Raw genomic sequence first — 57671 nt, forward strand, 5'->3', positions numbered from 1 at the left:
CGCCGGTTCGCGCGTGCTCAACGAGCAGGTCACGGTCGCCGGCGCCACGTTCACCTACGAGGTCGACGCGAACGGCTTCTGGCAGGTGCACCGTGAGGCGCCCGTCGTGCTCGCGAACCATGTGATCGACCTGGCCCGCCGCGAACTCGACGGCCGCGACGACGCCGTCATCTGGGACCTGTACTCCGGTTCCGGCCTGTTCACGTTGCCGCTGGCGACGCTCGTCGCCGCGCGCACGCGCATGTTCAGCGTGGAGGGCGGTCGCGACGCGGTGAAGAGCCAGCAGCGCAACCTGCGCCGCATGAACCTCGCGGACGTGGACGCGCGTTGCGGCGACGTCGCCCGCACGCTCGCCCAGGTGCCCGCGCATCTCGCGAAGCCCGACCTCATCGTGCTCGATCCGCCGCGCGCCGGCGCACGAGCCAAGGTGTGCCGTCAGATGGCGGAGGCCGGCGCCCGTTCCATCATCTACATCGCGTGCGATCCGACGAGCCTCGCGCGCGACACGGGCACGCTGCGCGGACTCGGTTACGAACTTGCCGACGTGCGCGCCTACGACATCTATCCGATGACCCATCACGTCGAGACGGTCGCGCTGTTCCGCCGTGGAGGGGACGCCGCGTGACGGCGTGGTCGGCCGCGTCGGGTGCGTCGGGTGCGTCGGCAGGGCCCGGTTCCGCGTCGTGGCGTATGACGCGTGCCTCGCACCGCGCCATACGCATGGCGGCCCGCGTCGGCGCGTCCCTCGCGTGCGCCGCGGCGGTGCTGTCGCTCGCCGCGTGCACGCCGCGCGGCACCGCGGTCGGCGACACGCAGGGGCGTGCGCCGTCGCCCGCGCACGTCGGCACAATGCGCGACGACGCGGTGATCGGCGTCGTCGGCTCCGCCACGGCCGCCGCCGATTCCGCGGTACTGGACGCGTTCTCCGACGCGGGAATCGAAGCGGTATACGTGTCCGTGAAGGATTCCGCTTCCGGTTCTTCCGATGATTCCGGACACGCGGCCGCACGTGCCCAGCAGGGCGTGCGTGACATGGTCTCGCGCGTCGTGAATCTCATCGTCATCTCCGACATCGACGTCACGGTCGATGCCGACGGCTGGGATGCCGCCCTGCAGGATGCCCGTAACGCCGGCATTCCCGTCGCGCTGCTGTCGCCCGTGCACGCGCCCGACGACGAACGCCTCTACGCGGCCACGCTCGCCATCAACGACCGTGCCGCGGACGCCACGCCGATCGATGACGCGTCGATGGCTATCCTCAACGACGAACCCCACGCCCGTGAAATCACGGTAAGCACGGTGAGGTAGACGGCATGCCCGGCGTCGCCGTCGCCGTAGGTTCACCCGCGGTGAAGCCGACGCTCCCCATCGTACGGAGCAGCGCACGGTAGGGTAGTGGGCATGAGTGCGAATTCGGCAGCGTGCGCGACGAACCACGCGGATGGTGGCAAGTCCGGTGGCATGGGCGATGACGGCAATGAAAAGACCGGGACCGGCGGCGGGACCGTGCCCGCGCCCGGTGCCGCCATGCCCCACGTGGACGAGACCGGCCTCACGACCGCCGAAGTGAGCGAGCGCGTCGCGGCCGGGGCGGTCAACAAGGTGAAGGACTCCACGTCGCGATCCGTGAAGGACATCGTGCGCGCCAACGTGTTCACCCTGTTCAACGGCATCATCCTCGCCGCGATGATCCTCGTGCTCGCCACCGGGTCATGGAAGGACGCGGTCTTCGGCTTCGTCATCATCATCAACACCGGCATCGGCATCGTCACCGAACTGCGCGCGAAACGCACGCTCGACAAGCTCTCCATCCTCGTCGCCTCCGACTATCTCGTGCGCCGCGACGGCCGCGACGTGACCGTGCCGCATGACGGCATCGTGAACGACGACCTGCTGTGGGTGCGCGCCGGCGAACAGGTTCCCGCGGACGCCGAGATCGTGCGCGACTGGGGGCTGGAACTCGACGAGTCGATGCTCACTGGCGAATCCCGCACCGTGCGCAAGCACGAGGGCGACGACGTCTACTCCGGATCGACCGCGGTCTCCGGGCTCGCGCTCGCACGCGTCACCGCGGTCGGCGCGCGCTCGTACGCGGCCACGCTCACCGCGAAGGCCAAGGTGTACAAGAAGACCGTCTCCGACTTGGGCAAGGGCATCAACACGATCCTCAAGTTCATGACCTTCCTCGTCGTGCCGCTGTGCGTGCTGCTCATCATCTCCCAGATCCACACGGTCGGCGGATGGTCGGTCGCGCTCGCCACCGGACAGTGGCGGCAGGCGGTCGTCTCCGCAGTGGCCGGCGTCGTCGGCATGATCCCGGAGGGACTCGTGCTGCTCACCTCGCTCAACTTCGCGGTCGCGGCGATGCGTCTCGCACGGCACTCCACGCTCGTGCAGGAACTGGAATCCGTGGAGACGCTGGCGCGCGTCGACTGCCTGAACCTCGACAAGACCGGCACGATCACCGACGGCGGCATCGCGCTCGACCGCGTGGTCATGCTGCACGGTGACGACGGCGGCGGTGCGTATGGTGACAGTGACAGTGACAGTGACGGTGACGGTGACGGTGACGGCGATGCGACGGCCGCCGAGCGGGAGACGACGCAGGCGCTCTACGATCTCGCGGACGAGGAGCAGCCGAACTCGACCGGACGCGCCGTGCTCGACGGGTTGGCGAAGCGGGGATATGCGCCGGGCGAGGTGGCCGCGCGCGTGCCGTTCTCGTCGGCGCGCAAGTGGAGCGCGATCACGGTCGCGGACGGGACGACATGGTATCTGGGGGCGCCGGAGGTGCTGCTGTCGGCGCTCGACGGCGACCATGCGGCGCTGCTGGAACAAGTCAACGCGTACGCGGGGGAGGGGAGCCGCGTTCTGCTCGTCGCACGAGCCGGAAGGCCGCTGGAGTCTCTCCCTCAGTCGGCCGGCTCCGACGGTTCCCTCCTCACAGGAAGCCGAGAGGAAGTGAGGCTGGACCCACGGGCGGTGCCGGTGGCGCTGGTGCTGTGTGCGGAACGGGTGCGGGCCGACGCGGAGTCCACGCTCGCATGGTTCCGCGAACAGGGCGTGCGCTGCCGCGTCATCTCCGGCGACAATCCCGTCACCGTCGGCGCGATCGCACGTAAGGTGAGACTCGCCGGCGAGAGGGAGCCGCGCATCATGGACGCGCGAACGCTGCCCGACGACCCCGCCGAGCTTGGGCGCGTCCTCGAGGACGTCGACGTGGTCGGTCGCGTCCTTCCCGACCAGAAGAAGCTCATCGTCGACGCGCTGCACGCGCGCGGCTACACGGTCGCGATGACCGGCGACGGCGTCAACGACGCGCTCGCGTTGAAGGAGGCGGACCTCGGCATCGCGATGGGCAACGCCGCGCCCGCGACCAAGGCCGTCGCCCAGGTCGTGCTCGTCGACTCGAAGTTCTCCCACCTGCCCGACGTGGTCGCCCGCGGGCGGCAGGTCATGGCCAACATGGAGCGCGTCGCCGGACTGTTCCTCGTCAAGACCGTGTATTCGGCGCTCATCTCGCTCGGCGTGGTCCTGACCGCCATCCCGTACCCATACCTGCCGCGCCACATCACCTACATCGGCGCGCTCACCATCGGCATGCCGGCCTTCATCCTCGCGCTCGCGCCCAACACGCGCCGCTATATCCCCGGGTTTTTGAGGCGCGTCGTCGGATTTGCGCTGCCCGGCGGCATCGCGACCGCCCTGTCCGTGCTCATCACCGCGTGGACGCTGCCGCGCATCATGGGCTGGGACGTGGCCGGCTCGCCGGCGGATCTCGCCTCGCTGCGCGCCACCGAGGCGATTGTCCTGTTCGTCATGGGCGTGTTCGTGCTCGCCCGCGTCGCCCGTCCGCTCAACGGCTGGCGCGGCGCGCTCGTCGCCGTGTTCGCCGCGGCCGGCGTCATCGGCATGTTCATTCCGTTCGTCGCACGCTTCTTCGCGCTCGTCGTCCCCACCGGCGCGCTCGTCGTCCCCACGCTGATCGCGCTCGCCGGCGCGGCGGCCGTGTTCGCCGTGTGCCTCGCCGTTGCGCCGTGGGCGTCGCGCACGGCGCTCGGCAGGCTGCTCGGCCGTCGCCGCAGATGACCGCGGCGGGAAGTGAACGTTCACGCCGCACGCGTGCCGCAGACGCGGCGCGGGCGGCGTATTGTCTCACGTTTCAAGCCGACACGCCAGAGGCAAAGTTACGTTCCCGTACCATTTCAAGTGGATAATCGGCGACATCAAGCCGGTCCAATGATTCGGAGGAAGCATGTCCCTACGTGACGACCAACTGGCGACGCTCCACGCCGCCGGCAAGGATTTCGACTACTACAAGATCGCCGACCTCGACGGCGTCGACCACCTGCCCTATTCGCTGAAGGTGCTCGTGGAGAACCTGGTGCGCAACATCGACGGCGCCAACATCACCGACGACCACGTCAGGGCGCTCCTCGACTGGGATCCGGACGCCGAACCCAGCCACGAGATCCAGTTCACGCCGTCCCGTGTCGTCATGCAGGACTTCACCGGCGTGCCCTGCATCGTCGACCTCGCCACCATGCGCGACGCCGTGAAGAACCTCGGCGGCGACCCGGAGGTCATCAACCCGCAGGTCCAGTCCGACATGGTCATCGACCACTCCGTGCAGATCGACAAGTACGCGCTGCCCAACGCCGTCGAACTCAACATGGACATCGAATACCAGCGCAACGGCGAACGCTACCAGTTCCTGCGCTGGGGCCAGCAGGCGTTCCGCAACTTCCGCGTCGTGCCGCCGGGAACCGGCATCATCCACCAGGTCAACATCGAATACCTCGCCAAGGTCGTCATGACCAAGGCGGGGGAGCGCGGACGTCAGCTCGCCTACCTCGATTCGTGCGTCGGAACCGACTCGCACACCACCACCGAAAACGGCCTCGGCGTGCTCGGCTGGGGCGTCGGCGGCATCGAAGCCGAAGCCGCCATGCTCGGCCAGCCGATCTCCATGCTCGTGCCGCGCGTCGTCGGCTTCAAGCTCACCGGCTCCATCCCCGAAGGCGTGACCGCCACCGACGTGGTGCTCACCATCACCGACATGCTGCGCAAGCACGGCGTCGTCGGCAAGTTCGTCGAATTCTACGGTGAGGGCATCGCCTCCGTGCCGCTCGCCAACCGCGCTACCATCGGCAACATGAGTCCCGAATTCGGCTCCACCTGCGGCATCTTCCCCATCGACGACGTCACGCTCGACTACCTGCGTCTCACCGGACGCAGCGAGGAGCAGGTCGCGCTCGTCGAGGCCTACGCGAAGGCCAACAAGCTGTGGGGCGACGCCACGGACCCCGACTACGTCGAACCGAAGTACTCCGAATACATGGAGCTCGACCTCGGCACCGTCGTGCCGTCCATCGCCGGCCCGAAGCGCCCGCAGGACCGCATCGTCCTGTCCGAGGCGAAGGAGACGTTCGAGAAGACGCTCCCCGCCTACGAGACCGAAAGGACCGTCAAGGAGCCGGTCGCCGTCTCCACCGACTTCCGCGGCGACTTCGAACTGAACAATGGTGACGTGGCCATCGCCTCGATCACCAGCTGCACCAACACCTCCAACCCGTCCGTCATGGTCGCAGCCGGCCTCATCGCCCGCAACGCGCACCTGAAGGGCCTCAAGCCGAAGCCGTGGGTGAAGACCTCGCTCGCGCCCGGCTCGCAGGTCGTCGCCGACTACCTCAAGGCCGCGGGCCTGCAGGATGATCTGGATGCGCTCGGCTACCAGCTCGTCGGCTTCGGCTGCGCCACCTGCATCGGCAACTCCGGTCCGCTGCTGCCCGAGATCAGCGAGGCCATCAACGCGAACGACATGACCGTCACCGCCGTGCTGTCCGGCAACCGCAACTTCGAAGGCCGCATCAGCCCCGACGTCAAGATGAACTACCTCGCCTCGCCGCCGCTCGTCATCGCCTACGCGCTCGCCGGCACGATGGACTTCGACTTCGAATCCCAGCCGCTCGGCGTCGGGCCGGACGGCGAGGACGTGTACCTCAAGGACATCTGGCCGACCAACGACGAGGTCGCCGCCGTCGTCAACGGCACCGTCAGCCGCGAGATGTTCCTCAAGGACTACGCCTCCGTGTTCGAAGGCGACCGCCGTTGGAAGGGCCTCGACGTGCCCGAGGGCGAACTGTTCGCCTGGGACCCGAAGTCCACGTACGTGCGCCGCCAGACGTTCTTCGACGGCATGAGCGCCGAACCGGACCCGGTGAAGGACATCCACGGCGCGCGCGTGCTCGCCCTGCTCGGCGACTCCGTCACCACCGACCACATCTCCCCGGCCGGCGCGTTCAAGGCGTCCAGCCCCGCCGGCAAGTACCTGACCGAGCGCGGCGTGGAGCCGAAGAACTTCAATTCCTACGGTTCCAGGCGCGGCAACCACGAGATCATGGTGCGCGGCACGTTCGGCAACATCCGCCTGCGCAACCTTCTGCTCGCCTCCACGGGCAACGAGGTGACGCCCGGCGGCTACACCTACGACTTCACCACCGGCGAGCCGTCCACGATCTTCGACGCGTCCCTGAACTACAAGGCCGCGGGCACGCCGCTCGTCGTGCTCGCCGGCAAGGAGTACGGTACCGGCTCCTCGCGCGACTGGGCCGCGAAGGGCACGCTGATGCTCGGCGTGAAGGCCGTCATCACCGAGAGCTTCGAACGCATCCACCGCTCGAACCTCATCGGCATGGGCGTGCTGCCGCTCCAGTTCCCCGAAGGCGAGTCCTACACGTCGCTCGGCCTCGACGGCACGGAGACCTACGACATCGCCGGCGTCGAGGAGCTTAATTCCGGCGTCACGCCGAAGACCGTGCATGTGACCGCCACGAAGGCCGACGGTTCGACGGTCGGATTCGACGCGGTCGTGCGCATCGACACGCCCGGCGAGGCCGACTACTACCGCAACGGCGGCATCCTCCAGTACGTGCTGAGGAACCTCATGCGCAAGTAGCGCGGGGGCCGACCACCCTCCGGCGCTACGCGCCACCTCCCGCCAGCGGGAGGACAGGAGGCGCCAGTCAGCGGGAGGTGGCGCGCAGTGAACGCGGCACAGGCCGCGGATGCGGCCGGACAGGATGCGGACGCCTGCGGGGGTGTGGTCGTTCGCATCCTGCTGACAGACTGGAGGACAGGACGCGTTCGCCGGCGGGAGGCATGGCTGTGTATGCGCCCCGCCGGCAGGGCTCCGGGGCATACGACTTGACGAAGCGCGGCGACACCGTCTGCCCCCGCTGGCGGGGGCTTCCGCGAAGCGGGTGGGGGTGGTCCCCGCGCTCACCCGGCCTGTTGGCGGTACTTCTTCCAGATTTCCGACAGTTTCACACCATCCGACGTGCGCTTCCACACATCCAGACCGCCGCTGGCCTTCCCTCCGGCCGCAGCCTTCGCCGCAGCCGTGGGGGAGGCGTGTTCGGAACCGTCGTCAAGACGGAACCTGCCGTTTTCGGTCACGGTCGCATACCAACGTTCGCCCTTGCGCGGGCGGTCCCAAACGAGTTTCTCGCCGGGGATGAGCAGTCCCGCCTTGACGACCTGACGGATGGTCACGCGACGTGACCCGTGCGTCGGTTTCGCCGTCGTATCCTGCATAAGCGCGGCATCGCCCTGCCCGGTCAGATCCGTATGGTTTTCGTCGTATCGGATCTGCCAATAGTCGGCGATGAGTCGGATCGTCTCTTCCTGACGGTGCTTGATCATCGCCGGCGTGCACTCGTTGAAGTCCTTAAGACCCGCGGTCAGCGGGAACCGGCGCGAATCGCCGCGCATGAGCATGCGGTCGCGGCGCGGCGCGTATTCGGCCATGCGGTCGAGCTGGTTGTCGGCACCCTGCGCGAGCGCCATGTTGCCAAGACGGTACATCCAATAATCATGGTCGTCCTGCGACCAGTTCGCGAACGAGGCGGATCGCTCGATGTCCAACGGCATGATGGATAGGGCGCTGAGTTTGCGCGGGCGTGACAGGTGCATGCCCGCGGCCTGTTCGTTCGCGCGGATGAGCAGCAGACGCACCAGCTCCTCGTCGCCCTGCATTTCGCCGTGCAGGCGCACGAGCGCCCCGGCACGGTCATCCGCCTTGATGGTGAGGCCGCGTACCAGATTCGTCGGATAGCCCTTGTCGAGGTCGCGAATCGCGGCGGTCGCGTGGCCGCGGCGCCTGAACGCATCGACCCGGTTCAGCGTATCCACGCCGGTGACGCGTTCCAGTGAGGTGAGCACGTCGACCAGTCGCTGCGCGTCATGGCCTCCCAAAGTCTTCACGGTGGCGTTGGCACGTGCCGCGCGACTGCCGCGTGAGGCGAACGGGGAGACGTCCGGCGAGCCGAGATGACGGTATGAGTGGACGAGAATCCACATCGCCACGGCCTTCCACTCGTGGTTGTGGTAGTCGTTCAACGCCTCCAGGCGGATTTTCACATCGTCGGGCAGTACCGTGTCGGACGCGTGGGCGATGATCTGCCATGCGGTCGCGTAGGGGGCGAGCGTGCCGTCGATGAACGCAGGCACGTCGCCCGCGTCGATGTGCGGCTGCAGCACGTCGGCAAGGAACTCCTCGATGAGCTTGTCGGTGGAGTGCTTGTGCGTGAGAATCATATGCAGCGTCGAGAAGAACTCCTCGGTGGACTGCGGGTCGTCGCCGAGCGGGTCCATCACGTCGTCCCAGCGCTGCGCGTAGGCATCCATCTCGGCCGGTTTCAATGCGGATGTGGCGCGCGCCTTGAACACGTCGGACGCGGTGAGCGGAAGACCCCGCATGTTCATCACATCGAAGATGCGGTGCGCGCCGTCCAGGTCGTCCGTGGTGACGATGACCAGCGTGACCATCTTGACCATGTACGAGGCGAACGCGCGGCGTTCCTCCTCATCCAGGGTGGACAGTTCGTCGTAGACGCGTTTCGTGTTGCGCATGATGTTGCGCTGGGCGGTGGTCGTCCAATCCTCGTCGGTCAGGTCGAACAGGGCCTCCAGATTGCCTTCCTGCACGTATTCGCGGAAGAAGGCGGCATCCCGCTCACGCAGTGTGAGTCGTGGTTCGTTGGCGATGCCGCGCAGCTTGTCGCCCGGATCGACGATGAGATGATCGAGCAGCGTCATCCATTCGGGGTCGCGTTCCAGATCACGCAATGCGGCGATGATGATCGACAGGGAGACGAGACGCTGCTGTCCGTCGATCACCTCGAAGCGGCAGCCTCCCTCGCGCACCAGGATGAGCGAACCGAGGAAGTAGGGTGTCTCCGGGGTCTTGCACGCCTCCAGCAGATCGTTCACCAATTGCAGGATATGCTCGGGCCTCCAGATATAGGCGCGTTGGAACGAGGGAATCGACAATAGGTAGTCCGGCGTGAACACGTCACCCAGCGGCAGTTCCTTGGCGTTGATACCCATCTCATTTCCTTCCGGCGACTTCGGCCGGCTCCGCGGACCGCTGCGGAGCGTGACGACCCTCTGCGTTTTTTCACGTAACAGCCTAGCAGCGCAAGGTGCGGACGGCCGGTACAGCGCGTCTGGAATATCGTGACGCATGTCGCATTCCGGATATGCGCGTCGATGAATGCGCCGTCGGGCGCCGTCGGGCGACGGCGTGCGGCTATGGGCGCAACGGAATATCGGCCCGTTCCACCAGACGCGCCATCTGCACGCGTCCCATCGCGAGCTTGTCCGCGGCGTTCGACAGGTGCGCTTTCGCGGTGCGTTCCGAAATGAACATGCGGGAGGCGATCTGCGCGTTCGTGAATCCTTCGGCCGCGAGAATCACCGCCTCGCGCTCCCGTTCGGGCAATGCGTCGAGCATGGCGCGGGCCTCGTCGCGCCGTGATGTCGGACGTTGTTCGCGCAGTCCGATGATGAGCTGCCGCTGGCTCGCCGGGTTGAACTGGGGTGCGTCGGAGCAGATGCCGAGCACTCGGCGGATGATTTCGTCGGGGGCGTCCGTTTTCGAGACGAATCCTTCCGCACCGGCCTCCACGGCGCGTTCCACGGTGTTCGAGGGGCTGAGCGACGTGAGCATGAGCACGTGCGGCGGCCGGGGGAGCGCTCGCATCCGCCGTGTCGCGGCGATGCCGTCCATGTCGGGCATGGCGATGTCCATGAGCACCACGTCGGGATGCTGTTCGGCGGCCTGACGCACGGCATCCTCCCCGCCGACGGCGGTGAACGCCACGACGACGCGCCCGTCGGAATAATCGGTGAGGATCAGCGACATCGCCTGGCAGATCATCGGATCGTCGTCGACGATGCCCACCCGTACCGGCATCCGCGCCATATCATGCTGCTGTTCTTCGCTCACGATGCCATACTATGGCACGATCGCGGTGCCATGGGGAATCGGCACGGTCTGTTCGTCCGGGCTTCGCCATGTCCACGGCAAGGTGACGTCCATATGGAATATACGTCGGTCGTCCACGCCATAGCGACAATCCCCACCCACGCTCCGCGCTCTCGCGGTGACGCCGGGTAGTCCGGCGCCCGACGGCCTGTCGTGTCCCGTGGCGACGTCCGCAGGACCGACGACGGGTCCGGAGACAGGTGGAACCGTCGCGTCGGTGGTCGGGGGTGCGGGCGCGCCTCCGGTGGTCGTGTTCGGCAGGGGATTGGTCACGTGGATGCGTACTCCGGATTCGGGGTTGGCGTTGACTTCCAGCGACACGGGAGCATCCGACGCGTGACGGCGCGCGTTGGTCAGCCCCTCCTGCACCGCCCGGTAGGCGACTTTCGCCACGGTGTCGTCGAGCGCGCCGAGCTGCCGAATGTCGATCCACGTGTTGAGCGGCATCCCGGCGTTCCGGGCGTCGTCGACGAGTCGGTCCAACGCCTCACGGGTCAATGCCGTCTCATCGGATGGGGCCATCTGTTCCCAGGCCGTCTGAGGATGGCGCAGCATATCGATGATCTGATGGGCCTCGTCCAAGGCTCCGGCCGCCTGACGGCGGATGTCCTCGGCCTTGCGCGCGATGGCCTGGGACTGTTCGGATGGCGGCAGCCGGCCGGCCTCCGCCTGCAGCGCGCTCGCGTTCAATGCGAGCAGGGACAACGAATGGGCGAGCGTGTCATGCGCTTCGGCGGCTATCGCGTCGGCGAGGCGTTGGTCGGCGAGATCGTCACGGAGCGTCTGCGCGTGGAATACCGCGGCGTCGGCCTGTGCCTGTGCGGTCGACAGACTCGCCCGGGAGCGGATATGCAGTCCGGACAGGGTGGCGATGAGCGTGCCGATGAGGCCCACGACCACCGCGGTGATGACGATGGGCGTCTCCCCGGTCATCATCCTGATGGGCACGCCGTTGGTTCCGGTGTCGGGTTCGGCGAAGACGATGTGCCAGAACGAGGCGTCGGCCGGATGCAGCGCATCCCTGAGCTGCGCCCATACCGCCACCGAGGCACCCGCGGCGACGGCCCGGATGGTACGGGTGCGGTCCGAACGGCGGGCGACGAGCGAGGTGAGCGCCATGAGCATGAGCAGCGGATCATAGGGGAACACCGCCACCACGGCGCAGCAGATCCAGAACACGGCTTCGGGATGACGGTCTCTGGCGGTCAGCAGCAGGGGGAACGCGAAGGCGAGCAGCGTGCTGAGCATCATCCACAGATAGACGCCGCCATGAGGATCGCGCGTATACGGCGTAGCGGCGTACGCGCATTGGACCAGGCACATCGTCGCGGCGAACGGGACCATGGCGAAGGTACATGCCCGTTTCGTGCGCACCGGAACCTCGTCGGCCGGTGCGGCCGTCTGCTGCTGATGTGCGTGCGTCATGCACTCCACTGTATGGCCAAGTCCCGGTGCGGCGCCATGGGACATGCGGACGTGTCGCACACGGCCGACCCGCCCGATGGGGCACGGGGAAACGTCCGTTCGTACACTGACGTAAACCTCCATGACCCTGTAGCGTCGTCGGAAAGAGTCGCGGACGACGGGTCCGCTCCACAGGGAAGGAAGAAAACCATGGACAAGACCAAGGCGAAGAAGCCGATCTTCAAGAAATGGTGGTTCTGGGTCATCGTCGTTGTGGTGGTGCTGGCCATCGGCGGCGCCGTCGGCGGCGGCTCGTCGAACGGGGCCGGAACCTCATCGTCGACATCCACGAGCCAGAAGACGCAGAACGGGGATGCTTCGAAGTCGGACGATACCGCGTCGTCCGGGAAGATGACCGAGAAGACCGTCGAATTCCAGGCCACGGCCACCGGCAACGGCACCGTGATCTGGACCAAGAGCGGTTCAAGCAACACCGAACAGTTCTCCGGTACCTGGTCGAAGACCTTCACCGGCGACGAGGCCAAGGACCTCACCGGCGTGAGCGTCACCGGCGACATCATGGGCGGGAACGACCAGCAGGTCACCTGCAAGATCATCGTCAACGGCGAGGAGAAGGACGCGAAGGAGGCCAGCGGTTCGGCCGGCAGCGCCATGTGCACGGTTCCGCTCTTCTGATCCGGGGACTCGTCGATTCGGGGCCGCGGTCGTTCCGTTCCACGTGCGCTCGCGGCCTTGGAAATGGCGGGGACGGGCGAAACCCGACGAATCGTCGGGAATCGTCCGTCCCCGTCGCCGTATCCGGAAGCGGATGATGCGATGGGCTGAATTCCCAGACAACGCCCAGTTGCCTGCGTAGGATGGGAACCGTCGATAACGAGAAGGAGCGAACATGACATTCGGTCAGCAGCCCCAGCCCAATCCCAACTACGAGCCGCAGGGCAACAGCACGTTGAACACCGGCTACGGCGCGCCGCAGTATCAGTACGCGGGCCAGCAGAACACCAATTACGTCAACTACAACCAGCAGATGCCGCCCCAGTATGGTCAGCCCCAGTACGCATACGCGGGGCAGGGCGGCGCGGCTGCCACCGTCGACGGACAGGTCGCCTACTCCTACGAACAGGCGGAGCGCGTCTCCGTCACCAAGGCGTACGGCGAGATGACCATCGGCCTCGTCGTGACCGCCTTGGTCGCCGTGCTCGCGCAGATCACCGGCGCCTACTACTACTTCCGCGACTACACGGGCATGATCGGCCTCATCGGCCTGTGCGTCGTGCAGGTGGGCATGGCCATCGTGCTCGGCATGCGCATCACGAAGATGAGCGTCGGGGGAGCCCGCGCCATGTTCTACGTGTACGCGGCACTCATGGGCTTCACCCTGAGCTCCATCTTCTGGGTGTACGACCTCGGCCAGATCGGCATCGCCCTCGGCGTCACCGCCGCGTTCTTCCTCGCCCTGACCATGTTCAGCCTCACCACGAAGTTCGACATGCTCAAGTTCGGGCCGATCCTCATGGTGGCGCTCGTCGTGCTCATCATCACCCAGCTGGTGCTCGCCTTCATCCCCGGCGTGAGCGGTATGACGCGCCTCGTGTGCGCCATCGGTCTCGTGATCTTCGCCGGCATGACCATGTACGACGCCCAGTCCACGAGGGCCCTGTTCAAGGCATACGAGGCCCAGGGGCCGGAGATGATCAAGAAGATCTCCATCCTGTGCGCCCTCAACCTGTACCTCGACTTCGTGAACATGTTCCTCTACATCCTCCAGCTGTTCGGCAGCAGGGACTGATAGGAGAGCATCTCAGTCACCGGGACCCGACCACCATGTGGTCGGGTCTTTCCATATGCGCGCATCCGCACGGTAGGTTGAATCCTTATGGGAAAGCAGGGAAGACAGGACGTCATCGGCACGCTGTGCCTGACGGTATGCGCGCTCATCTGGGGATTCGCCTTCGTCTCGCAGGTGCAGGGCATGGATGCGGTCACCCCGTTGTTCTTCAACGCCGCCCGGTTCACGCTCGGAGCGGTCTCGCTCCTGCCCATCCTGCTCATGCGTCGGAGGAAACGGACGGGAACACCCACGCCCGCCGCGTCGTCCGACGCCGTGGTGCCCGATGGCGTCATGCACGCTGCCGACGTCCCGACGCCTGAACCGCGTTCGCCGCGTCCCTTCCTCGCCAACCCGATCGTCGTCGGCGTCATTTGCGGCATCGTGCTGTTCAGCGCGAGCACGCTCCAGCAGTACGGCATCCTCTACGGCAAATCCGCCGGGCGCGCCGGGTTCCTCACCGCCTTGTACATCGTGATGGTGCCGCTGCTCGCTTTCGCGTTCCTGCACCGGCGCATCAACGCGCTCGTCGGCGTGGCGGTCGTGCTCGCCGTCGCCGGATTCTACTGCCTGTGCATCACCGACGGATTCGGTTCGATCGGTCTCGCCGACCTGCTGCTCCTGTTCACCGCGCTCCTGTTCGCCACGCACATCCTCGTCATCGACGAGCTTGGCGCGAAAGTTGATGCCATCGTGCTCTCGTTCGTCCAATTCTGCACGACGGCCACACTCAGCTGGATCGGCTCCGCCATCGAAGGCTCGATCGACTGGGCGGGAGCCGCCTCCGCGTGGATGCCGATCCTCTATGCGGGCATCGGCTCAGTGGGCGTGGCCTACACGCTGCAGGCTGTCGGACAGCAGTGGGTGCCGCCCACGCGCGCCAGCCTGCTCATGAGCCTCGAATCGTTCTTCTCCGCCGTGGGCGGCGCGATCTTCCTCGGCGAGGTGATGACCCCGCGCGGCTACCTCGGCTGCGCGCTCATCTTCGCGGGCACCATGCTCGCCCAGGCTCCCGCGAAACTGCCCAAGTGGATGCGTCGGAACGACGCCGCGCAGACCGCGCAGACCGCGCCGGAGGAGCCGGCGGAACCGAGGGAGTGAGCGGCTTCAGTCCGTGGTCTTCGGCGTCTGATCGACCACCGGCGCGCCGTTGATGTCGCGGTGAATGTTCTGCATCTGCACCTCGATGTTCTGCAGGCTCCGCGCGCAGTCGAGCAGCGTCTGCGAATGCTCGCTGAGCTTCGCGTCCGGTAGGTCCGCCTTGTAGCGCAGCGCGTGCTCGAGGCTCGCCCAATAGTCCATGGCGATCGTGCGGAACTGCACCTCCACCGGCGTGTAATGGGCTCCGGACGAGAGGAACACGGGCACCGCGTAGATCACGTGCAGGGAACGGTAGCCGTTCTGCTTGGGGCGCTTGATGTAGTCCTTGACGCGCAGCACCTGGATGTCCGACTGTGCCGACAGGTAGTTCGACACCGAATACACGTCGTCGCGGTAGTTGCAGATCACTCGGATGCCCGCCACGTCGAACAGGTTGTCCTTGATCGAATCGACGGCGATCGGCAGCCCCTTGCGCTCCAGCTTGCCGATGATCGACCCCACCGATTTGAGACGACGCTCCATGTGGTGGATCGGATCGTGCGCGAAGCGCACCTGGAACTCGTTGTCGAGGATCTCCAGCTTCGTGGAGATCTCGTACATCGCGCCTTCGTACACCTGCATGAGATCGACGAACTCGGTGATCTGGTTGGCGTCGAAGACGCTGTCCGACAGGTTCAGTCCCTTCAATCGGGCCTTGAGGTCGGAGGTGCTCAATCGGGAATGACGGTCAAGTATCACGGCAACGATTATAGCCGCGGGGACCATGCGAATCCGGACGTCTGCTGAAAATCTCCCCACCTGCCGCCGATGGCGGGCGTCCATGGCGGGCATCCATGGCGGGCATGCGCGGACGTCCGCCCCGCCCGGCCGCGCGCATACCATGCGCGGGACATGCCGTGACCCGGCCGTCCCATAGAATGGAACGCTGTGAACGAAGACATGATGACCGAGGCGGAGCGTGCCTCGTACGACGTCGAGACCGCCGACGCGGCCGCAATCGCCGGCCGCCGCGGCAAGGGCGTGTTCCACATCGACACGCTCGGCTGCCAGATGAACGTGCACGATTCGGAGCGCATCGCCGGCGTGCTCGAGGCGGACGGCTACGTGCCCGCCACCGAGGAGCAGGTCGCCTCGCGCGACCTCGACCTGATCGTGCTCAACACGTGCGCGGTGCGTGAGAACGCCACCGAGAAGATGTACGGCACGGTCGGACGCTACAACCGCGTCAAACTGCACCGTCCGAACCTGCAGATCGCGGTCGGCGGCTGCATGGCGCAGATCGACAGGAAGAAGATCGCCGACAAGGCGCCGTGGGTGTCCGCCGTGTTCGGCACGAAGAACCTCGAATCGCTGCCGCGCCTGCTCGACCAGAACCGCGCCACCGGCAAGCCGCAGGTCGAGGTGACGGACGCGCTCGAGCATATGCCCAGCGACCTGCCCGCCGCCCGCGCATCCCGCGTGAGCTCGTGGGTCGCGATTTCCGTGGGCTGCAACAATACGTGCACATTCTGCATCGTGCCCACCACGCGCGGCAAGGAGCGGGACCGCCGCCCCGGCGACATCCTCGACGAGATTCGCCGCTGCGTCGCCGGCGGTGCGAAGGAGATCACGCTGCTCGGCCAGAACGTGAACTCGTTCGGCTACGGTATCGGCGACCGGTACGCGTTCAGCAAGCTGCTGCGCGCCTGCGGCGACATCGAGGGACTGGAGCGCGTGCGCTTCACCTCGCCCCACCCGGCCGCGTTCACCGACGACGTGATCGCCGCGATGGCCGAGACGCCGAACGTGATGCACCAGCTGCACTTCCCGCTCCAGTCCGGCTCCGACCGCATCCTCAAGGCGATGCGCCGCTCCTACCGTTCGGCGAAGTTCCTGGACATCCTCGGCCGCATCCGCGCCGCCATGCCGGACGCGCAGATCTCCACCGATGTGATCGTCGGCTTCCCCGGCGAGACCGAGGAGGATTTCCAGGCCACGCTCGACGTGATGCGCGAGGCGCGGTTCTCGTCCGCGTTCATGTTCATCTACTCGCCGCGCCCCGGCACGCCCGCCGCCGCCATGGAACAACTGCCGCACGACGTCGTCCAGGAACGCTTCGAGCGTCTCGTCGCGTTGCAGGAGCGGATCACCGAGGAGAACCTCGCCACGTTCGAAGGGCGTGACGTCGAGGTGATGGTCACCGGCCAGCAGGGCAAGAAGGATTCGGACACGCACCGTGTCACCGGACGTGAGAAGACCGGCGTGCTCGTCCACATCGGCGTGCCGGAAGGCGAGCCGACGCCGACGATCGGCGACTTCGTGACCGCGACCGTCACGCACGCGGGCCGCCACAACCTCATCGCCGACCCCGATCCGAGGAAGGGACAGACCTACCATGTCCGTCATTGAGGACACCGAACACGTTGACGACACCGGACGGACCGACGAACCGCGCGTCGTCTCGATCGTCGGCCCCACCGCGTCCGGCAAGACCGGCCTCGGCATCGCCATCGCCGAACGTCTCGCCGCGGCGGGGCAGAAGGCCGAAATCGTCAACGCGGACGCCTACCAGATGTACCGCGGCATGGACGTCGGCACCGCGAAGGCGACGAAAGAGGAGCAGGCGCGCGTGCCGCACCATCTCATCGACATCATCGACCCGGACGACACGATGACCGTCGCGCGCTTCCAGAAGCTCGCCCGCGACACGATCGCCGACCTCAAGGCGCGCGGCGTGCGCCCGATCCTCGTCGGCGGCTCCGGCCTCTACGCACGGGCCGCCATCGACGACATCTCCTTCCCCGGAACCGATCCGGCGATCCGCGCGCGGCTCGAGGAACGCGAGAGGACGGAGGGCGCGGCCTCGCTGTTCGAGGAGCTCAAGGCGAAGGACCCGCAGGCCGCCGCACGCATGGACCCGCGCAACCCGCGCCGCACGATCCGCGCGCTCGAGGTCATCGAACTGACCGGCAGGCCGTATTCGGCGAGCCTGCCGCGCTACCGCTACGTGATTCCGTCCGTGCAGATCGGCCTCGACCTGGACCGTCGCGAACTCGACCGGCGCATCGGCATCCGCACCGCGAGGATGCGCGAGGACGGATTCCTCGACGAGGTGCGCCGCCTGCGCCCGCATCTGGGCTTCACCGCCGGCCGCGCGCTCGGCTACCAGCAGATGATCGATTTGCTCGACGGCATGTGGGACGAGGAGGAGGACGCCTGGGCGGACATCGCGCAGAAGACGCGCCGTCTCGCCCGCAAGCAGATGGGATGGTTCGGCCGCGACCCGCGCATCCACTGGCTTGAGGCGCTGAACCCGCGGCTCGTCGACAACGCGATGGCGATCATCGCGCACGCCGACGCCGGCGACTATGACGTGATCGACGCGCACGCCGACGAATACGTCCAGCACCATCTCGGCGACATCGCCTGAATCCGGATATGAACAGGCCTCCGGGACGTCCGCAGGAACGTTCCGGAGGCCTTTCGATGTGGAGTGGGCCCGAGGCCGCCGTCAGCGCGATCAGTGCGCGGGGCCCTGCTCGAACCCGGCGATGAGGAACACGCGCGTCGGATTCGCCGGGCGCACGATTGAGGAGAACATGCGCTCGAAGCCGGACGTGTCGCCCCGGTAGGCCGCATGCTTCGCCGCCTTGTACGCCTCGCGCGTCACCGGACCCCAGTCGAGGTCCCAGCCGGCGTCGTGCGCGAGACGCGAGGCGAACATGCGCAGCGTCATCGCGTTGCCGCCGCGGAACGGATGCAGATAGCCGAGCTCGTCGTACACGTGGGCGAGACGGTGCGTGAACTCGCCGCGGTCCAACGCCTGCAGGTTGCGTCGCTCCGCCAGCTCGGTGGCGATGTTGAGCGCCCCCGTCTCGATCAGACCGGCAGGGAAGAACGCCTCCGGGTTATGGGCGCGCGCCGTGTCGTTCGTCACGCCGCGCGACGTGTCCGACGTGCGCAGACGTCCCGCGTCGTCGAACACGCCCTCGAACAGGCCCTTATGGATGGCGGTCAGCTCGTCGAGGTCGCCGGTCGGCCGCCACGGGCGTTCGACCAGCAGCACGGTGCGGGCGAACACGGACGCCGCGCGGTCGCGCGCATGGTCGTCAAGCGAGCCGTCCGCGAGCCGCGAGGCGCCCACCACATGCGACGTCTCGCCGTCCGCCGCGTCGATGAGGGCACCCACGTCGATCCGGTCCGCCTCATAGTCGGCCGCGGCGCGCATCGTCGCATCGCCCGGCGTCATCGAATCCAACGCGCAGTTCTTCAGTGCAAATGCGACTGCGCTCGCACGTTCGGCTGGAGTCATGCACCCCATGATAGACCACGACGCGCGTTCCCGGGCGTCCCCCGAGACCGTCGTATGGGGAATTGACGATGATTCGCGCGGCGCGCGCGACACGGTACGAGCGATTCGCTACATTGGAGTGCGCTATGGCAAAGACACGAGGAAGCAGGGGCGCCGGCTCGGGCGCGAACGACGGGCGGACCCGTCGCATGGATCCGGTGAACGAGGGGGACTACATGGACGAACCGTTGTGGCGGCGCGCGCTGCTCGCCGTGCCGCGCGCCTTGGGGTCCGCGGTACGCTCCGTCTCCGGCGTGGGCGAATTCGACCCCGCGTACCGACGCGACGGCCTGTGCTTCGCGCTGCTCGTGTTCGGCGTGCTGTTCTGCGCGTCCGAATGGTTCCGCGTGCAGGGTCCGTTCGGCCGTCTTCTGCACGCGCTCGCAGCCGGCGTGTTCGGCGTGATGAGCGTCATGCTGCCCGTCCTGCTGTTCCTCGTCGCGTTCCGGCTCATGCGCAACTCCGGCAAAGGCTCCGGCAATCCGCGCGTCATGACCGGATGGGTGATGCTCCTGTGGTCGGTCTGCTCGATCATCGACGTGGCGCTCGCCGCCGGCACGCCCGGATTCGACTGGACCGCGATCCAGAACGCGGGCGGCCTCATCGGCTACGCGCTCGGCTCGCCGCTCGCCTGGGGGCTTTCGCGCGCGTTCGCCATCGTCGTGTTCGTGATTGTCGGCCTGTTCTCGCTGCTGCTCATCTCCGGACTGCACGTCACCGACCTGCCCGGACTGTTCCGCCGCATCGTCGCGCGCATTCAGGGCAGGCCCGTCGACGATGCGGACGGCAAGCGCGGCGACGACGAGTTCCCGAACGAGGTGCGCGTCGGCGACGGCGGCATCGCGCTCGCCGACGGCGTGCCCACGCACGACGGCGACGACGATGCGGATGACGGCGCGTCACGCGGCGGCTCTGGCGCGTTCGGATGGCTGTCGCGCCTGTTCTCGCGCCGCCGCTCCTCCGACGACCCGTCGCTCGACCGGTACGACGCCGACGACCCGTTCCGCGTCGCCGCGAAGCATCACGGCGACGCCACCGAAACCACCGTCATCGACACCGATTCGCTCGATCTGCCGGCCGTCTCGCCGACCTACGCCGACCCGTGGGCGCCGATCGCGTCCGCCGCCGACCAGGCGACCACCGTGATGGGCGCCGGCGCGCGCACGGCCTCCGGCATGGCGGCGGGCGCGGCCGGCGACGCGGCCGGCGTACCGGCGCGCGCCGCGCAGCCCGCCACCGTCGCGATGGGCGCCGGCTCGGGCGCCTACGGCTCCGACACCGGCGAACAGGACGTGACGCCCGCCAACGCGGTCGCGTCGGCCGGAACATACGATCCGCACGTCGACCCGTCCTCCGGCGAGGTCGTCGACGGGGGAGCGGGGACCATGGCCGCGAACGCCGGCGGTCCCACGGCGGGAGACGGCGCGGAACCGGCCGAACCGGTCGAACAGCCGTACCGCCTGCCCGACCTCAACCTGCTCGTCAAAGGCAAGCCGCATGCGGCCCGCACACCGGCCAACGACCGCGTGATCCGGGCCCTGACCTCCACGTTCCAGCAGTTCAAGGTCGACGCGAAGGTCGTCGGCTTCCTGCGCGGCCCGTCCGTCACCCAGTACGAGGTCGAGCTTTCTCCGGGCGTCAAGGTCGAGAAGGTCACCAACCTCCAGCGCAACATCGCCTACGCGGTCGCCAGTTCCGACGTGCGCATCCTCTCGCCGATCCCCGGCAAATCCGCCATCGGCATCGAGATCCCGAACGAGGACCGCGAGATCGTGCACCTGGGCGACGTGCTGCGCTCGCAGGGCGCGCTCGCCGACCCGAACCCGATGCTCACCGGCATCGGCAAGGACGTGGAGGGCAAGTTCGTCACCGCCGACCTCACCAAGATGCCGCACCTGCTCGTCGCCGGCGCCACCGGCTCCGGCAAGTCGAGCTTCATCAACTCGATGCTCACGTCGATCATCATGCGCGCCACGCCCGATCAGGTGCGCCTCATCATGGTCGACCCGAAACGTGTGGAGCTGTCCGCGTACGCGGGCATCCCGCATCTGCTCACGCCGATCATCACCGATCCGAAGAAGGCGGCGCAGGCGCTCGAATGGGTCGTCAAGGAGATGGACGCGCGCTATTCGGATCTCGAATACTTCGGCTTCCGCCACGTCAAGGACTTCAACAAGGCGGTGCGGGCCGGGCAGGTGCACGCGCCCGCCGGCTCGAACCGCAAGGTCGCGCCCTACCCGTACATCCTCGTTGTCGTCGACGAGATGGCCGATCTGATGATGGTCGCCAAGAACGACGTGGAAAGCTCGATCCAGCGCATCACGCAGCTGGCGCGAGCCGCCGGCGTGCATCTCGTGCTCGCCACGCAGCGCCCGTCCGTCGACGTGGTCACCGGCCTCATCAAGGCGAACATCCCGTCGCGTCTCGCATTCGCCACCTCCTCGGCCACCGACTCGCGCGTCATCCTCGACACGACCGGCGCCGAGACGCTGATCGGTCAGGGCGACGCCCTGTTCCTGCCGATGGGTGAGGCGAAGCCGAAGCGCGTGCAGGGCTCGTGGGTGTCCGAATCGGAGATTCGCAAGGCCGTCGAGTTCGTGCGTACCCAGCGCAAGCCGAAATACCGCGAGGACATCGAGCAGATGGCCAAGGAGGCGGAGAAGAAGGGGAGCGAACCCGACGAGGAGATCGGCGACGACATGGACGTGCTGCTGCAGGCCGCCGAGCTGGTCGTCACCACGCAGTTCGGCTCCACGTCGATGCTCCAGCGCAAGCTGCGCGTCGGCTTCGCGAAGGCCGGCCGCCTCATGGACCTGCTCGAATCGCGCGGCGTGGTCGGCCCCTCCGAAGGCTCGAAGGCCCGTCAGGTGCTCGTCCAGCCGCAGGATCTGCAGGCCGTGCTCGCGTTCATCCGCGGCGACGGCCCCGCGCCGCAGTCGGCGGGAGCGGCACAGGCGTAACGGACGGCCTCACGGGATTCTTTCAGGAACCCGTCAGGCCGTTCCCCTTTCGAGGTAGAGCAGTACGGGTAACGTGAAGACCATGACTGACGAACAGATCGTAGAGAACAAGAAACCGTCGCTGTTGGACGGATGGAACGCCCCGCCGAACCTCGTCACCTATTCGCGCATCGTGCTCGTCGTGGTGTTCCTCGTGCTATACGTGAAGGCCGGCCCGTGGGGCGGCGACGACCAGACCCTGCGCTGGGCCGCGGCGATCATCTTCATCATCGCGGCCTCCACCGATAAACTCGACGGGTGGATGGCCCGCAAATACAATCAGGTGACCGAACTCGGCAAGCTGATGGACCCGATCGCCGACAAGCTGCTCACTTGCGGCACGCTCGTCGTCGCCTCCGTGTTCGCCGAATTCCCGTGGTGGGCGACCATCCTGTTCCTCGTGCGCGAGATCGGCATCACCGTGATGCGCTTCTTCGTGATGGAGCGCCCCGGCGGCAAGGTGATCGCCGCCGCGTGGCCCGGCAAGCTCAAGACCCTCTTCCAGTGCATCGGCCTGGCCATGCTGCTGCTGCCCCTGTGGGTGTTCGACGGGGGGCAGTCCATGCCCATGTGGCTGAGCGCCTACTACTTCCTCACCTACGCGCTGCTCTATGTGGCGCTCGTCCTGTGCCTCTACTCCGGCGGCGTGTACCTGTACAACACGTTCATCGGATCGAGGAAGCGCTGACGTGCAGCGCGACACGTTCGCCGCGGCGATTCTGAGGACCTGCGAATCGCATGGTCTGAGGATCGCCTGCGCGGAATCCCTGACCGGCGGCCTGCTCGCCGACGCGTTCGTGCGCATCCCCGGCGCGTCGCACGTGTTCCTCGGCTCGGCCGTCACCTACGACATCCGTGCGAAGGCGTCGATTCTCGGCGTCGACCGCGCGCTGCTCGCCCGCGAAGGCGCCGTGCACCCCGAGGTCGCGCGGCAGATGGCCATCGCGACAGCGCGCCTGTACGCGCAGCCGGAGGACGGCGACACGGTGATCGGGCTTGCCACCACCGGCGTCGCCGGCCCGGGACCGGACGGCGACAAGCCCGCCGGACTCGTCTACATCGGTGTGTCGCTGCCCCGGGCGGCGGCCGCGCTCGCGCCCGATCCGCGCGGGACGTGGATCGGCGCGGAGACGCCGATCGGCACCGTGCGTCTCGACGCGACCGACGACCACGGCCGTCGCACCATCGCCGTCGAGCTCCGTCTCGACGGCACCCGGCAGCAGGTGCGCGAACGCACCGTGCTGCGCGTGCTGCAGAACGTGAGCCAGTTCACATCAACATTCTGAGGTTTTTCGCTTCGCTGTGGGAATAGTCCGCGTTGTCCGGTTGTTGGGAACAGTATCGAGTGATACGAGACCCCGTAGGAAAGGGATGGGAACCATGGAGACGATGACGCGTACCGAACAGACGACGATGAAGCCCGCCGCGGCGATGGTCCGCCCCGGCACCGCGCGCATGCGCGAGCTCACCCCCGCACAGCGCCGGGCGGTCATGTTCGCCCAGCAGCAGATGATCCAGGCGCGTGCCGCGAAGAAAGCGAAGGCCGAGGCCGAGGAGGCCCGCCGTCGCATGTGGGCGGAGACCGACGGCGAGGAGCGCCCGGTGCGCGCCGCCATGACGGACGAATCGGCCGCGAAGACGGAGACGCGCGAACCGGCGGAGCTGTCGCTGCGCGAGGCCATCGGCCGCGTGCTGCGCGACCTGCGCACGCGCGACCACAAGACCCTGCGCGAGGTCAGCGAGAAGGCCGGCGTCTCCCTCGGCTATCTGTCCGAGGTGGAGCGCGGCCAGAAGGAGGCCAGTTCCGAACTGCTCAGCTCCATCGCCGAGGCGCTGGGGGTCAGCACCGCGCAGCTGCTGCGCATGGTCGCCGACCGTCTCGACATGGTCGGGGCGTGAGCCGGTGAGGGAACGCGAGTTCTGGCAGCTGCTCGAGGAGGTGTTCGGCCGCAGCTACGGCCGGGCGCTCTCCCGCGACCAGCAGCTGCCGCGGTTGGCGAACATGACGGTCGTCGAGGCTCTGGACGCGGGGGAGGAGCCCCGCGTGGTCTGGAACGTGCTGTGCGACCAGATGGGGATTCCCGACGCCGAGCGTTGGGGCCGGGATCACAACGCGCCGCCGATGCCCGCGCGATGAGCGGGGAATGGCCCGTCCGTTGATGCGGACGGCGCGGGCGACGCGCCGATATATGTACTTTTCGTGAAGTCGAACAAATGTTCGTGCCGGTGCGCTATAGTTATCCACAGCGATAACCAACTGCGTTGCGCGCGGTGATGCCGCGCCATGGCGGAAAACCGTTGTCCCGATTGGGTTCATCGCCCCTCGGCGCGTCCCGTACGCCGCCGCGGAGGCGGGGCTCCGACCACAGGGGCGGGTTCTCCTTGCCGTGGCGGCGGCCGTCCCCCTACCGTGGGAACGACAACCCGCCGCAACCGTGAAGGAGAACACCATGGCACAGAAGACTAGCGCCGCATCGGGCAAGGGGCAGCCGTCCGGCGGCAAGGACGACCTCGACGCGCGACGCAAGGCCGCGCTCGACACCGCGCTGGCGCAGGTGGAGAAGAGCTTCGGCAAGGGGTCGGCCATGCGGCTCGGCGACCGTCCGGAGCAGAACGTGGAGGTCATCCCCACCGGTTCGCTCGCCCTCGACATGGCCCTCGGCATCGGCGGCCTTCCCAAGGGGCGCGTCATCGAGATCTACGGCCCCGAATCCTCCGGCAAGACCACGCTCGCCCTGCATGTGGTCGCCAACGCCCAGCGCAAGGGCGGCGTGGCCGCGTTCATCGACGCCGAGCACGCGCTCGACCCGGTATACGCCCGCAAGCTCGGCGTCGACACCGACTCGCTCATCGTCTCCCAGCCGGACAACGGCGAGCAGGCGCTGGAGATCGCCGACATGCTCATCCGCTCCGGCGCGCTCGACGTGATCGTCGTCGACTCGGTCGCCGCCCTCGTGCCGAAGGCCGAGATCGACGGCGACATGGGCGACAGCCACGTGGGCCTGCAGGCCAGGCTCATGAGCCAGGCGCTGCGCAAGATGACCGGCGCGCTCGCCCAGGCCGGCACCACCGCCATCTTCATCAACCAGCTGCGCGAGAAGATCGGCGTGTTCTTCGGCAGCCCGGAGACCACCACCGGCGGCAAGGCGCTCAAGTTCTACTCGTCGGTCCGTCTCGACATCCGCCGCATCCAGACCATCAAGAACGGCGAGGAGGCCATCGGCAACCGCACGCGCGTCAAGGTCGTCAAGAACAAGATGGCCCCGCCCTTCAAGTCCGCCGAATTCGACATGCTCTACGGCGAGGGCATCTCACGCGAGGGCTCCGCGCTCGACATGGCCATCCAGGTCGGCGTCGTCAAGAAGTCCGGCTCCTGGTTCACCTACGACGGCGACCAGCTCGGCCAAGGCCGCGAGAAGGTACGCCAGTTCCTCAAGGACAACCCGGCCATCACCGAGGAGATCGAGAACAAGGTCAAGGCCGAGTTCGGTCTCATCCAGCCGACCGACCAGTTCGCCGAGGACGACGCCACCAAGGCCGCCTCCGAGGCGGACGCGAACACCGAGTCGGTGGCCGCCAGCGAATCCAACACGGCGGCGAAGGCCCCGGCGAAGGGCGCAGCCAAGAGCCAGACGAAGCCGGCGGATGCCAAGACGCCGGACAAGGCCTGACATGATCAGCGCCGAGGCGTTTCTCGCGGGGATGGGGGAGCCATCCATCCCCGCGGTCCGGGACGATCCGTCCCGTCGCCCTGCCGTGCATGCGGGCGTCGTCCGTACCGATGATTGCATGCGCGGCGGTTCCGCGCGTGACGGGGCCGTCGCGCGTGACGACGCCGCGGACTTCGACGCATGCCGCGAGGCGGCGCTGCGTCTGCTCGACGCGGCGCCCCGCTCGTCCGGCGCGCTGCGCGACCGTCTGCTGGGCAAAGGATACGAGGAGGATGTGGTTGACGCCGTCATCGACCGTCTGATTCAGGTGCGTCTGCTCGATGACCGCGACTACGCCGAAAGCGCGATGCGGTACTGCGTGAACAGGATGATGGGGCGTCGCGGCGCCGTCGCGGAACTGACGCGCAAAGGCGTCACGCGGTCGATGGCCGAGCAGGTCGCCGGCGAGGCCGCGGTCGACGGCGCCTTCGAGGACGCCGCATGGGAGCTGGGACGCAAGATCGCCCGCAAGACCGAAGGCCTCGACCGTCAGGTGCGCATGCGCCGGTTCTGGTCGGCCGGCGGGCGCAAGGGGCACGATGCGGAGACGCTGCGCCGCGTCGCCGCGGAACTGTTCCGGTAATCCGGTTCGGATCATCCGTGAACCGAAACCACATCAAGACAAAATCAAGACAAATAAGGTGAGACCCCTTATACCCCGGGTTCTGTCGTGCCGTGCGCGAACGCGCGGCACGGATGGCCATCCATCTCGACCTGACGTCGCCGCCAGGCTCTAGCAGCCTACCCGATGGCACGGGCGAGCAGCCCTTACCGCCATCTGCTTGGCCTTGCTCCCGATGAGGCTTGCCATGCGGCCCGCTGTTGCCAGGGGCCCGGTGGTCTCTTACACCGCCGTTTCACCCTTACCCGTCAAGGACGGGCGGTCTGTTCTCTGCTGCGCTATCTCTCAGGTCGCCCTGGGCGGACGTTATCCGCCATCGTGCTCTATGGAGCCCGGAAGTTCCTCAGCCCGCGTCCTATGCAGAACTTGGGCCGCGGCCATCAAGGGGTCTCGACCGCACCACTATACACGACCGTCCGACACGTCCCCTCGGAACATGCTGGAAGACACGCGGGGAGGGCGGATTCGCACACGATCGAAACCCATGCAATCACGCGGATGTTACGGGCGTGACGCGGGAAAATGACGAAGTGTCGATAATCTTTCCGCGAGTTCTCCCGCCGTTAACGCCCGGTTCGTCTAGAATGGGGCGTACCCGGACGGTGAAGACGCCGTACGGAACGCAAATAGCGGGCAACCGCTTGAGTCAAGGGAGGTCCACATGGAAATCGTCGTTACCGGACGTCACACGCAGGTCAAGCCCAGGTTTCGTGATGTCGTAGAGAACAAGATGAATCGTGTGACCGCTATCGCGCCCGATGCGCAGCGTGCCCAGGTGGTGCTGTCGCATGAGGGCAACCCGCGTCAGGCGGACACCGCCAAGCGCGTGGAGATCACCATCATCGCCGGACGCACCGTGGTGCGCGCCGAGGCGTCGAGCGCCGACGAGTTCAGCGCGCTCGATCTGGCCATGGACAAGCTGACGCTGCGTCTGCGCCGCACGCGCGACCGCCGCAAGGACCATCGCCGCGGCTACACGAACCCGGTCCCGGTGGACATGGGCGTCGTCGAGCCGCCGGTCGTCGAGGAGGAGACCCCGGAGGAGGAGCCTAACAACAGCCCGGCCGCGGCAGTTGCCTCGGATCTCGGCCCCGGCGAATCCGTCGAGGTGCAGGTGGGCGACACCCCGATCGTCATCCGACGCAAGCTGCACATCGCCGAGCCGATGAGCATCGACGAGGCGCTGTACGAGATGGAACTCATCGGACACGACTTCTTCCTGTTCGTCAACAAGGAGACCGGACGTCCGTCCGTCGTCTACCACCGTCACGGCTGGAGCTACGGCGTGTTCGAGATCGACACCCCGGAGAACGTGAAGGCCGCCGAGTGACGTCGGTCCCGACGCACCGGACATCCGATCCGATCCGATAGACGAGGGCCGCGCAGTATACTGCGCGGCCCTCGCCGCGTTTCGGCCCATCGACATGATTCCGGGGATTTTGGTGAAATGCGCCGGCTTATCGGCAATATCGCGTAAGATAATCCGCAGTGTGTCTCTGCATGCGCGTCGTGGACCGACGGCGGGCAGCCGGTGGTCACGGGCGAATGTAGGGCGCTAACGAACGACACAGGAGCGAACAGTGGTAGATATCGTTGACAAGGCCCTGCGCATGGGCGAAGGCCGTCAGATCAAGAAACTCGAGAACGTCGCGAAGGCCGTGAACGCGCTCGAGGACGAGATCTCGGCGCTTTCCGACGAGGAGCTCAAGGCGCAGACCCCGAAGTTCAAGCAGCAGCTGGACAACGGCAAGAAGCTCGACGACATCATGCCCGAGGCGTTCGCCACCGTGCGCGAGGTTTCCAAGCGCACGCTCGGCCAGCGCCACTTCGACGTGCAGCTCATGGGCGGCGCCGCCCTGCATTGGGGCAACATCGCCGAGATGAAGACCGGCGAAGGCAAGACCCTCGTCGCCACCCTGCCGAGCTACCTCAACGCGCTCGAAGGCAAGGGCGTGCACGTGGTCACCGTCAACGACTATCTCGCCAGCTACCAGAGCGAGCTCATGGGACGCATCTACCGCTTCCTCGGCCTCAACGTCGGCTGCATCATCACCGAGCAGAAGCCGGCCGAACGCCGCAAGCAGTACAACGCGGACATCACCTACGGCACGAACAACGAGTTCGGCTTCGACTACCTGCGCGACAACATGGCGTGGGAGAAGAGCGAGCTCGTGCAGCGCGGCCACCACTACGCCATCGTCGACGAGGTCGACTCCATCCTCATCGACGAGGCCCGCACCCCGCTCATCATCTCCGGCCCGGCGGAGGGCGACGTGACCCGCTGGTACCGCACCTTCGCCAAGCTGGTCCTCAAGCTCGTGCGCGACGAGGACTACGAGGTCGACGAGAAGAAGAAGGTCGTCGGCATCAAGGATCCGGGCATCACCAAGGTCGAGGACTACCTCGGCATCGACAACCTGTACGAGCCGAGCAACACCGCGCTCATCGGCTACCTCAACAACGCGATCAAGGCGAAGGAGCTGTTCCTGCGCGACCGCGACTACGTCGTCACCCACGGCGAGGTGCTCATCGTCGACGAGCACACGGGCCGCATCCTGCCCGGCCGCCGCTACAACGAGGGCCTGCACCAGGCCATCGAGGCGAAGGAGGGCGTCGAGGTCAAGGCCGAGAACCAGACGTTCGCGACCATCACCCTGCAGAACTACTTCCGCATGTACGACAAGCTCGCCGGCATGACCGGTACCGCCGAGACCGAGGCGGCCGAGTTCATGAGCACCTACAAGCTGGGCGTGCTGCCGATCCCGACGAACCGCCCGATGATCCGTCAGGACAAGGACGACTTCATCTTCCGCACCAAGAAGGAGAAGCTCGCCGCCATCGTCAAGGACGTGGCCGCCCGCCACGCCAAGGGCCAGCCGGTGCTGCTCGGCACCGCGTCCGTCGAAAGCTCCGAGGTCGTCTCCACGCTGCTCGACGTCGCCAAGATCCCGCATCAGGTGCTCAACGCGAAGCAGCACGAGAAGGAGGCCGCGGTCGTCGCGGTCGCCGGCCGCAAGGGCGCCGTCACCGTCGCCACCAACATGGCCGGCCGTGGTACCGACATCATGCTCGGCGGCAACGTCGAGTTCCTCGCCGATGCCAAGCTCAAGTCCGAGGGCTACTCCCCGGAGGACACCCCGGAGGAGTACGAGAAGCGCTGGCCGGGCACCCTCGCCGAGGTCAAGGCGCAGGTCAAGGACGAGCATGAGGAGGTCAAGAAGCTTGGCGGCCTGTACGTGCTCGGCACCGAACGCCACGAGTCCCGCCGCATCGACAACCAGCTGCGCGGCCGTTCCGGCCGTCAGGGCGATCCGGGCGAGTCCCGCTTCTACCTGTCGCTCGAAGACGATTTGATGCGCCTGTTCAACACGCAGCTCGTCGCCCGCGTCATGGCCAAGGGCCTGCCGGAGGGCGAGCCGATCCACGCCAAGAGCGTCTCCAAGGGCGTGCGCACCGCGCAGAAGGCGCGCGAGTCGCAGAACTTCGAGATCCGCAAGAACGTGCTCAAGTACGACGACGTGATGAACAAGCAGCGCACCGTCATCTACTCCGAGCGCCAGGCCGTGCTCAAGGGCGAGGACATCCACGAGGACATCCTCCGTTTCATCTCCGACACCGTCGCCAGCTACGTGAAGGGCGCCAACAACGGCTCCGACAAGCCGAAGGACTGGGATTGGGAGGGCCTGTTCAAGGCGCTCAACACCGTGATCCCGACCGAGGTGACCGTCGACGAGGTCAAGGAGGCCGCCGAAGGCAAGAAGGGCGAGAAGGCCGTCGAGGCGGTGCGCGACGTGATCGTCGCCGACGCGAAGGCCAAGTACGCCGAATTCGAGGACACGCTCGGCGCCGAGGGGCTGCGACAGCTCGAACGCCGCGTCGTGCTCGCCGTGCTCGACCGCAAGTGGCGTGAGCACCTGTACGAGATGGACTACCTCAAGGACGGCATCGGTCTGCGCGGCATGGGCCAGCGCGACCCGCTGGTCGAATACCAGCGTGAAGGCTACCAGATGTACAACTCGATGGTCGAGGCCATCAAGGAGGAGTCCGTCCAGCTGCTCTTCCACGTGGACATCCGCGAGGTCGCCCGTACCGAGGACACGACCACCGAATCCGATGAGGATGCGGCCGTCGACGCCACCGAGAGCGAGCTCGGCATCACCGCCGCCACCGAGGCCGCCGGCCCCGACGAGGACGGCGAGAGCGAGGCCGAGGCCGCCGAAGGCGAGGTCGAGGAGGAGTCCGAGCAGGACGAGACCGAGAAGGAGGCCATCGCCGAGGCCGCGAAGGCGTCCGAGGCCGGCGAGACCACGTCCGCCATCTCCGGCCCCGCCCCGATCAGCCACGCCGAAGGCAAGGTCCCGGCCAACAAGCGTCCGAAGAACGAGGAGCTGAAGACCCCGTGGGCCGACGGCCGCACGTTCCCGGGCACCGGCCGCAACGCCCCGTGCCCGTGCGGTTCGGGCCGCAAGTACAAGATGTGCCACGGCCAGAACGAGAAGTGACGTCGGTGACGTCCATGATGTGACGTCCGTCCTTCGATGAGCGGCGGCTCCCTGCCTTCGGGCGGGAGCCGCCGCTTCCGTATCGCGGCCGTATGCGCCGCCGGGCGTTCTGCTATATGGAAGTTCCGGCGGGAGGAAACCCGAGGCCACTACAATGAGCGGCGTTACTGGTGAATCGGGCGCCGAACGCGCCAAGGAGGAACAATGGCAGAGATCACATGGAAGTCGATTCTCACCAAGCTGGTCGGGGGAGACCATCTGAGCGCCGGGGAATCCGAATGGTTCGTCGATGATCTGATGAAGGGCAACGCGAACCCGGCCGCCGTGGGCGCCGCGCTCGCGATGCAGCAGCAGCTCGGACTCACCCCGGAGGAGGTGTCCGGCGCGGCCAAGGCCATGGTGGCGCATGCGGTGCCGCTGAACGTCTCCGGCGAGACCACCGACATCGTCGGCACCGGCGGCGACGGATTCTCCACCGTGAACCTGTCGACGATGGGCTCGGTCGTCGCGGCGGCGGCCGGCGTGAAGATCGTCAAGCACGGCAACCGCGCCGCCTCCTCGAAGTGCGGCGCCGCCGACGTGCTCGAAGCGCTCGGCCTGCCGCTGGGACTCAGCCCCGAAGCGGTGGGGGAGATCGGCAACGAGGTGGGCATCACCTTCGCGTTCGCCCGCACCTTCCATCCGGCCATGCGCTTCGTCGGCCCGATCCGCGCAGCGCTCGGCATCCCGTGCGTGTTCAACGTGCTCGGCCCCCTCACCAACCCGGCCAAGCCCGCGCACGTGGCCATCGGCTGCGCCAAGCGCGAGGTGAGCCCGATCATGGCCGCCGTGTACGCCGCCAACGGCCAGTCCGGCATGGTGTACACCTCGCACGAGGGTCTTGACGAGCTCGCGCCCACCGGTCCGGTCTCCGTGTGGGAGATCCGCGACGGCAAGGTTACCGAGACCGAGTTCGACCCGACCGTCGAACTGGGATTGGCGAAGATCGACGTCGCCACGCTCAAAGGCGGCGAGCCCGAGGTCAACGCCCAGGCGTTCCGCGACTTCCTCGCCGGCAAGGACGTGCCCGCCCGCACCACCGCGCTGCTCAACGCCGCCTCCGCCATCGTCGCCGACGGCCATCTGGTCTCCGACGGCACGCTGGCCGAACGTTTCCGCGAAGCCTACGCGCTCGCCGAGAAGACCGTCGACTCCGGCGAGGCCGCGGCGCTGCTCGACAAGTGGATCGCCACCGCCCAGGCCAAGGCCTGACCCGCTCCGGAACGTGGAAAGCCCCTCCGCCTGACGAGGAGCGGAGGGGCAGGAAGGAAAGGAGTCCCACGGCCGCGTGAATCACACGGCCGTGAGGTGGGACGTCAGCCGAGCGTCATCGAATGACGACGCTCGTCGTGCCCGCGGTCAGCGGCACTTCGAGCCAGTCGCCCTTCTTCTTCGCGGCCGACCCGTCACTGCCATCGGGGTAGGCGACGGTCACGTCGGCGAGTTTGGCGCCCTTGAGCGGCCAACGCAGCGTGCCGTTCGTATTGCCCGGCATCGTCACCTGCAACGAGGTGCGGTCCTCATCCTGCTCGATGTCCACGGACACCGGGCCGCGCACGGTGATGACATCGCCCTTGGCGCGTTTGAGATCGGCCGGATGCGGTTCGACGAGGATCTCCGAGGCTCCGGCCTCGACGAGCCTCACACCAAGCAGCCAGCGGGCGATCGCCACGATCGGGCTGGCTCCCCACGGGTGGGAGAACGTGGTGTTCGGCTTGATCTCCGGGCTCCATGCCTCCATCGTCTGGGTCGCGCCCCAACGGTGGATCATCGACCACCAGGAGGTCTCGCTGTGCGAGCGCATGACCTCGAGCGCCGCCTGATCCTGACCGCAACGGTACAGGGCCTCCAGGAACCACGCCACGGCGTTGCAGCTGACCGGCACCCAGTCGAGACGACCGTCCGAGACCAGCCATTCGCCGATGCGCTTCATCTGGTCGGGCTCCGGCACGCCGAGCGCCGCCGAATACATGGTCGAATGGATGGCCGTATGGTCGGTGTCGCGGCCGTCATGGTAGGCGCCGAGCCGTTCGTCGAACATCTGACGGTTCATCGAATCGCGCATGCGCTCGGCCAGACGGCGGAAGCTGCGGGCGTCGTCATGGCGTCCGGACACCTCCGCGGCCTTCGACAGGTAGTCGAGCGCCGCATACTGCCACGCGTTGACGACGGTGTTCACGCGGGTGAACTCGAATCCGTCGATCTCCTTCGGCTGCGGCCAGTCGATGATGTCGTCGTTGAGCGGGGTCTTGCGGTCCTTTTCGATGAGACCGTCCCCGTTGAGCCAACGCAGCCCCTGCTCGCGTTCGTACAGGGCCCAGTCCTCGGCGAGCGCGTCGGCGTCGCCGGTCTCCAGATACTCCTCGTACGCCATCTGGATCGGCATGAACTTGTATTCGGTGAACTTGCCGGGGATGCGCACGATGTACCGGCAGGTCTTGCGCAGCAGGTCGTAGGAGTGCGAGTACACGACCTCGCCGCGGCCTCGGGTGAGCAGGTCTCCCTCATACGGCATGCGCTCGCGCGTCGGCGTGTCCATGTACAGGTCGTTGCGGTTCTCGATCATGCTGTTGGCGCACAGCCTCCACACTTCGTCGAGCACGTCGTCGGACGATGCGAACGAGCCGACCTGCGCGGGTTCGGGCACCACATCGTTGAGGAACGTGATGGCGTCGGACAGGTCAAGGTCGTCGACCGTGTCGATCTCCAGATAGCGGAAGCAGCGGTACCCCCAGTGTTCCAGGGTCTGGGCGCCTTCGCGCAACGTCCAGGTGTCCTCGTAGCGGATGCCGCTGCGCAGCTCGTATCGTGCCGATCCGTCCTCGTTGAGCTCCTCGCCCATGCGCAGCGTCAGTTCGGTGCCGGACAGGCTGCGCGGCGCGACGAGACTGGCGCGAACCGAATAGACGCGTTCCACGCCGGCGTCGAACAGCCAGCGGCCCGGGCCCAGTTTCGTCACGGATGCCGGATGGTATTCGATCCGTCCGATGCCGGCGGAGTCGTCGGCGTGGAGATTGTCGACCACGCCGCGCAGCGCGACGGGACGGAAGTCGGTGCCCGCGTAATGCGGCGCCTTCCAGCCGAGCGGTTCGTGCCGGGCGTCGATGTTCTCGCGCGGCGCCACGAAGTAGTTGACCTTCACGTTCATGTCGCCGGCCCAGGGCAGCCAGTCGAGTCCCGGACGTCCCTGCCATTCGGGGCCGGTGACGATGGTCTCCACATGGCCGTCGGCATAATGCACGTCGAGCAGCGCCTGCACGCGTCCGCCGGTCTGCGTCCACGCCTGGAAGGCGATGGTGTTGGTCGAGCCGGCCTTGAGCAGCGACGTGACGTCGTGGGTCTCGTAGGCGCGTCGACCGATGTCGCGCGTCGGCCCCTGGCCCGCGTACGCGTCGTTCACCCACACGCGGTACACATGCTGGCGCGCGCCGAACGGGGAACGGCCGGTGGCGTACAGGTATGCGCCGGTGATCTGCCCGTCAGGCAGATCGAAGTCGTGCCGGAGCAGCGCCCAGTAGTCGCCGGGGAGCACGTCGCCCAGCAGGCCGAACGCGTTCTCGTCGATGACCATGGCCCCGTCGGCCACATGCGCGTACGGCGGGACGACCGAGTCGTCGTCGTACGCGGCCTGGAACACGGGTTCGGTCTCGTTGAGGGGCACGATGGTCGCGTTCTTCACGGCGAGGGATTCGCCGGCGACCGTCTTGAAACCGTAGGACGGTCCGTCGAAGGCGATGTCGTCGTCCGAGTCGACGGGGACGTCGTTGATGAACGTGCCCGCATGATTGCCGTCGACGTTGATCGACAGATCCACGTAGTCGTGCAGGTCGATGCCGTCGGGCAGATCGACCGTCGCGATCGGGTTCTCATGGCCGTTGCGCATATGCACCTTGTACAGCTTGCGTTCGTCGGCGTCGAAACGCCACAGGTAGCCGTCCTGGCAGTCCACGGAGATGCGGAAGAACACGCCGGCGGACGTGCCGGTCACCTTGAAGCGGGTGGAGAACGTGCCGTTCATGCAGAGCGCCGGTCCCGGATCGGCCGGACGCACGTAGGCGCCTCCTTCGGTCCAGATGCCGGTCGCGTCGTCCCAATCGCGCGGGCCCAACGGTCCGACGACGACCTTGGCCGGTTCGCTCCAGCCGGTGAGCACGGAGTCGCCGCCGGCGCGTCCGATGCGCACGCGGACGCGCCAGAAGGCGATCTGACGGGAGGTGAGCCGTTCGAACGGCCACGGCACGGCGGTGCTCTGCGACGACCTGATCTCGGGCGTGCTCTGGATCGGGGCGCCGTCGGCGAAGCCCTCGGGGGAGCGGGACAGCTGGATCTGATAGGACAGCTGGTCGCCGCCCACGCCGGGGACGACCGGCACCTGCCACCACAGGCGCGGACGCGTCTGCGCGATGCCGATCGGCTCGTCGCGCAGCGCGGTCAGCAGTTCGTGCGGACGGTACAGACCATCGCCTTCGTCATTGGACGCCGCCTGGAACGCCGGTGTGCCCGAAGTCGGTCTGGTTGCTACATTCATGGAAGCTCCTTTGCCGCTTGATTTCCGTATGGATGCGTGGTCCCCATTATGCCGGCGGAACCCGCGGACCGGCATGATTGCCAAGATTTGCCGCTGCCGCCGCAGCCTGCCGGCGGCGTCCCGCGGCGCCGGCGGCCATGGCCTCCCCGGCCTTGTTGCCACAGTTTGCCGCATGCATGCGAACACCGTCGATGTTCGTTCCCAGCCGTTCTCCCCATTGGATTCCACCCGTGGGCGAGAGCGCTCCAGCGACGTTCGGACGGGGGAGCGGAGGCCGTCGCGGTTTGCCGGCCCGCCGTCCCGGCCCTACATTGAAGGGCAATTCAACCCATCTGCGTGGATGGTTTGGACGACATCATCGACATGGGCTTTCGACGGGGATTCTATCGCCGGTCAATCGCAAGGTCGCGTGCCAGGACAACAAACAGGCAAGGAGAGCATTCGCATGAGCGAATCCACGAAACTCGGTAAGTACAAGGGGCTGCAGATCGCCAGCGGTCTGGGCGGCATCCTGGGCTCCGGCTGCATCGTCGGTCTGAGCGCCACCATCACCGTCATCAAGGATTATCTGGGATTGAGCCCGGTGCAGGTGGGCGTGGTGTCCAGCGTGATGACGTTCTGCATCGGCTTCGGTTCGCTGTTCGGCGGCCGCATCGCCGACGCCATCGGACGTGTGCGCGTATACAACTACGTGAACTTCATCTACGCCATCGGCACCCTGATCATGGCGTTCACCCCGAACTACCCGTCGCTGCTCGTCGCGGCCGCCATCCTGGGCCTGACCTCCGGCACCGAACTGCCGGTGTCGCTGTCCATCATGTCCACCGACGCTCCGAACGAGGGCATCTCGAACAAACTGGTCTCCAGCCACCAGATCTACTGGCACTTCGGCCAGTTCATCTCCTATCTGGTGACGTTCTTCCTGTCCACCACCGGCATCGTCTCCGCGCGCGTGGTCTTCGTCTTCCTGACGGTCATCGCCCTGATCTCCGCCCTGTGGCGCACGTTCAGCAAGTCCCTGGCCGAGATCCACGCCGAGGCCGCGGCCCGTGAACTCGCCTCCGCCAAGGCGGAAGGCGAGAGCGAAACCGTCAAGGTGAGCGTGAGCTCCGTCCTGTTCGGCAAGAACAGCAAGGTCTTCCTGTTCTCCTTCATCGGCATCGGCGTCTACTACGTCGCATGGAACCTGCTGGCCAACACGTGGGGCCAGTTCCAGACCTACCTGCTGGCCGTGAACATCCCGGACGAGGCGCACCGCCAGACCTTCGCCACCGGCATCGGCCTGATCCTGCTCACCGTCGCCACCATCATGTCGGCCGTGTTCACCGGCATCTCCGCCAGCCATCTGCGCAAGCCGCTGTTCTTCCTCGGCGGCGCCATGCAGGTCGTCGCCATGGCCGTCATGGCCATCGGCATCGGCATGGGCAACGGCTCCCTGTGGTTCATCGTCGCCGGCCTCGCGCTGTTCAACATCTTCAACTCCTTCGCGGGCGAGGCGATGTACAAGCTGTGGACCCAGAACGCCTTCCCGTCCCAGGTCCGCGCCTCCATCCAGGGCTTCCTCAACGGCTTCTCCCGCATCTGCTGCGCCCTGTTCGCCATCGTCACCCCGACGCTCGTCGCGCCGGAGAACATCGGCGCCACCGCGTGGGGCTTCTTCGGCATCATCCTGGTGTCGTTCCTCGCCGGCGTGGTCATGATCAACACCGAGAAATCCCGCAGCGCCGTGCTCGCGGAGAACTGAGCCGCGGCGACGACGCCGGGGCGTGCGCGCATCGCCGTATGATGGGCGCACGCCCCGCCCGTATGGACACATGATCCAAAGGAGGAGACTGACGTGTCTGACAACAAGAAGGTGAGCCGGTTCTACCGGCCCCGCAGAATCACCCTCGGCAGGGGCATCTGCTACGGCATCACCGATTTCGTCGGCGGCGGATCGATGACGATCATCGGCGCGTGGATGATGTTCTTCTACACGCAGTACTGCGGACTGACCGCCACCCAGGGCGGACTGATCGTCGGCGTCTCGCGCGTGGTGGACGCGTTCACCACGCTGATGATGGGCTCTCTGACCGACCACTTCCACAAGACGCGGCTCGGCAGGCGCTTCGGCCGCCGGCACTTCTTCATGCTGATCGGCTCCCCGCTGCTGCTGAGCTACGTGACCCTGTGGATCGGCGGCATGGACTTCTGGTACTATCTGGCCACCTACATGGCCTTCGAGGTGATCTCCAGCGCCATCATGATCCCGTACGAGACGCTGCCCACCGAGATGACCAAGGACTACACGGAACGCACGAAGCTCTCCGGCTCCCGCATGTTCATCTCCGCCGGCGCCACGTTCCTCGCCACGTTCATCCCCGGCCAGCTGTTCCGCATCCTCGGCCAGGATTCCCCGATCCCGTTCCTCATCAACGGCGCCATCTTCGCCGTCATCTTCTTCGTGTGCTTCTTCGTGACGACGATGACCACATGGGAGCTGCCGGTCGAGGAGGTGCTGCGCCAGGAGGCGAAGGTCACCGAGGAGAAGGTCTCCCCGCTGGAGATCGTCAAGGAGTACGCGACCACGCTGAAGAACCGCAGCTTCCGCAAGCATCTGGCGATCTACCTGCTGTCGTTCACGGGCAAGGACACGTTCAACACGGTGTTCGCCTACTTCTGCACGTTCTGCCTCGGGCTCACGGCCACGGTCGCGGCGAACATGCTGTCGCTGTCCATCGTCGGACTGCTGGTGACGTTCGTCGCCGGCTATCTCATGATCAAACGCGGCCCGAAGTTCCTGTACGTGTCCGGATACGGGCTCATGCTCGTCATGCTGGTCGCCTACTTCTGCCTGTTCGTCTTCAGGCCGTCGCATCTGATCGCATGGCTGTTCGTCGTCTCGCTGCTCTACCAGATCGGACGCGCCACGCTCGAATTCACGCCATGGAACGTGTTCCCGTTCATCCCGGACATCGACGAGCTGGTGACCGGCCGCAACCGCGCCGGCGAGTTCGCCGCGGTCATGACCTTCTGCCGCAAGACCACCGTGGCCGTCGCCTCCATCGCCACCGGCTGGATCCTCGACCGCTCCGGATTCGTGCACGGCGCGCAGACCCAGACCCCGGGCGTGCAGATGGCCATCGCGCTGGTGCTCATGCTGTTCACAGGCACGCTGATCGTGCTCGCCCTGCTCGTCGCGCTGACGTTCAAGGTCAATCCCGCGAACCACGAGATCGTGCGCAACGAGCTCGAACGCCTCAAGAACGGCGGCAGCAAGGCCGACGCCGACGCGAAGACCCGCATGATTGTCGAACAGCTCAGCGGCACCCCGTACGACAGGGCGTGGCCCGTCGAACGCTGACGATGCCGGCGTCCACGTATCCGTCCGCATGTCCGCTGCAATGATGGTCCCCTTTCCCGCCCGCGCGGGGAAGGGGACCATCATGTTCTACGCGGTCGGGGCGGATCCTCTACGGAACGTGACGCGCTCTGCCACGTCACGACGCGTAGGCCGTGAGCCGGTCGACCTCGGCCGTGCTGGCGCGGTTCACCAGCGTCGTCGCGAACCGGATCGGCACCATCGTGTGATCGTGCGCGGTGTGCAGCAGGCGTGAGATGAGCTCCTGGACGGCCGCCTCGCCCATCTGCCGGCGCGGCAGCCGGATGGTGGTCAGGGCGGGCGTGGTCAGCGCACTGATGGGCGTGTCGTCGATGCCGATCACCGAGACCTGCTGGGGGACGGCGACCTGATGCGCCTTCAACGCGGCGATGAAGCCGATGGCCTCGAGATCGTTGTATCCGATGACCGCCGTGGTGGGGTTCTTGGCGTACGCGTCATAGCAACGGTAGCCGCCCGAGAACGTGGGATTGGGGCACATGATGCGGCGCAGACGGATATGGCGCGCCTCGCATGCCGCGGTGAGCGCCCTCCAGCGGATGCCGTCCTGCCATGAGGCCGCGGGGCCGGACAGGTAGGTGATCGACGCGTGCCCCAGCTCGTCCAGATGCTTGACGGCCTGGGCGATGCCCTCATGCGTATCGGCGATCACCGACTGCACGCCGCGTACCGAACGGTTGATGGTGATGACGGGTTTCGTCTCGGCCATCTTGCGCACGGCGGAATCGGACAGGCGCGACGAGGCGAGGACGATGCCATCGATATGCACGTTGGTCTGTCGCAGCGCGTTCTGCTCCAGGGCGCCGCTCTCCTCCGAGTCGATGACCAGAAGGCCGAAGCCTTTGCGCAGGCACTGATGCTGCGCGCTTTTGACCAGCTCGGCGTATATCGGATTGGCGAGATCGGCCACGACGAACGCGATCAGTCCGTTGAGATGGCCACCGTCGCCCGAAGTCGGATACGAGTGCACCGTTTCGGACCGGTAGCCGAGTTCGTCGGCGACGGCGAAGATCCGCTTCGCCGTGTCCACGTTCACACGGCCGGGGCGGGCGAACGCGCGGGAAACGGTGGAGGGGTTGACCCCGGCGGCGCGCGCGACGTCCCTGATCGTCACCTTGCCGTTGGTTGCCTTCCGTTCGTCGTCCATGACGATCTCCTTTCCTGCCGGGCCGGTCGCTGCCTCGTCCATGAGGACGATTCTATCGCCGCGACGATCGCCCGTGCCCCCCCACGTTTGGCAAACGACGGCAACGGGCGGTGTGGGGGCCGCGGAAGGCGTTCCATAGAAGACATCAATCAACGGCCCGAACGATTTCAAGGAGGAATCATGGCCAACCAGACGGTTCCGGACGCATGCGCGTACTGCGATGAGGGCGAGGCCCTCGACGCGTTCGGCATCAAGATCGCCGAGCTTGCCGCATCCAAGGTGGTGCTGTTCAAGGAACAGAGCCACCGGGGGCGCGTCATCGTCGCCTCGAAGCATCACGTGTCCGAGATCGTCGACCTCGACGACGGGCAGCGGAACGCGTTCCTCGCCGACGTGAACCATGTGGCGCGCGTCCTGCACGACATCTTCCAGCCGGACAAGATCAACTACGGCGCCTACGGCGACGGCGGCCACCATCTCCACTTCCATCTGGTCCCCAAGTACGCGGACGACGATTTCGAATGGGGGAGCGTGTTCCAGATGAACCCGCGGCGCGTGTACCTGGAGGAATCCGAATACCGTCTCATGGCCGAAGCCATCGCGTCGAGACTCTAGCGACGGCAACGGACGGCAACAACGGCAACGCATGGCAACAACGCTTCCCGACGGACGGTGAAGCCCATAATCAAAGGCATGGAAACAATGAAGAAGTTCATTCTGGACGACGGACGTCTGCTTTCCGGGGATCACGACATCGAAGGCATCGCCAAGGACCTCTACGAGGAGGTCCGCGACCTGCCGATCATCTCGCCCCACGGTCACGTGCCGGTGGCGTGGTTCGCGCAGGACCTGCATTTCGCCAATCCCACCAGCCTGTTCATCACGCCCGACCACTACGTGACCCGCGTGCTGCACTCGCAGGGCGTGCCGCTGTCCGCACTCGGCGTCAACCGCACCGACTACACGGACGATGAGGCCAGGAAGGCGTTCCTCCTGCTCGGCGAACACTGGAACGCCTTCGCCGGCACCCCGATGCGCTACTGGTTCGAAGATGCGCTGCAACGCGTGTTCGGCATCGACGAGAAGTTCGGTCCGGACACCGCAGGCCGCATCTACGACGAGTTCGACGAACTGCTCGCCTCCGACGAATTCACCACGCGCGAACTCGCCAAGCGCTTCAACATCGAGTTCATCTCAACCACCGACGATCCGGTCGACGACCTCGCCCTCCACGACAAGGTCAACGCCGACGAGGACTTCCCGGCCCGCGTGGCCCCCTGCTTCCGCCCGGACAAGTACCTCGAACCGGCGCGCGCCGATTGGCCGGAACTGGCCGCCGCGCTGGGCGCCGCCGCCGACGTGGACACCACCACGTACGAAGGGTTCCACGAGGCGATGCGCCGCCGCCGCCTCTACTTCAAAGAGCATGGCGCCGTCGCCTCCGACCACTCCCACGCCGACGCCGGCACCGCGCGGCTCACCGAGGAGGAGGCGCGCACGCTCTACGCCAAGGCGCTCAAGGAATCCATCGATCCGGACGACGCCACCCGTCTGCGCCGCCACTTCGTCAACGACCAGGCGCGGCTCGCCCAGGACGACGGCCTGGTCATGACCATCCACCCGGCCGTGTACCGCAACTACGACCACCGCAACTTCGTCGAATACGGTCCCGACACCGGTGCCGACATCCCCGACAAGGTGGACTTCGCCGCAGGCCTGCGGCCGCTGCTCAACGAATACGGGAACAACCCGGACTTCCACTTCGTGGCGTTCACGATGGACGAGACCGAATACTCGCGTTCCCTCGGCCCCCTCGCCGGCTTCTACCCGGCGTTGTACGTCGGAGCCCCCTGGTGGTTCATCGACGCCCCGGAACCGATCCTGCACTACTTCCAGTCCACGGTGGTCGCCGCCGGCTTCACCAAATTGTCCGGATTCATCGACGACACGCGCGCCCTGTGCTCCATCCCGTCCCGCCACGACATGAACCGGCGTCTGACCGCGCGCTTCGTCGCCGGCTTCGTCGCCGACCACCGCCTGAGCCTCGACGAAGGACGCGACATCGTGCGCGCTGCCGTGCGCGACCAGCCGCGCAAGGTGTTCAAACTCGATTGACGCGACGGACACCGCGTCCAACGCAACCTCATCACCAATCGCAATACAAGCAGCAAAGGAAAGGAACCATGACCGATTTCACCGAGAAACCGCGTCTGACCCGCGCCGAACACGGTCGTCCGGCGGCCCCCGAACGCATCATCCACCTGGGCGTCGGCAACTTCACCCGCGCCCACCAGGCGTGGTACACCGAACACGCGCCGGACGCCGACGAATGGGGCATCGCCGCGTTCACCGGACGCAGCCGCCGCATGGTCGACAACCTCGACCCGCAGGGCGACGTGTACACGCTCATCACCTCGGCGCCCGAAGGCGACTCGTTCGAAGTCATCTCCTCGCTGTCCTCCGTCCACGCGGGAGGCGACGTGGCCGCCCTGCGCCACCGCTTCGCCGACCCGAGCATCGCCATCGTCACCTCCACCGTGACCGAAGCCGGCTACATGCGCGACCACAACGGCGATCTGGACACCGCCAACGAGCTCGTCGCCGCCGACCTCAAGGCGCTCGCCGACGACCCGAACGTGGAGACGCTGAACACGATTCCCGCGAAGATCGTCTCCGGACTGCTCGCCCGCCGCGCCGCGGACGCCGGTGCGATCACCATCCTGCCGTGCGACAACCTCCCCGGCAACGGCCAGGCGTTCCGCCGCGTCGTCGAACAGGCCATCGAAGCAGTCGACCCGACGCTGCTGGACTGGGCGAACGACAACGTCGCCTGGGCGTCGTCCATGGTGGACCGCATCACGCCCGCCACCACCGACGACGACCGCGAAACCGTCGCCGAACAGGAAGGATGGTACGACGCGGCCCCCGTGCGCACCGAACCGTTCCTCGAATGGGTGATCGCCGGCGACTTCCCGAAGGGACGCCCCGCCTGGGACGAGGCCGGCGCCACCATCACCGACGACGTCGCACCCTACGAGCAGCGCAAACTGTGGATGCTCAACGGATCGCACACCACGCTCGCCTACGTCGGCCCCCTGTTCGGCTACGAATCCGTGGCCGAGGCGATCCAGGACCCGACCCTGCGCGAATGGGTCAACGAATGGTGGGGACTGGCGGGCAGCTACCTGTCCATCCCCGCGGACGAATACCGCGAGAAACTGCTCGAACGGTTCTCCAACCCGCGCATCCACCATCATCTCATGCAGATCGCCGCCGACGGATCCCAGAAGATCCCCGTGCGCATCGTGCCCGCCGCCAAACACGCCCTGGCCGACGGCAACTCCTTCTGCCCGGCCGCCCGCGCCATCGCCGCATGGATCCTGTTCCTGCGCCGGTTCGGCGACGACGGCGCCAAGGACGTCGACCTCGCCACGGTCAAGGCGCTCGCCGACGCGCACGGCGAACATGCGACGCGCGACGTGGTCGCCTACCTCGACAAGGACCTCGCCGCCGACGAACGCTTCGTGAACGCGGTCGACGTCCAGATCGAAGCCGTCTCCAAAGCCGCCGAGGACGCCAAGTCCGCAACGGACTGACGTCCGGTTCGTCCGGCCTTCCGGTTTATCCGGTCCGTCCGGCACATCCGGTCCGGAACGCGACCATACCCAGCAACGTACCCATCCAACCAACAACCAACAACACCTCGGACGCGGAAGGAACCGCGCCGAATCCAAGAAAGGAAACAACCACCATGGCAATCGAAAAGGCTGAAGTCTTCGTCACCAGCCCCGGACGCAACTTCGTCGTCCTCAAGATCACGACCACCGACGGCGTGACCGGCCTCGGCGACGCGACCCTCAACGGCCGCGAACTCGTCGCCGCCGAATACCTGAAGACGATCGCCCCCTCGCTCATCGGCAAGGACGAGGACAACATCGAGGACATCTGGCAGTACCTGTACAAGGGCGCCTACTGGAAGCGCGGACCGGTGACCATGGCCGCCATCTCCGCCGTCGACGTCGCCCTGTGGGACATCAAGGGCAAGAAGGCCGGCATGCCGGTCTACAAGCTGCTCGGCGGAGCCTCCCGCAAGGGCATCCTCACCTACGCCCACGCCTCCGGCGTGGACCTGCCCAGCCTGTTCGACAGCATCGACATGTACCGCGACCTCGGCTTCAAGGCGACCCGCGTGCAGTACGCGCTGCCCGGCATCCCCTCCACCTACGGCGTCGCCGGCTCCGCCAACGCGCAGAAGGGCGAAGGCGAGAAGGGCGTGCGCTACGACTACGAGCCCGCCCGCCGCACCACCGTGCCGGTCGAGGAGGTGTGGGACGCCCGCACCTACCTCAACACGCTGCCCGGCGTGTTCGAGGAGGTGCGCAACAAGTACGGCAAGGACCTCATCCTGCTGCACGACTCCCACCATCGTCTGCGCCCGATCGAGGCCGCCCGCTTCGGCAAGCTCCTCGAACCGTACGACCTCTTCTGGATGGAGGACACCACTCCGGCCGAGGAGAACCAGCAGTTCCTGCGCATCGTGCGCGAGCACACCACCACGCCGATCGCCATCGGCGAGATCATCAACTCCTGGTCCGACTACATCACGCTGATCGAGGAGCAGCTCATCGACTACGTGCGTTCCGCCGTCACCCACACGGGCGGTCTCACCCACATGAAGAAGCTCATGGCCTTCGCCGAGCTCTTCGGCGTCAAGTCCGGCTTCCACGGCCCGACCGACGTCTCCCCGGTCGGCATGGCCGCGAACCTCCACCTGGATCTCGCCATCCCGAACTTCGGCATCCAGGAGTACATGAAGCACTCCGACGAAACGCTCGAGGTGTTCCACACCTCCTACACCTTCAACGACGGCTACCTGCACCCCGGCGACAAGCCCGGCATCGGCGTCGAATTCGACGAGAAGCTCGCCGCCAAGTACCCGTACCAGCCGGCCCCGCTGCCCGTCGACCGTCTGCTCGACGGCACCATGCACGAGTGGTGATCGGCGCATGACCACCACCGGCACCCCGCAACCCAGCCCGGTCCGCCACATCATCGTCATGGGCGTCGCCGGCACCGGAAAGACCACCATGGCGGAGGAACTGGTGAGGATCCTCGGATGGCCCTACGCCGAGGCCGATGACTTCCACCCCAAGGCGAACATCGAGAAGATGGCCTCCGGGCATCCTCTGACCGACGAGGACCGCTGGCCCTGGCTGAGGTCCCTGCGGGATTGGATGACCCGACAGGCGCATGAGGGCCATTCGACCATCGTCACCTGCTCCGCACTCAAACGCGCCTACCGCGACGTGCTGCGCGAAGCCGACGGCGAAGTGCTGTTCGCCGAACTCGACCTCGACGAAGCCGACCTCGCCGAGCGCATGACGAACCGCGAGCACTTCATGCCGCTGTCGCTGCTGAAGTCCCAGTTGGACACACTCGAACCGCTTGAGGCGGACGAGCACGGACTGCGCATGGTCAACAAGGGCGAGGTGGACGAGTTGGCGCACAGGCTGCTCGAAGGACTCGGCGTCAGCGCCGGGTGATCCACCGCATGATGGGTGGCGGCTATCGTCCGATACCCGCCACCCATCATGCGTATCGGAGCAACGGCCTCTTCGTCGGCGCGGACGGGTATCGCTCCGCGCCATCACCTCATATCCGTTTCATGTATACGTCTCGTATACGGCATTCAGACATTCAGAATAATCGAAGGAAAGCAACAATAATGACTGAGCCTACGGCAAACATCGGTGTTATCGGACTTGCGGCGATGGGGTCGAACCTGGCCCGTAATCTCGCGCATCATGGCAACACGGTGGCGTTGTTCAACCGCCACTGGTCGCGTACCGAGAAGCTCATGGAGGAGCACGGCACGGAGGGCGCGTTCGTCCCGACCAAGACGTTGGAGGAGTTCGCCGCGTCGTTGAAGCGCCCGCGCACCGCGATCATCATGGTCAAGGCCGGCGGCCCGACCGACGCGGTCATCGAGCAGCTCGAGCAGGTGTTCGAGCCGGGCGACATCATCGTCGACGGCGGCAACTCGTTCTTCAAGGACACCATCAAGCGTGAGAAGGAGGTGCGCGCCAAGGGCTTCCACTTCGTGGGCTGCGGCGTGTCCGGCGGCGAGGAGGGCGCGTTGAACGGCCCGTCCCTGATGCCCGGCGGCACCGCGGAATCCTGGAAGACGTTGGGGCCGATCCTCGAGTCGATCGCGGCGAAGGTGAACGGCGAGCCGTGCGTGACGCACATCGGCACGGACGGCGCCGGCCATTTCGTGAAGATGGTGCACAACGGCATCGAGTACGCGGACATGCAGGTGATCGGCGAGGCGTACGACATCCTGCGCCGCGGCCTCGGGATGGACGCCGAGGAGATCGCCGGCGTGTTCGACGAGTGGAACAAGGGCGACCTCGACTCCTACCTGATCGAGATCACCGCCGAGGTATTGCACCACAAGGACGCCGCCACCGGCAAGCCGTTCGTGGACGTGGTCGTCGACCACGCGGGCATGAAGGGCACCGGCACGTGGACCGTCCAGACCGGTCTCGAGTTCGGTTCGGCCGTGCCGGCGATCGGCGAGGCCGTGTTCGCGCGCGCCCTCTCCTCCCACGGCGAGCTGCGCGAGGCCGCCCAGCAGGAGCATCTGGCCGGCCCGGACAGGACCATCGACCTGGACGGCGAGGAGAAGGCGGCGTTCGTCGAGGACGTGCGTCGTGCGCTGTTCGCCTCCAAGGTCGTCGCCTACGCGCAGGGGTTGAACGAGATTCAGGACGGTGCGAAGGAGTACGGCTGGGACATCGACCTGTCCGAGGTGGCGCGCATCTGGCGCGGCGGCTGCATCATCCGCGCCCAGTTCCTGCTCGACCGGATCACCGAGGCGTTCAAGGGCGACAACCCGCCGGCCTCGCTGCTGTTCGACCCGTACTTCGAGAAGATCATCGGCGAATCGCAGGACGCGTGGCGTCGCGTGATCGTCAAGGCCGTCGAGGCGGGCATCCCCACCCCGGTGTTTTCCAGCTCCCTCGCCTACTACGACGGCCTGCGCTCCAAGCGCCTGCCCACCGCGCTGACCCAGTCACAGCGCGACCTGTTCGGCGCCCACACCTACGGCCGCGTCGACAAGCCCGGCGTGTTCCACACGCTGTGGGCCGAAGAGGGTAAGCCGGAGATCGAAGAGTAATCTTCGATCTCCGGCTTAGGGAAGCCCTGTGGGCTTCCCGGCCCTCTTCGGGGCCGGCGATAGCCGGCCAAGACAAAACGAAGCCTGAGATCGAGGCGTAGCCCCTTTTCCGGCGCGATAAATCCCGGACGACATGCCGCTCGTCCGGGATTTCTTGTGCTGGTCTCGTCTCAGTGCGACATTTCCCGGAAAACGGTCTTGTTCTCCGGGAAATGTTGTGCTGACCTCAGCTCAGTGCAAGGATTCCCGGACGATAGGGCGGATTCCCGGGAAATATCGCGCCGGACACCTTCAGACACCCCTACCCCTTCAATGCACCCCATCAATGCGATAAATCCCGGGAAACAAGGCTGTTCTCCGGGATTTCTTGTGCCGACTCCGACTCAGTGCAACAAATCCCGGGAATAAGCGGCTTCTTCCGGGAATCATCGCACTGATATCGTCTCAATGCGACAAATCCCGGAGGATAGGGCCGTTTCCCGGGAATCATCGCGCGCGAAAAACCGAACCGAAAGCGCTCAGACGCGGGCTCCGTCGTCGAAATAGCCGCCGCGGTCGCCGGTCTGGCGGCGGCGGGTCAGCAGCTTGCCGATGAGCCCGCCGAGGCCGATGATCGTGCACATGCTGAACACGAAGCTCAGCAGCCATCCGAGGAACGGCACCGAGCCGATGCCGGGGATGAACATCGTAGCGATCGAGCCCACCAGCCCGACGGCGAGCAGAATCCAGCACACGAGTGTCGAACGCTTCACCGGGCCGATCTCGGGGTTCGGGGGAGTGAAGCCGCCGTCATCGTAGGCGTCCATCACCCGGTCGGTGTCGAGCCAGCTGGAGCCGGTGAAGTCGCGCGGCCCATGGCTGGCCCCCGTGCGGGAGAACGCGTCGGGCTTCAGGTCGTCGATGTCGATGAGCCGTTCCTTCTCGCGGCGCTCCGCATGCTTCTCGAATCGTTTCGCATTGCGCGACGACGCCACCGACTTGAGCTCGTCCTTGTGCTCCGCCTCGAACGCCGCCCACGCCGCGTCGAGATTGCCCAGATCGGGCTTCGTCGCCTCGTCGCGTCCGGCGTCGGACGGCGTCTTCGCCGTCTTCCCGTCGTCATCCGGAGCGGGGTTTGTACGCTCGTCGTCCGCGTTGGTATTGTTGAGTTCAGTCATACATACCACTCTAATGCGCGGCCACGGTCTGCGCGGGGAGGGAAACGCCAAGTGCTCTACTGGTTCTTCGTCAAAGTGTTCGGTCCCATCGCACGCCGCCGCCTCGGTCCCACGGCCAAGGGGTTGGAGAACATCCCGCGCAAGGGCGGCGCGATCATCGCCGCCAACCATCTGGCGGTCATCGACGACGCGCTCATCCCGATCACCTGCCCGCGCATGGTGCATTTCATGGGCAAGGCCGAATACTTCGAAGGCAAGGGCGTCAAGGGCAAGTTCAAGAAGTGGTGGTTCACGTCCGTGGGCGTGTTCCCCGTCGACCGTTCCGGCGGCAACAAGTCGTTGGGCGCGCTCGAGCACGCGCGTGAGATCATCGAGGACGGCCACCTGTTCGGCATCCACATCGAGGGCACGCGCAGTCCCGACGGCCGTCTGTACAAGGGGCATACGGGCGTGGCGCGCCTCGCGCTCGAGACCGGCTGCCCGATTGTGCCGACCGCGCTCATCGGTTCCGATAAGCTCCAGCCGATCGGCACGTCGATTCCGAAGAAGGGCAAGACGCAGGTGATCTACGGCAAGCCGATCCACGTGGAGAGGAAGGCGGCCGACGAGATCACGCACGATGATCTACGTTCCCTGACCGACCATCTGACCGCGGAGATCCAGAAGCTCAGCGGTCAGGAGTATGTGCCCGAATACGCGCAGAAGGTCAAGGCCGAGCTCAAGGCGAAGAAGGAGGCCGAAGCGGCCGTCACACCACGGTGAGCGTGACGACCGTCTTGTTGCCCTTCTCGTCGCGCACGCGCACCTGCTGGCCGGGATCGGGGCTCTGCAGGCGCACCGTGTGCGTCACGTCGCCGAGCGGCGCCGACTTCTTCACCTGCAATCCGAGCGCCTCCAACGTCTTGGACGCCTCGTCGTAGGTCTTGCCGCGCACGTCCGGGATGGTCACCATCTCCGGGCCCTTCGAGACGACCACGTCCACCGAGTCGCCCCAATGCAGCTGCGTGTCCTTCGCGACGGACGAGGAGATCACCTTGCCGGCCTCGATCGTGTCGCTGTACTCCTCGCTCCAGTTCGCCTTGAGTTTGAGGTCGTCGAGCGCGGTTGCCGCCTCGTCCTTCGTACGGCCCACGATGTCGGGCATGGTGACGGGCATCGGGCCCTTCGACAGGGCCACGTCGATCTCCGCGTTGTGTTTGAGTGTGGTGCCCGGGTCGGGGGAGATGCTCAGGGTCGCGCCTTCGGGCAGCGTCTCCGAGTATACGTCCTTCGACTCGTCGTGTTTGACGTTCGTGAATCCGGCCTTCTTCAACGCGTCGAGCGGCGCCTTGCCGTTATCGGTGTTCGGGTCGAGGATGTCCGCGGGGATGGTGGCCATCCTGACGCCGCGGGATACGACGACGCGCAGGGTGGGCGTGTGGCGTTTGCTCACGTGCGCGGCCACCTGGGCGTCCTTGCCGTCCAGCGTGGCGAGCACGATATGCCCCTTCTCGACGGTGTCGCTGTACGCGGCCGACGTCTTGTACGGGATGCCCGTCACTTTGAGCGTGCTCTCGTACGTCTTCCATGCGGCGCCTTCCAGCGTGCAGGCGCGGTCCGTCTCGCAGGTCACGTCGTCCGGTTTCGGCAGCTCCCAATAGCTGCCCGGGCCGCGGTAGTACCACCATGCGCCGCCGCCACCCGCCGCGAGCGCGATGGTGAGCAGCACGGCGATCGTGATGATGATGGCCTTGCCGTGGCGTTTGCGCGGCGTCGTCGCGCCCGGTGCGGCGGCCTGCGCCGTCGGTTCGGCGGCGAGGTGCTGCGGCGGCGCCGTCTTCGCGCCGAAGCCGCCTGTGAGCGGGGTGGTGGGGCGCGACACCGCGGCCGTGTTCGTCCGTGCGTCGCCTTGGACCGGCTGCAGGGCGACGGTTTCGGCGTTCGACGCCGCCACGTCGGTCGTCGCGACGGCGGATGACACGGCGGGGTTGGATTCCACGGTGCGCGGCGCCGCATCGGTTATGGGGCGTTGTCCGGTCAGCGTGGATTCGTCCGCGAAGTCGAGCAGGCTGAGCGCCTGCGTCTCCTTCGGTTCGGGCATGGGGGCGAGCACCTGCGTGGCGCCCGCCTCGATGGCGGTGGTCGGCGGCAGCGTCTCGGTTTCCGCGGCCTGCGTGGGGGGCGTCGTTTCCTGCGGCAGGGCGCGCGTCGGCTGCGGTGCCGTCGTATCGTGTGCGGCCGGCGTGGCGTTGGCGGATGGCGTCTCGTGCGACGGCTCCGCGTGTGCGGGCGGCGCCGGCGGCTGCGGCGTCGCCGGGGGAGCGGGCGGCAGGCCCGCCCCGGCGAGCCGTGCGCCGACCGGCGTGCGTGCGCCGTCGAAACCGGCGGCGTCCGCGGCGTCCGTGGCATCCGCCGACGCCGGTCGCCGGTACTGCCACGCCTCCACCGACAGCGTGCGCATCACGTCGCGCAGTTCCGCCGCCGCGGCGGTCGCGTCGGCGGGGCGCGCGTCGATGGCGCGTTCGGTCAGGTGTGTGACGAATCGTGCGACCGCCGGGTCGATGCCGGGGCACGGCGTGGTGAGGGGCGGCACGTCCTCATGGACGTGCTTGAAGACGAGCGTGACGGGATTGTCGGAGATGAACGGCACGTGGCCGACGAGCATCTCCCACGCCATGATGCCGACCGCGTACAGGTCGCCCTGCGGGGTCGCCTCGTTGCGTTCGATGGTTTCCGGCGGCAGGTAGGCGGCGGTGCCGAGCAGCATGCCGGTGGAGGAGAGCGTCGCCTGCGAGGTGGCCTTCGCGAGACCGAAGTCGGTGATCTGCACGCGGCCTCGATCGTTGAGCATGATGTTCTCGGGTTTGATGTCGCGGTGTACGACGTTCACCTGATGCGCGCTGGACAGGCCGTCGAGCGTCTCGGCGACGACGCGCAGCGTCTGGCGTACGCTGAACACGCCCTGCTCGTTCATCTCGTGGCGAAGGTTCACGCCGTGCACGTACTCCATGACGAGGTAGGCGCGGCCGTCGGATTCGCCGGCGTCGTACACCTGCACGACGTGCGGGTTGGCGATGCGCGCGGCGGACCGCGCCTCGCGGCGGAACCGTTCGAGGAACTGGTCGCGGTGCGGTCCCTGCGCAAGTTGCGTGTGCATCATCTTGACGGCCACCGTGCGGCCGAGCCGTTCGTCCTGCGCCTCGTACACCGTCGCCATGCCGCCCTGCGCGATTCGGCGCACGATGCGGTAGCGGCCTTCGATCATCTGGCCTACGGGGGTGTTTGCGGCTTCACTCATAGGGTTGCGTCCGTGTCCTTACGTCACTCACGAAAATCACCGGGTCGTTTCCCGCCGCGCGCGCCGCAGCGGAAGACTCCCTTGCCGTTCCACTCTAGCGTTCGGCCACGTCCGGCACGAAACGCGCGCACGCGTCCGTGAGGCGCCTGTGCGCGGCCGGCCCGAGGCCGAGCGCGTCGATCGCCTCGCGTGATTGCGTCCACAGGTCCGCGATGCGTTCGCGGGAACGGTCCACGGCGCCGGTGGAGGCGAACAGGCCGATCGCGCGGCGTACGTCCGCCTCGTCGCGCGCGGGGGCGGAGAACATGGCGACGAGTTCGGCGCGCTCCGTGTCGGACGCGGCTTCGAGCGCGTCGGCGAGCAGCACCGTGCGCTTGCCTTCGCGGATGTCGCCGCCCACCGGCTTGCCGCTCGTGCGGCTCGACCCGATCACGTCGATCAGATCGTCCTCCAATTGGAACGCGAGACCCAGCGGCACACCCACGGCGAGCGCCTTCGCGCGCGCGTCCGCCGGGGCGTCGCCGGCGGCGAGCAGTGCGAGTTCGAGCGGCGCGATCGTCGTGTAGCTGGCCGTCTTCCAGCGGAACACGCCGAGCGACGCCTCCGCGAGCGCCTGCGGGTCGGCCAGCGACGCCTGTTCGACGGCGAGGTCGAGCACCTGTCCGATCTCCACCTCGCGCTGCATGGTGAGGAACGCGGAGACCAGCGCGGACGGGTTCTCGAGCCGTGCGGCCGCGCTGTTGGCGATGTCGACGCAGGCGGTGGCGAGCAGGTCGCCGAGCATGAGCCCCAACCCGCGGCCGATCGCCGCGTCGCCGGTGCGGTCCTCCAGCGCCCGGTGCGCGCTTGGCTTGCCGCGGCGCAGGTCGGAGTCGTCGATGATGTCGTCGTGCACGAGCGCCGCCGTCTGGAACACCTCGATCGCGCACGCCATATCCACCATCGCGTCGCGCGCCGCCGTGTCCCCTCCGAACGCGTCGTACGCGGCGAGGGCGAGCAGCGCGCGCAGACGTTTGCCGCCTTCGCTGGAGGTCACGCCCTGACGTACGACCGCGTCCATCATCGACCGGCAGGCGGCGGGGATGGGGGAGCCGGCCTCGGCGGCGCCTTCGGCGGGCACGCCCGCCCGTTCGGCCACCAGGGCGGCGATACGCGGTTCAATCAGGGAACGGTCAACGTCTCTCAAGCACATGCCTCTAAGTTATCCACAATGTGCGCCGAACACAAGAACCCAATGGTTCCAAGGCCTCGCAGGGTACTGACCACATTGGCCGTGGAGCGTGCGCGCGGCGGGTCCGCGCCGTCATACTGGCATCACGGCCGAGGAACCCCGGCCGTGACGGAACGACCATCGAACGACCATCAAGGAGGATGCCATGACGAAGCACCGACGCACCCGTAACGCGAATCCGCACGATCCGCCCGGCCCCGAGGGGAGGAGGCAGCGGCCCGTGCACGCCGACAGCCCGGACGAGTGCCGCGAGTTCCTCGAAGGGCTCGACGAGCTCGATGCCGACGTGATCGACGGGCTCGTGGGGCGCCTGCGCGCCGATCGGCGCGAACGCGGCCCGGAATCGGGCAACAACGAGTGGATGGACGGTCCGCTCGACGAGTGGCTCGACAACATCGACCACGGCCGCGTCGACCTCGACGAGGAGACGATGGCCACGATCGCCGTCGGCATGCACGAGGTGCTGGCGATGCGCGACGCGCTGATCCTCTCGCTGATCGTCGACCGGGCAGCCTGCGACAGGGACACGCTGATGACGATCCTGTCGCGCCCGCGCACGCCTCCCGTCTCCGCGCTGGTGCGCGACCTGATGACCGCCGCCTTCAAGGACGACGACGGGCCGGACATGGACCGCTGCCAGGCGGGGATCACCATGTTCTCCGCCATGGCGTGCCTGATGCCGCTGTCGATGACGGCGCAGCCGTTCGCCGCGATCGCCTACATCCTGTGGTGGCTGGGCGACTGCCGCGCCCCCGTCTACGCGCTGCGCTCGCTCGCCGCCGACGAGGATTGCACGCTGGCGGCGATCGTGCTGGGCGCGTCGGAACGCGGTCTGGGACCGGCGTGCAGCTGCACTTGAGCGGTGCCGTGGCGCGTCCGGGCGCGCGGGTTTCTTCGCGACGGGAATAATCGTCCCTATGGGGTGGTTTACTCACATAGTTGACGATTTGCCCTTGCCAGAAGTGTGCCCTTGTGGTATATGAGGCGGGGCGAGGAACCGCGAGGAGGAACAGTTTGGCTACCAAGAGCACGACGGCCGGCGACAAGACCGAGGACACCAAGGACACGAAGCCCGCCGCCGCCAAGAAAGCCAGCACCGCGCGCAGGACGGCCGCGAAGAAGACGGCCGCGAAGACCACGGCACGCAAGGCCGCCGCGAAGCGTCCGCGCAGGAAGAAGGACGAGCCGGCGAAGCCGGTCGAGGCGGACGAGGTCGACGAGCTGGACGACGAGAAGGACGATCTCGACGTCGACGATCTCGACGACCTCGACGAGGACATCGACGGCGGCGACGTCGACGACGAGTCGGATGATGCGGACGACGAGGATTCCGACGACGACCTCGACGATGACGACGACTCCGATGACGATGATGACGACAAGCCCGCCGAAACGGAGGAGCCCAAGCAGAAGGGCGCCTTCGTCGTGCGCGACGATGACGACGACTACGAGCCGCGTCCGCGCCGCCGCGGCGGCAAGGTCGGCAACCCGAAGCGCCGCGTGATCACCGCGGGCGCCACCGCCGATCCGGTCAAGGACTACCTCAAGCAGATCGGCCGCGTCAACCTGCTGAACGCCGAGCAGGAGGTCGACCTGTCCGAGCGCATCGAGGCGGGCCTGTACGCCCAGCACCTGCTGGACACCGAGGGCGACACGATGGACTTCAAGCGCAAGCGCGAGCTCAAGTGGGCGGCGAACGACGGCAAGAAGGCCAAGGACCACCTGCTCGAAGCCAACCTGCGACTCGTCGTCTCCCTCGCCAAGCGCTACACGGGCCGCGGCATGCTCTTCCTCGACCTCATCCAGGAAGGCAACCTGGGCCTGATCCGCGCCGTCGAGAAGTTCGACTGGAAGAAGGGCTTCAAGTTCTCCACGTACGCGACCTGGTGGATCCGCCAGGCCATCACCCGCGCCATGGCCGACCAGGCGCGCACCATCCGCGTGCCCGTGCACATGGTGGAGGTCATCAACAAGCTCTCCCGCGTGCAGCGCCAGATGCTGCAGGACCTCGGCCGCGAGCCCACGCCGGACGAGCTGGCGCGCGAGCTCGACATGCCGGTCGAGAAGGTGCAGGAGGTGCAGAAGTACGGCCGCGAGCCGATCTCGCTGCACACCCCGCTCGGCGAGGACGGCGACTCCGAGTTCGGCGACCTCATCGAGGACACCGACGCCATCGCCCCGTCCGACGCGGTCGCGTTCTCGCTGCTCCAGGAGCAGTTCAAGAGCGTGCTCGAGACCCTGTCGCCGCGCGAGTCCGGCGTCATCAAGATGCGCTACGGCCTGGAGGACGGCCAGCCGAAGACCCTCGACGACATCGGCCGCGTGTACGGCGTGACCCGCGAACGCATCCGCCAGATCGAGTCGAAGACCATGTCGAAGCTGCGCCACCCGTCCCGTTCGCAGACGCTGCGCGACTTCCTGGATCAGTGATCGGCGGCCGCCGACCAACCATCGTTCAACACTAGGGGATTATGGCGAAAGAGGAATACGGCGCCAAGGATTTGGCCGTCCTTGAAGGCCTGGACGCGGTGCGCAAGCGTCCGGGCATGTACATCGGTACCACCGACTCGCAGGGCCTCATGCACTGCCTGTGGGAGATCATCGACAACTCCGTCGACGAGGCGTTGGCCGGGTTCTGCACGAACATCGTCGTGACGCTGCACACCGACGGATCGATCGAGGTGGCGGACGACGGACGAGGCATCCCGGTCGACAAGGAGCCGAAGACCAAGCTCACCGGCGTGGAGGTCGTGCTCACCAAGCTGCACGCCGGCGCGAAGTTCGGCAACTCCTCCTACAACGCGGTCGGCGGCCTGCATGGCGTCGGCTCGTCGGTCGTCAACGCGTTGAGCTCCCGTCTCGACGTGTGGGTGGACCGCGACGGGCTCACGCACCACATGTCGTTCCATCAGGGCCATCCGGGCGTGTACGCGGACGCCGACCCGGCGAACCCCTCGCCGGACTCGCCGTTCAAGCGCACGCGCAAGAACCGGCCCACCGAGTTGGAGATCGTCGGCAAGGTGCCCGCCAAGCGCACCGGCACTCGCATCCGCTACTGGGCGGACAAGGAGATCTTCAACAGCACCGCCGAATTCTCCTACGAGCAGCTCATCGACCGCGTGCGCCAGACCAGCTTCCTCGTGCCGGGTCTCAAGATCACCGTCGTCGACGAGAACGTGCCCGAGACGGGCGACGCGTCGCTCGACGAGATGCGCGAGGTCGACGCCGTCGCGCCGGCCGGGACCACGGCCGCCTCCGAGACGGAGACGGCCTCCGAGACCCCCGATGACTCCGACGCGCCCGCCGCGTCCGGGGTCGCCGAGCCGTCCGAGGCGGTCGCCGTGGCGCAGGCCGACGCGGCCGCGCACACGCACGCCCGCGTCGAGGAGTTCCTCCACACCGGCGGCGTCAAGGACTTCGTCGACTTCCTCTCCCACGGCGAACCAATCTCCGACATCTGGCGCATCCAGGGCGAAGGCACCTACGAGGAGGAGACGCAGGCCGTCGGCGAGAACGGCGAACTGCACGCCCAGAACGTGACGCGCACCTGCGGCGTCGACATCGCCCTGAGATGGGTGAACGGCTACGACACGGTGATGCGCAGCTTCGTCAACATCATCGAGACGCCCGGCGGCGGCATGCACGTCGACGGGCTGATGAACTCGATCACCCGGCAGGTGCGCAAGGCCGTCGAGGCGAACGCGCGCAAGCTCAAGGTGAACCTCAAGGACCAGCACATGCGCGTCGAACGCGACGACATCATGGCCGGTCTCGTGGCCGTCGTCACCGTGCGCATCGCCGAACCGCAGTTCCAGGGGCAGACCAAGGACGTGCTCGGCACCGCGCAGGTCAAGCCGATCGTCACCCGCATGACCGACAAGCAGTTCGGTGAGATGATCACCGGCGCCAAACGCGGCTACAAGGAGCAGTCGGCGCGCGTGCTCGAGAAGATCGTCGGCGAGATGCACGCCCGCGTCCAGTCGCGCAAGGCCAAGGAGGTCACGCGCCGCAAGAACGCGCTCGAATCCGCGTCGATGCCGTCGAAGCTGTCCGACTGCCAGCCGGGCAACGACGACGTGGCCGAACTGTTCATCGTCGAGGGCGACTCCGCGCTCGGCACCGCGAAGGCGGCCCGCAACTCCGGCTTCCAGGCGCTCCTGCCGATTCGAGGCAAGATCCTCAACGTGCAGAAGGCGTCGATCACTCAGATGCTGTCGAACAAGGAGTGCGCGGCCATCATCCAGGTGGTGGGTGCCGGAAGCGGGCAGAGCTTCGACATCGAGCAGGCGCGCTACAACAAGGTCATCATGATGACCGATGCCGATGTGGACGGCGCGCACATCCGCATCCTGCTGCTCACCCTGTTCTACCGGTACATGCGTCCGCTCATCGAACACGGCCACGTGTACGCGGCCGTGCCGCCGCTGCACCGCATCGCGCTCGCCGGCTCGCACAAGGGCGAATACATCTACACGTATTCGGATGACGAGCTCGCCGGCAAGCTCGCCGATCTGGATCGTCGCCACATCTCCTACAACCCGGACATCCAGCGCTATAAGGGTCTGGGCGAGATGGACGCCGACCAGCTGGCCGACACGACGATGGATCCGCGCACGCGCATGCTGCGCCGCATCCGCATGGAGGACGCCGCCCAGGCGGCCGAGATCTTCAGCCTGCTCATGGGCGACGACGTGCCGCCGCGCAAGGCGTTCATCGTCGAGAATGCCGACGATTTCGACCGTTCCAAGATCGACACCTGATCGTCGCCGCATCCCATGCGGAGGGATACGGAAAGCGCCCGGTTGCATACGGTTGCAGCCGGGCGCTTTCCGTATCTGCGGCGCATTGGGTGCCTCCGGGACTATGCTTGTCCCACGTGAATACCG

At 66.8% G+C, this 57671-nt stretch carries 41 protein-coding genes and 1 other RNA gene (1 of these 42 cut by a window edge); 31 read left to right on the plus strand and 11 right to left on the minus strand.

The genetic code is table 11. The annotated features are described in order from the left end of the window. The 4 genes from AC1AYR_RS01925 to acnA all read left to right on the plus strand — a co-directional run. Nucleotides 1-625, plus strand: the 3' end of a protein-coding gene (locus tag AC1AYR_RS01925; RefSeq protein WP_476510888.1) for a class I SAM-dependent RNA methyltransferase. 647 nt of this gene lie to the left of the window's left edge; 625 of the gene's 1272 nt are visible here — the last part of the coding sequence; its start codon lies off the left edge, out of view; its stop codon occupies nucleotides 623-625. Further along, nucleotides 622-1308 carry a type 1 periplasmic-binding domain-containing protein gene (locus AC1AYR_RS01930; protein WP_476510887.1) on the plus strand — a complete coding sequence of 229 codons (687 nt, stop codon included), beginning with the start codon at nucleotides 622-624 and terminating at the stop codon, nucleotides 1306-1308. The genes AC1AYR_RS01925 and AC1AYR_RS01930 overlap by 4 nt, the downstream gene beginning before the upstream one ends. Nucleotides 1309-1527: 219 nt before the next feature. Further along, the gene (locus AC1AYR_RS01935) at nucleotides 1528-4089 is read left to right on the plus strand and encodes an HAD-IC family P-type ATPase (RefSeq protein WP_476511182.1); all 2562 of its coding nucleotides are present in this window, start codon (nucleotides 1528-1530) and stop codon (nucleotides 4087-4089) included. A gap of 166 nt (nucleotides 4090-4255) precedes the next feature. After that, nucleotides 4256-6958: an aconitate hydratase AcnA gene (gene acnA, locus AC1AYR_RS01940; RefSeq protein WP_476510886.1), complete on the plus strand. Its 2703-nt coding sequence runs from the start codon at nucleotides 4256-4258 to the stop codon at nucleotides 6956-6958. A gap of 323 nt (nucleotides 6959-7281) precedes the next feature. Here the strand turns inward: acnA and AC1AYR_RS01945 are convergent, their stop codons facing one another. From AC1AYR_RS01945 to AC1AYR_RS01955, 3 genes are all read right to left on the minus strand, one after another. Beyond that, nucleotides 7282-9390, minus strand: coding sequence for a GmrSD restriction endonuclease domain-containing protein (locus AC1AYR_RS01945; RefSeq protein WP_476510885.1), 2109 nt, complete (start codon nucleotides 9388-9390; stop codon nucleotides 7282-7284). Between the two features lie 202 nt (nucleotides 9391-9592). Beyond that, nucleotides 9593-10267 (minus strand): response regulator, encoded by a 675-nt coding sequence (locus AC1AYR_RS01950; protein ID WP_476511181.1) that lies wholly within the window; start codon nucleotides 10265-10267, stop codon nucleotides 9593-9595. Nucleotides 10268-10300: 33 nt separating this feature from the next. Then, nucleotides 10301-11674 carry a sensor histidine kinase gene (locus tag AC1AYR_RS01955; protein WP_476511180.1) on the minus strand — a complete coding sequence of 458 codons (1374 nt, stop codon included), beginning with the start codon at nucleotides 11672-11674 and terminating at the stop codon, nucleotides 10301-10303. 270 nt (nucleotides 11675-11944) lie between these two features. Between AC1AYR_RS01955 and AC1AYR_RS01960 the strand changes: the two genes are divergently transcribed. The 3 genes from AC1AYR_RS01960 to AC1AYR_RS01970 all read left to right on the plus strand — a co-directional run bounded on the left by AC1AYR_RS01960 (nucleotide 11945) and on the right by AC1AYR_RS01970 (nucleotide 14684). Further along, a complete protein-coding gene (locus AC1AYR_RS01960; RefSeq protein WP_476510884.1) occupies nucleotides 11945-12430 on the plus strand; it encodes a hypothetical protein in 486 nt (161 codons plus the stop codon). Between the two features lie 214 nt (nucleotides 12431-12644). After that, nucleotides 12645-13544 carry a Bax inhibitor-1/YccA family protein gene (locus AC1AYR_RS01965; protein ID WP_476510883.1) on the plus strand — a complete coding sequence of 300 codons (900 nt, stop codon included), beginning with the start codon at nucleotides 12645-12647 and terminating at the stop codon, nucleotides 13542-13544. An 87-nt stretch (nucleotides 13545-13631) separates the two neighbouring features. Next, the gene (locus AC1AYR_RS01970) at nucleotides 13632-14684 is read left to right on the plus strand and encodes a DMT family transporter (protein WP_476510882.1); all 1053 of its coding nucleotides are present in this window, start codon (nucleotides 13632-13634) and stop codon (nucleotides 14682-14684) included. A 6-nt stretch (nucleotides 14685-14690) separates the two neighbouring features. Here AC1AYR_RS01970 and AC1AYR_RS01975 read toward each other — a convergent pair whose 3' ends face one another. Next, nucleotides 14691-15449 carry a GTP pyrophosphokinase gene (locus AC1AYR_RS01975; RefSeq protein WP_476510881.1) on the minus strand — a complete coding sequence of 253 codons (759 nt, stop codon included), beginning with the start codon at nucleotides 15447-15449 and terminating at the stop codon, nucleotides 14691-14693. A 174-nt stretch (nucleotides 15450-15623) separates the two neighbouring features. Between AC1AYR_RS01975 and miaB the strand changes: the two genes are divergently transcribed. Both miaB and miaA read left to right on the plus strand, forming a co-directional pair. Next, nucleotides 15624-17072, plus strand: coding sequence for a tRNA (N6-isopentenyl adenosine(37)-C2)-methylthiotransferase MiaB (gene miaB, locus AC1AYR_RS01980; RefSeq protein ID WP_476511179.1), 1449 nt, complete (start codon nucleotides 15624-15626; stop codon nucleotides 17070-17072). Continuing rightward, nucleotides 17059-18093, plus strand: coding sequence for a tRNA (adenosine(37)-N6)-dimethylallyltransferase MiaA (gene miaA / locus AC1AYR_RS01985; RefSeq protein WP_476510880.1), 1035 nt, complete (start codon nucleotides 17059-17061; stop codon nucleotides 18091-18093). The genes miaB and miaA overlap by 14 nt, the downstream gene beginning before the upstream one ends. 90 nt (nucleotides 18094-18183) lie before the next feature. On the opposite strand, the gene AC1AYR_RS01990 is transcribed toward miaA, so the two are convergent. Next, complete coding sequence (locus AC1AYR_RS01990) at nucleotides 18184-18975, minus strand: Fic/DOC family protein (protein ID WP_084686271.1); 792 nt, start codon at nucleotides 18973-18975, stop codon at nucleotides 18184-18186. Between the two features lie 125 nt (nucleotides 18976-19100). On the opposite strand from AC1AYR_RS01990, the gene AC1AYR_RS01995 reads away from it, so the two are divergent. From AC1AYR_RS01995 to AC1AYR_RS02025, 7 genes are all read left to right on the plus strand, one after another. Further along, a complete protein-coding gene (locus tag AC1AYR_RS01995; protein ID WP_476510879.1) occupies nucleotides 19101-21974 on the plus strand; it encodes an FtsK/SpoIIIE family DNA translocase in 2874 nt (957 codons plus the stop codon). An 82-nt stretch (nucleotides 21975-22056) separates the two neighbouring features. Next, nucleotides 22057-22701, plus strand: coding sequence for a CDP-diacylglycerol--glycerol-3-phosphate 3-phosphatidyltransferase (gene pgsA / locus AC1AYR_RS02000; protein ID WP_476510878.1), 645 nt, complete (start codon nucleotides 22057-22059; stop codon nucleotides 22699-22701). Nucleotide 22702: 1 nt separating this feature from the next. After that, a complete protein-coding gene (locus AC1AYR_RS02005; RefSeq protein ID WP_034529780.1) occupies nucleotides 22703-23299 on the plus strand; it encodes a CinA family protein in 597 nt (198 codons plus the stop codon). 94 nt (nucleotides 23300-23393) lie between these two features. Next, on the plus strand, nucleotides 23394-23912 hold the full coding sequence (locus AC1AYR_RS02010) for a helix-turn-helix domain-containing protein (RefSeq protein ID WP_034529778.1): 519 nt from the start codon (nucleotides 23394-23396) through the stop codon (nucleotides 23910-23912). Between the two features lie 4 nt (nucleotides 23913-23916). Then, nucleotides 23917-24150 (plus strand): DUF3046 domain-containing protein, encoded by a 234-nt coding sequence (locus tag AC1AYR_RS02015; protein ID WP_034529776.1) that lies wholly within the window; start codon nucleotides 23917-23919, stop codon nucleotides 24148-24150. Nucleotides 24151-24463: 313 nt separating this feature from the next. Next, the gene (gene recA / locus AC1AYR_RS02020; RefSeq protein ID WP_034529773.1) at nucleotides 24464-25684 is read left to right on the plus strand and encodes a recombinase RecA; all 1221 of its coding nucleotides are present in this window, start codon (nucleotides 24464-24466) and stop codon (nucleotides 25682-25684) included. Further along, nucleotides 25659-26306 carry a regulatory protein RecX gene (locus AC1AYR_RS02025; protein WP_084686229.1) on the plus strand — a complete coding sequence of 216 codons (648 nt, stop codon included), beginning with the start codon at nucleotides 25659-25661 and terminating at the stop codon, nucleotides 26304-26306. The genes recA and AC1AYR_RS02025 overlap by 26 nt, the downstream gene beginning before the upstream one ends. A gap of 55 nt (nucleotides 26307-26361) precedes the next feature. On the opposite strand, the gene rnpB is transcribed toward AC1AYR_RS02025, so the two are convergent. Continuing rightward, nucleotides 26362-26738, minus strand: an RNA gene (gene rnpB / locus AC1AYR_RS02030) — RNase P RNA component class A. Nucleotides 26739-27006: 268 nt separating this feature from the next. Between rnpB and hpf the strand changes: the two genes are divergently transcribed. From hpf to trpD, 3 genes are all read left to right on the plus strand, one after another. Next, nucleotides 27007-27675, plus strand: coding sequence for a ribosome hibernation-promoting factor, HPF/YfiA family (hpf, locus tag AC1AYR_RS02035; RefSeq protein ID WP_034529771.1), 669 nt, complete (start codon nucleotides 27007-27009; stop codon nucleotides 27673-27675). A gap of 250 nt (nucleotides 27676-27925) precedes the next feature. Beyond that, nucleotides 27926-30847, plus strand: a complete 2922-nt coding sequence (gene secA, locus AC1AYR_RS02040) for a preprotein translocase subunit SecA (RefSeq protein ID WP_034529768.1) — start codon at nucleotides 27926-27928, stop codon at nucleotides 30845-30847. Nucleotides 30848-31051: 204 nt separating this feature from the next. Beyond that, nucleotides 31052-32098, plus strand: coding sequence for an anthranilate phosphoribosyltransferase (gene trpD, locus AC1AYR_RS02045; RefSeq protein ID WP_034529767.1), 1047 nt, complete (start codon nucleotides 31052-31054; stop codon nucleotides 32096-32098). A 115-nt stretch (nucleotides 32099-32213) separates the two neighbouring features. On the opposite strand, the gene AC1AYR_RS02050 is transcribed toward trpD, so the two are convergent. Beyond that, the gene (locus AC1AYR_RS02050) at nucleotides 32214-35414 is read right to left on the minus strand and encodes a family 78 glycoside hydrolase catalytic domain (protein ID WP_476510877.1); all 3201 of its coding nucleotides are present in this window, start codon (nucleotides 35412-35414) and stop codon (nucleotides 32214-32216) included. 445 nt (nucleotides 35415-35859) lie between these two features. On the opposite strand from AC1AYR_RS02050, the gene AC1AYR_RS02055 reads away from it, so the two are divergent. Beyond that, nucleotides 35860-37158 carry an MFS transporter gene (locus AC1AYR_RS02055; protein WP_034529760.1) on the plus strand — a complete coding sequence of 433 codons (1299 nt, stop codon included), beginning with the start codon at nucleotides 35860-35862 and terminating at the stop codon, nucleotides 37156-37158. A gap of 93 nt (nucleotides 37159-37251) precedes the next feature. Further along, nucleotides 37252-38757, plus strand: a complete 1506-nt coding sequence (locus tag AC1AYR_RS02060; RefSeq protein ID WP_034529759.1) for an MFS transporter — start codon at nucleotides 37252-37254, stop codon at nucleotides 38755-38757. Between the two features lie 136 nt (nucleotides 38758-38893). On the opposite strand, the gene AC1AYR_RS02065 is transcribed toward AC1AYR_RS02060, so the two are convergent. After that, nucleotides 38894-39982, minus strand: coding sequence for a LacI family DNA-binding transcriptional regulator (locus AC1AYR_RS02065; RefSeq protein ID WP_084686227.1), 1089 nt, complete (start codon nucleotides 39980-39982; stop codon nucleotides 38894-38896). Between the two features lie 138 nt (nucleotides 39983-40120). Here AC1AYR_RS02065 and AC1AYR_RS02070 point away from each other — a divergent pair, with 138 nt between their 5' ends. The 6 genes from AC1AYR_RS02070 (at nucleotide 40121) to gndA (ending at nucleotide 47120) form a co-directional block, all read left to right on the plus strand. Further along, complete coding sequence (locus AC1AYR_RS02070; protein ID WP_034529758.1) at nucleotides 40121-40555, plus strand: HIT family protein; 435 nt, start codon at nucleotides 40121-40123, stop codon at nucleotides 40553-40555. A gap of 78 nt (nucleotides 40556-40633) precedes the next feature. Then, nucleotides 40634-42055, plus strand: a complete 1422-nt coding sequence (gene uxaC / locus AC1AYR_RS02075; RefSeq protein WP_476510876.1) for a glucuronate isomerase — start codon at nucleotides 40634-40636, stop codon at nucleotides 42053-42055. Between the two features lie 68 nt (nucleotides 42056-42123). Beyond that, nucleotides 42124-43536, plus strand: a complete 1413-nt coding sequence (locus AC1AYR_RS02080) for a mannitol dehydrogenase family protein (protein WP_034529752.1) — start codon at nucleotides 42124-42126, stop codon at nucleotides 43534-43536. Nucleotides 43537-43691: 155 nt separating this feature from the next. Next, entirely contained in the window at nucleotides 43692-44939 is a 1248-nt protein-coding gene (gene manD / locus AC1AYR_RS02085; RefSeq protein ID WP_034529749.1) for a D-mannonate dehydratase ManD, read from the plus strand. Between the two features lie 7 nt (nucleotides 44940-44946). Then, complete coding sequence (locus AC1AYR_RS02090) at nucleotides 44947-45483, plus strand: gluconokinase (RefSeq protein WP_034529746.1); 537 nt, start codon at nucleotides 44947-44949, stop codon at nucleotides 45481-45483. A 182-nt stretch (nucleotides 45484-45665) separates the two neighbouring features. After that, nucleotides 45666-47120, plus strand: a complete 1455-nt coding sequence (gene gndA, locus AC1AYR_RS02095; RefSeq protein ID WP_476510874.1) for an NADP-dependent phosphogluconate dehydrogenase — start codon at nucleotides 45666-45668, stop codon at nucleotides 47118-47120. 518 nt (nucleotides 47121-47638) lie between these two features. Here the strand turns inward: gndA and AC1AYR_RS02100 are convergent. Then, a complete protein-coding gene (locus AC1AYR_RS02100; protein ID WP_034530402.1) occupies nucleotides 47639-48277 on the minus strand; it encodes a hypothetical protein in 639 nt (212 codons plus the stop codon). 51 nt (nucleotides 48278-48328) lie between these two features. On the opposite strand from AC1AYR_RS02100, the gene AC1AYR_RS02105 reads away from it, so the two are divergent. Then, nucleotides 48329-49039, plus strand: coding sequence for a lysophospholipid acyltransferase family protein (locus AC1AYR_RS02105; RefSeq protein ID WP_034530403.1), 711 nt, complete (start codon nucleotides 48329-48331; stop codon nucleotides 49037-49039). Here AC1AYR_RS02105 and AC1AYR_RS02110 read toward each other — a convergent pair. Both AC1AYR_RS02110 and AC1AYR_RS02115 read right to left on the minus strand, forming a co-directional pair. After that, complete coding sequence (locus tag AC1AYR_RS02110; RefSeq protein ID WP_476510873.1) at nucleotides 49026-51554, minus strand: Stk1 family PASTA domain-containing Ser/Thr kinase; 2529 nt, start codon at nucleotides 51552-51554, stop codon at nucleotides 49026-49028. The two genes, AC1AYR_RS02105 and AC1AYR_RS02110, sit on opposite strands and share 14 nt — an antisense overlap. Nucleotides 51555-51648: 94 nt before the next feature. Continuing rightward, nucleotides 51649-52746, minus strand: a complete 1098-nt coding sequence (locus AC1AYR_RS02115) for a polyprenyl synthetase family protein (protein WP_034530380.1) — start codon at nucleotides 52744-52746, stop codon at nucleotides 51649-51651. A 184-nt stretch (nucleotides 52747-52930) separates the two neighbouring features. Between AC1AYR_RS02115 and AC1AYR_RS02120 the strand changes: the two genes are divergently transcribed. The 3 genes from AC1AYR_RS02120 to AC1AYR_RS02130 all read left to right on the plus strand — a co-directional run bounded on the left by AC1AYR_RS02120 (nucleotide 52931) and on the right by AC1AYR_RS02130 (nucleotide 57545). Next, entirely contained in the window at nucleotides 52931-53644 is a 714-nt protein-coding gene (locus tag AC1AYR_RS02120; protein WP_051923093.1) for a hypothetical protein, read from the plus strand. 155 nt (nucleotides 53645-53799) lie between these two features. Continuing rightward, complete coding sequence (locus AC1AYR_RS02125; protein ID WP_034530379.1) at nucleotides 53800-55215, plus strand: RNA polymerase sigma factor; 1416 nt, start codon at nucleotides 53800-53802, stop codon at nucleotides 55213-55215. Nucleotides 55216-55256: 41 nt separating this feature from the next. Further along, nucleotides 55257-57545 carry a DNA gyrase/topoisomerase IV subunit B gene (locus AC1AYR_RS02130; RefSeq protein WP_034530375.1) on the plus strand — a complete coding sequence of 763 codons (2289 nt, stop codon included), beginning with the start codon at nucleotides 55257-55259 and terminating at the stop codon, nucleotides 57543-57545. Nucleotides 57546-57671 lie beyond the last annotated feature (126 nt).

Source organism: Bifidobacterium sp. LH_417, assembly GCF_056357035.1.

Excerpts from the sequence above, each read along its gene's own strand:
- AC1AYR_RS01935 (WP_476511182.1), top strand. The coding sequence starts at position 1,528 with ATGCCCCACGTGGACGAGACCGGCCTCACGACCGCCGAAGTGAGCGAG.
- acnA (WP_476510886.1), top strand. The coding sequence starts at position 4,256 with ATGTCCCTACGTGACGACCAACTGGCGACGCTCCACGCCGCCGGCAAG.
- AC1AYR_RS01945 (WP_476510885.1), bottom strand. The coding sequence starts at position 9,390 with ATGGGTATCAACGCCAAGGAACTGCCGCTGGGTGACGTGTTCACGCCG.
- AC1AYR_RS01950 (WP_476511181.1), bottom strand. The coding sequence starts at position 10,267 with ATGGCGCGGATGCCGGTACGGGTGGGCATCGTCGACGACGATCCGATG.
- AC1AYR_RS01955 (WP_476511180.1), bottom strand. The coding sequence starts at position 11,674 with ATGGTCCCGTTCGCCGCGACGATGTGCCTGGTCCAATGCGCGTACGCC.
- AC1AYR_RS01960 (WP_476510884.1), top strand. The coding sequence starts at position 11,945 with ATGGACAAGACCAAGGCGAAGAAGCCGATCTTCAAGAAATGGTGGTTC.
- AC1AYR_RS01965 (WP_476510883.1), top strand. The coding sequence starts at position 12,645 with ATGACATTCGGTCAGCAGCCCCAGCCCAATCCCAACTACGAGCCGCAG.
- AC1AYR_RS01970 (WP_476510882.1), top strand. The coding sequence starts at position 13,632 with ATGGGAAAGCAGGGAAGACAGGACGTCATCGGCACGCTGTGCCTGACG.
- AC1AYR_RS01975 (WP_476510881.1), bottom strand. The coding sequence starts at position 15,449 with ATGGTCCCCGCGGCTATAATCGTTGCCGTGATACTTGACCGTCATTCC.
- miaB (WP_476511179.1), top strand. The coding sequence starts at position 15,624 with ATGATGACCGAGGCGGAGCGTGCCTCGTACGACGTCGAGACCGCCGAC.
- miaA (WP_476510880.1), top strand. The coding sequence starts at position 17,059 with ATGTCCGTCATTGAGGACACCGAACACGTTGACGACACCGGACGGACC.
- AC1AYR_RS01990 (WP_084686271.1), bottom strand. The coding sequence starts at position 18,975 with ATGACTCCAGCCGAACGTGCGAGCGCAGTCGCATTTGCACTGAAGAAC.
- AC1AYR_RS01995 (WP_476510879.1), top strand. The coding sequence starts at position 19,101 with ATGGCAAAGACACGAGGAAGCAGGGGCGCCGGCTCGGGCGCGAACGAC.
- pgsA (WP_476510878.1), top strand. The coding sequence starts at position 22,057 with ATGACTGACGAACAGATCGTAGAGAACAAGAAACCGTCGCTGTTGGAC.
- AC1AYR_RS02010 (WP_034529778.1), top strand. The coding sequence starts at position 23,394 with ATGGAGACGATGACGCGTACCGAACAGACGACGATGAAGCCCGCCGCG.
- recA (WP_034529773.1), top strand. The coding sequence starts at position 24,464 with ATGGCACAGAAGACTAGCGCCGCATCGGGCAAGGGGCAGCCGTCCGGC.
- AC1AYR_RS02025 (WP_084686229.1), top strand. The coding sequence starts at position 25,659 with ATGCCAAGACGCCGGACAAGGCCTGACATGATCAGCGCCGAGGCGTTT.
- hpf (WP_034529771.1), top strand. The coding sequence starts at position 27,007 with ATGGAAATCGTCGTTACCGGACGTCACACGCAGGTCAAGCCCAGGTTT.
- trpD (WP_034529767.1), top strand. The coding sequence starts at position 31,052 with ATGGCAGAGATCACATGGAAGTCGATTCTCACCAAGCTGGTCGGGGGA.
- AC1AYR_RS02050 (WP_476510877.1), bottom strand. The coding sequence starts at position 35,414 with ATGAATGTAGCAACCAGACCGACTTCGGGCACACCGGCGTTCCAGGCG.
- AC1AYR_RS02055 (WP_034529760.1), top strand. The coding sequence starts at position 35,860 with ATGAGCGAATCCACGAAACTCGGTAAGTACAAGGGGCTGCAGATCGCC.
- AC1AYR_RS02065 (WP_084686227.1), bottom strand. The coding sequence starts at position 39,982 with ATGGACGAGGCAGCGACCGGCCCGGCAGGAAAGGAGATCGTCATGGAC.
- AC1AYR_RS02070 (WP_034529758.1), top strand. The coding sequence starts at position 40,121 with ATGGCCAACCAGACGGTTCCGGACGCATGCGCGTACTGCGATGAGGGC.
- uxaC (WP_476510876.1), top strand. The coding sequence starts at position 40,634 with ATGGAAACAATGAAGAAGTTCATTCTGGACGACGGACGTCTGCTTTCC.
- AC1AYR_RS02080 (WP_034529752.1), top strand. The coding sequence starts at position 42,124 with ATGACCGATTTCACCGAGAAACCGCGTCTGACCCGCGCCGAACACGGT.
- manD (WP_034529749.1), top strand. The coding sequence starts at position 43,692 with ATGGCAATCGAAAAGGCTGAAGTCTTCGTCACCAGCCCCGGACGCAAC.
- AC1AYR_RS02090 (WP_034529746.1), top strand. The coding sequence starts at position 44,947 with ATGACCACCACCGGCACCCCGCAACCCAGCCCGGTCCGCCACATCATC.
- gndA (WP_476510874.1), top strand. The coding sequence starts at position 45,666 with ATGACTGAGCCTACGGCAAACATCGGTGTTATCGGACTTGCGGCGATG.
- AC1AYR_RS02100 (WP_034530402.1), bottom strand. The coding sequence starts at position 48,277 with ATGACTGAACTCAACAATACCAACGCGGACGACGAGCGTACAAACCCC.
- AC1AYR_RS02110 (WP_476510873.1), bottom strand. The coding sequence starts at position 51,554 with ATGAGTGAAGCCGCAAACACCCCCGTAGGCCAGATGATCGAAGGCCGC.
- AC1AYR_RS02115 (WP_034530380.1), bottom strand. The coding sequence starts at position 52,746 with ATGTGCTTGAGAGACGTTGACCGTTCCCTGATTGAACCGCGTATCGCC.
- AC1AYR_RS02120 (WP_051923093.1), top strand. The coding sequence starts at position 52,931 with ATGACGAAGCACCGACGCACCCGTAACGCGAATCCGCACGATCCGCCC.
- AC1AYR_RS02130 (WP_034530375.1), top strand. The coding sequence starts at position 55,257 with ATGGCGAAAGAGGAATACGGCGCCAAGGATTTGGCCGTCCTTGAAGGC.